The 57,116-nt window shown below is 71.3% G+C and carries 47 protein-coding genes (1 of these 47 cut by a window edge); 29 read left to right on the top strand and 18 right to left on the bottom strand.

What is annotated here, in order from left to right; translation table 11 throughout:
• Nucleotides 1-181 precede the first annotated feature (181 nt).
• Entirely contained in the window at nt 182-808 is a 627-nt protein-coding gene (locus tag AB0D04_RS01820) for a hypothetical protein (protein ID WP_362698112.1), read from the bottom strand.
• A 67-nt stretch (nt 809-875) separates the two neighbouring features.
• A complete protein-coding gene (locus tag AB0D04_RS01815) occupies nt 876-1,835 on the bottom strand; it encodes a dihydrodipicolinate synthase family protein (RefSeq protein ID WP_362698109.1) in 960 nt (319 codons plus the stop codon).
• Between the two features lie 383 nt (nt 1,836-2,218).
• On the opposite strand from AB0D04_RS01815, the gene AB0D04_RS01810 reads away from it, so the two are divergent.
• From AB0D04_RS01810 to AB0D04_RS01780, 7 genes are all read left to right on the top strand, one after another.
• The gene (locus AB0D04_RS01810; RefSeq protein ID WP_362698106.1) at nt 2,219-2,902 is read left to right on the top strand and encodes a FadR/GntR family transcriptional regulator; all 684 of its coding nucleotides are present in this window, start codon (nt 2,219-2,221) and stop codon (nt 2,900-2,902) included.
• A gap of 217 nt (nt 2,903-3,119) precedes the next feature.
• Nucleotides 3,120-4,244: a sialidase family protein gene (locus tag AB0D04_RS01805; RefSeq protein WP_362698103.1), complete on the top strand. Its 1,125-nt coding sequence runs from the start codon at nt 3,120-3,122 to the stop codon at nt 4,242-4,244.
• Nucleotides 4,241-5,572, top strand: coding sequence for a sugar ABC transporter substrate-binding protein (locus AB0D04_RS01800; RefSeq protein WP_362698100.1), 1,332 nt, complete (start codon nt 4,241-4,243; stop codon nt 5,570-5,572). Before AB0D04_RS01805 ends, AB0D04_RS01800 begins: the two co-directional genes overlap by 4 nt.
• Complete coding sequence (locus tag AB0D04_RS01795) at nt 5,569-6,549, top strand: sugar ABC transporter permease (RefSeq protein WP_362698097.1); 981 nt, start codon at nt 5,569-5,571, stop codon at nt 6,547-6,549. The genes AB0D04_RS01800 and AB0D04_RS01795 overlap by 4 nt, the downstream gene beginning before the upstream one ends.
• Nucleotides 6,546-7,406, top strand: a complete 861-nt coding sequence (locus tag AB0D04_RS01790; RefSeq protein WP_362698094.1) for a carbohydrate ABC transporter permease — start codon at nt 6,546-6,548, stop codon at nt 7,404-7,406. Before AB0D04_RS01795 ends, AB0D04_RS01790 begins: the two co-directional genes overlap by 4 nt.
• Nucleotides 7,407-7,463: 57 nt before the next feature.
• The gene (npdG, locus tag AB0D04_RS01785; protein ID WP_362698091.1) at nt 7,464-8,195 is read left to right on the top strand and encodes an NADPH-dependent F420 reductase; all 732 of its coding nucleotides are present in this window, start codon (nt 7,464-7,466) and stop codon (nt 8,193-8,195) included.
• Between the two features lie 149 nt (nt 8,196-8,344).
• Entirely contained in the window at nt 8,345-8,527 is a 183-nt protein-coding gene (locus AB0D04_RS01780; RefSeq protein ID WP_362698088.1) for a hypothetical protein, read from the top strand.
• Here AB0D04_RS01780 and AB0D04_RS01775 read toward each other — a convergent pair.
• Nucleotides 8,520-9,326, bottom strand: a complete 807-nt coding sequence (locus AB0D04_RS01775) for a site-2 protease family protein (RefSeq protein ID WP_362698085.1) — start codon at nt 9,324-9,326, stop codon at nt 8,520-8,522. The two genes, AB0D04_RS01780 and AB0D04_RS01775, sit on opposite strands and share 8 nt — an antisense overlap.
• Before the next feature lie 245 nt (nt 9,327-9,571).
• On the opposite strand from AB0D04_RS01775, the gene AB0D04_RS01770 reads away from it, so the two are divergent.
• Nucleotides 9,572-12,922 (top strand): BTAD domain-containing putative transcriptional regulator, encoded by a 3,351-nt coding sequence (locus AB0D04_RS01770; protein ID WP_362698082.1) that lies wholly within the window; start codon nt 9,572-9,574, stop codon nt 12,920-12,922.
• A gap of 52 nt (nt 12,923-12,974) precedes the next feature.
• Here the strand turns inward: AB0D04_RS01770 and AB0D04_RS01765 are convergent, their stop codons facing one another.
• From AB0D04_RS01765 to panB, 3 genes are all read right to left on the bottom strand, one after another.
• Complete coding sequence (locus AB0D04_RS01765; protein ID WP_362698079.1) at nt 12,975-13,805, bottom strand: ABC transporter permease; 831 nt, start codon at nt 13,803-13,805, stop codon at nt 12,975-12,977.
• Nucleotides 13,802-14,830: an ATP-binding cassette domain-containing protein gene (locus AB0D04_RS01760; protein WP_362698076.1), complete on the bottom strand. Its 1,029-nt coding sequence runs from the start codon at nt 14,828-14,830 to the stop codon at nt 13,802-13,804. The genes AB0D04_RS01765 and AB0D04_RS01760 overlap by 4 nt, the downstream gene beginning before the upstream one ends.
• Before the next feature lie 122 nt (nt 14,831-14,952).
• Nucleotides 14,953-15,813, bottom strand: coding sequence for a 3-methyl-2-oxobutanoate hydroxymethyltransferase (gene panB / locus AB0D04_RS01755; RefSeq protein ID WP_362698073.1), 861 nt, complete (start codon nt 15,811-15,813; stop codon nt 14,953-14,955).
• Nucleotides 15,814-16,048: 235 nt separating this feature from the next.
• Between panB and AB0D04_RS01750 the strand changes: the two genes are divergently transcribed.
• The 6 genes from AB0D04_RS01750 (at nt 16,049) to AB0D04_RS01725 (ending at nt 23,233) form a co-directional block, all read left to right on the top strand.
• On the top strand, nt 16,049-17,668 hold the full coding sequence (locus AB0D04_RS01750) for an MFS transporter (protein ID WP_362698070.1): 1,620 nt from the start codon (nt 16,049-16,051) through the stop codon (nt 17,666-17,668).
• On the top strand, nt 17,665-18,324 hold the full coding sequence (locus AB0D04_RS01745; RefSeq protein WP_362698067.1) for a TetR/AcrR family transcriptional regulator: 660 nt from the start codon (nt 17,665-17,667) through the stop codon (nt 18,322-18,324). The genes AB0D04_RS01750 and AB0D04_RS01745 overlap by 4 nt, the downstream gene beginning before the upstream one ends.
• 251 nt (nt 18,325-18,575) lie before the next feature.
• Entirely contained in the window at nt 18,576-19,595 is a 1,020-nt protein-coding gene (locus AB0D04_RS01740; RefSeq protein ID WP_362698064.1) for an endonuclease/exonuclease/phosphatase family protein, read from the top strand.
• 349 nt (nt 19,596-19,944) lie between these two features.
• Complete coding sequence (locus AB0D04_RS01735) at nt 19,945-21,153, top strand: MFS transporter (RefSeq protein WP_362698061.1); 1,209 nt, start codon at nt 19,945-19,947, stop codon at nt 21,151-21,153.
• Nucleotides 21,154-21,231: 78 nt separating this feature from the next.
• A complete protein-coding gene (locus AB0D04_RS01730) occupies nt 21,232-21,858 on the top strand; it encodes a phosphohydrolase (RefSeq protein WP_362698059.1) in 627 nt (208 codons plus the stop codon).
• A gap of 46 nt (nt 21,859-21,904) precedes the next feature.
• Nucleotides 21,905-23,233: an erythromycin esterase family protein gene (locus tag AB0D04_RS01725; protein ID WP_362698057.1), complete on the top strand. Its 1,329-nt coding sequence runs from the start codon at nt 21,905-21,907 to the stop codon at nt 23,231-23,233.
• 64 nt (nt 23,234-23,297) lie between these two features.
• Here the strand turns inward: AB0D04_RS01725 and AB0D04_RS01720 are convergent, their stop codons facing one another.
• The gene (locus tag AB0D04_RS01720; protein ID WP_362698054.1) at nt 23,298-25,052 is read right to left on the bottom strand and encodes an NAD+ synthase; all 1,755 of its coding nucleotides are present in this window, start codon (nt 25,050-25,052) and stop codon (nt 23,298-23,300) included.
• Nucleotides 25,053-25,153: 101 nt separating this feature from the next.
• The gene (locus tag AB0D04_RS01715; RefSeq protein WP_362698051.1) at nt 25,154-26,788 is read right to left on the bottom strand and encodes a multicopper oxidase family protein; all 1,635 of its coding nucleotides are present in this window, start codon (nt 26,786-26,788) and stop codon (nt 25,154-25,156) included.
• A 484-nt stretch (nt 26,789-27,272) separates the two neighbouring features.
• Here AB0D04_RS01715 and AB0D04_RS01710 point away from each other — a divergent pair, with 484 nt between their 5' ends.
• Nucleotides 27,273-28,001: a DUF998 domain-containing protein gene (locus AB0D04_RS01710; RefSeq protein WP_362698048.1), complete on the top strand. Its 729-nt coding sequence runs from the start codon at nt 27,273-27,275 to the stop codon at nt 27,999-28,001.
• Complete coding sequence (locus AB0D04_RS01705) at nt 27,998-28,879, top strand: alpha/beta hydrolase (RefSeq protein WP_362698045.1); 882 nt, start codon at nt 27,998-28,000, stop codon at nt 28,877-28,879. Before AB0D04_RS01710 ends, AB0D04_RS01705 begins: the two co-directional genes overlap by 4 nt.
• Here the strand turns inward: AB0D04_RS01705 and AB0D04_RS01700 are convergent.
• From AB0D04_RS01700 to AB0D04_RS01690, 3 genes are read right to left on the bottom strand one after another with little or no spacing between them, the layout of a single operon-like run.
• On the bottom strand, nt 28,848-29,495 hold the full coding sequence (locus AB0D04_RS01700) for a hypothetical protein (protein ID WP_362698042.1): 648 nt from the start codon (nt 29,493-29,495) through the stop codon (nt 28,848-28,850). The two genes, AB0D04_RS01705 and AB0D04_RS01700, sit on opposite strands and share 32 nt — an antisense overlap.
• Nucleotides 29,496-29,539: 44 nt before the next feature.
• Nucleotides 29,540-30,496: a WXG100 family type VII secretion target gene (locus tag AB0D04_RS01695; protein WP_362698039.1), complete on the bottom strand. Its 957-nt coding sequence runs from the start codon at nt 30,494-30,496 to the stop codon at nt 29,540-29,542.
• Nucleotides 30,493-30,819, bottom strand: a complete 327-nt coding sequence (locus AB0D04_RS01690) for a hypothetical protein (protein WP_362698036.1) — start codon at nt 30,817-30,819, stop codon at nt 30,493-30,495. The genes AB0D04_RS01695 and AB0D04_RS01690 overlap by 4 nt, the downstream gene beginning before the upstream one ends.
• 317 nt (nt 30,820-31,136) lie before the next feature.
• Here AB0D04_RS01690 and glnA point away from each other — a divergent pair, with 317 nt between their 5' ends.
• From glnA to AB0D04_RS01675, 3 genes are all read left to right on the top strand, one after another.
• The gene (glnA, locus tag AB0D04_RS01685) at nt 31,137-32,498 is read left to right on the top strand and encodes a type I glutamate--ammonia ligase (RefSeq protein ID WP_018090204.1); all 1,362 of its coding nucleotides are present in this window, start codon (nt 31,137-31,139) and stop codon (nt 32,496-32,498) included.
• An 83-nt stretch (nt 32,499-32,581) separates the two neighbouring features.
• On the top strand, nt 32,582-32,929 hold the full coding sequence (locus AB0D04_RS01680) for a hypothetical protein (RefSeq protein WP_362698033.1): 348 nt from the start codon (nt 32,582-32,584) through the stop codon (nt 32,927-32,929).
• A 388-nt stretch (nt 32,930-33,317) separates the two neighbouring features.
• Entirely contained in the window at nt 33,318-36,341 is a 3,024-nt protein-coding gene (locus tag AB0D04_RS01675; RefSeq protein ID WP_362698031.1) for a bifunctional [glutamine synthetase] adenylyltransferase/[glutamine synthetase]-adenylyl-L-tyrosine phosphorylase, read from the top strand.
• Nucleotides 36,342-36,434: 93 nt separating this feature from the next.
• Here the strand turns inward: AB0D04_RS01675 and AB0D04_RS01670 are convergent, their stop codons facing one another.
• Entirely contained in the window at nt 36,435-37,040 is a 606-nt protein-coding gene (locus tag AB0D04_RS01670) for a TetR/AcrR family transcriptional regulator C-terminal domain-containing protein (protein WP_362698028.1), read from the bottom strand.
• A 177-nt stretch (nt 37,041-37,217) separates the two neighbouring features.
• Here AB0D04_RS01670 and AB0D04_RS01665 point away from each other — a divergent pair, with 177 nt between their 5' ends.
• Nucleotides 37,218-38,786 (top strand): APC family permease, encoded by a 1,569-nt coding sequence (locus tag AB0D04_RS01665; RefSeq protein WP_362698025.1) that lies wholly within the window; start codon nt 37,218-37,220, stop codon nt 38,784-38,786.
• A gap of 108 nt (nt 38,787-38,894) precedes the next feature.
• Nucleotides 38,895-40,529, top strand: coding sequence for an amidohydrolase (locus AB0D04_RS01660; RefSeq protein WP_362698022.1), 1,635 nt, complete (start codon nt 38,895-38,897; stop codon nt 40,527-40,529).
• Nucleotides 40,530-40,574: 45 nt separating this feature from the next.
• On the opposite strand, the gene AB0D04_RS01655 is transcribed toward AB0D04_RS01660, so the two are convergent.
• From AB0D04_RS01655 to AB0D04_RS01645, 3 genes are all read right to left on the bottom strand, one after another.
• Entirely contained in the window at nt 40,575-41,435 is an 861-nt protein-coding gene (locus AB0D04_RS01655) for a phosphatase PAP2 family protein (protein WP_362698019.1), read from the bottom strand.
• Nucleotides 41,436-41,583: 148 nt separating this feature from the next.
• Nucleotides 41,584-42,633 (bottom strand): LacI family DNA-binding transcriptional regulator, encoded by a 1,050-nt coding sequence (locus tag AB0D04_RS01650; RefSeq protein ID WP_362698016.1) that lies wholly within the window; start codon nt 42,631-42,633, stop codon nt 41,584-41,586.
• Between the two features lie 25 nt (nt 42,634-42,658).
• The gene (locus AB0D04_RS01645; RefSeq protein WP_362698013.1) at nt 42,659-44,263 is read right to left on the bottom strand and encodes an alpha-amylase family glycosyl hydrolase; all 1,605 of its coding nucleotides are present in this window, start codon (nt 44,261-44,263) and stop codon (nt 42,659-42,661) included.
• A 223-nt stretch (nt 44,264-44,486) separates the two neighbouring features.
• Between AB0D04_RS01645 and AB0D04_RS01640 the strand changes: the two genes are divergently transcribed.
• The 6 genes from AB0D04_RS01640 to AB0D04_RS01615 all read left to right on the top strand — a co-directional run bounded on the left by AB0D04_RS01640 (nt 44,487) and on the right by AB0D04_RS01615 (nt 50,984).
• Nucleotides 44,487-45,773, top strand: coding sequence for an extracellular solute-binding protein (locus AB0D04_RS01640; protein WP_362698010.1), 1,287 nt, complete (start codon nt 44,487-44,489; stop codon nt 45,771-45,773).
• A gap of 77 nt (nt 45,774-45,850) precedes the next feature.
• The gene (locus AB0D04_RS01635; protein WP_362698265.1) at nt 45,851-46,729 is read left to right on the top strand and encodes a sugar ABC transporter permease; all 879 of its coding nucleotides are present in this window, start codon (nt 45,851-45,853) and stop codon (nt 46,727-46,729) included.
• Nucleotides 46,730-46,776: 47 nt separating this feature from the next.
• Complete coding sequence (locus tag AB0D04_RS01630; RefSeq protein WP_362698262.1) at nt 46,777-47,658, top strand: carbohydrate ABC transporter permease; 882 nt, start codon at nt 46,777-46,779, stop codon at nt 47,656-47,658.
• A gap of 1 nt (nt 47,659) precedes the next feature.
• Nucleotides 47,660-49,321 carry a glycoside hydrolase family 13 protein gene (locus AB0D04_RS01625; RefSeq protein WP_362698007.1) on the top strand — a complete coding sequence of 554 codons (1,662 nt, stop codon included), beginning with the start codon at nt 47,660-47,662 and terminating at the stop codon, nt 49,319-49,321.
• Nucleotides 49,318-50,355 (top strand): LacI family DNA-binding transcriptional regulator, encoded by a 1,038-nt coding sequence (locus AB0D04_RS01620; protein ID WP_362698005.1) that lies wholly within the window; start codon nt 49,318-49,320, stop codon nt 50,353-50,355. The genes AB0D04_RS01625 and AB0D04_RS01620 overlap by 4 nt, the downstream gene beginning before the upstream one ends.
• A 281-nt stretch (nt 50,356-50,636) precedes the next feature.
• Nucleotides 50,637-50,984, top strand: a complete 348-nt coding sequence (locus tag AB0D04_RS01615) for a hypothetical protein (protein WP_362698002.1) — start codon at nt 50,637-50,639, stop codon at nt 50,982-50,984.
• A 110-nt stretch (nt 50,985-51,094) separates the two neighbouring features.
• Here the strand turns inward: AB0D04_RS01615 and AB0D04_RS01610 are convergent, their stop codons facing one another.
• The 3 genes from AB0D04_RS01610 to AB0D04_RS01600 all read right to left on the bottom strand — a co-directional run bounded on the left by AB0D04_RS01610 (nt 51,095) and on the right by AB0D04_RS01600 (nt 54,454).
• Nucleotides 51,095-53,323: a PQQ-binding-like beta-propeller repeat protein gene (locus AB0D04_RS01610; RefSeq protein WP_362697999.1), complete on the bottom strand. Its 2,229-nt coding sequence runs from the start codon at nt 53,321-53,323 to the stop codon at nt 51,095-51,097.
• A 61-nt stretch (nt 53,324-53,384) separates the two neighbouring features.
• Nucleotides 53,385-53,633, bottom strand: coding sequence for a DUF397 domain-containing protein (locus AB0D04_RS01605; protein ID WP_362697996.1), 249 nt, complete (start codon nt 53,631-53,633; stop codon nt 53,385-53,387).
• Complete coding sequence (locus tag AB0D04_RS01600; RefSeq protein WP_362698259.1) at nt 53,630-54,454, bottom strand: helix-turn-helix transcriptional regulator; 825 nt, start codon at nt 54,452-54,454, stop codon at nt 53,630-53,632. Before AB0D04_RS01600 ends, AB0D04_RS01605 begins: the two co-directional genes overlap by 4 nt.
• A gap of 153 nt (nt 54,455-54,607) precedes the next feature.
• Here AB0D04_RS01600 and AB0D04_RS01595 point away from each other — a divergent pair, with 153 nt between their 5' ends.
• Nucleotides 54,608-55,075, top strand: a complete 468-nt coding sequence (locus AB0D04_RS01595) for an ATP-binding protein (RefSeq protein ID WP_362697993.1) — start codon at nt 54,608-54,610, stop codon at nt 55,073-55,075.
• Between the two features lie 116 nt (nt 55,076-55,191).
• Nucleotides 55,192-57,116, top strand: partial view of a pullulanase-type alpha-1,6-glucosidase gene (pulA, locus tag AB0D04_RS01590; RefSeq protein ID WP_362697990.1) — the 5' portion only. Its footprint extends 766 nt past the window's final position; 1,925 of the gene's 2,691 nt are visible here — the first part of the coding sequence; its start codon is at nt 55,192-55,194; its stop codon lies off the right edge, out of view.

Raw genomic sequence — 57,116 nt, 5'->3', positions numbered from 1 at the left:
CTCAGGGCTGCTCTGACCCGCAGGTTCGAGCGGACGGTGTTGCTGCTCGATGTACCGGCGGATGATCGCGAGCGGTGCGACTGCGCATGCAGCGGAGAACGGTCGGACAACCGTGGCAGGAATCTCCGGACTTCAGGCCGGGGCACGTCAAGGTGCGCCGCTCACCGTCAAGGTGCGCCGCTCACCACCGGGGCGGCGGTGGCGCCATCAGCTGGTCGGCGAGGCGGGCCAGCCGGTCGCGGAAGCGGCGCCGCGGGGTGTCGCCCAGCGGGGCGGGCAGGCTGTTCTCGCCGGCGGCCGCGCTCACCAGATGCTGCAGCGTGTCGAGGCCGAGGTCCTGCCCCTGGTCGTTCCCGGCATCCGCCGCGGCCAGCGCGTCATGCGCCAGGGAGTGCAGATCGCGGTCGCCGCCGTCCAGTGCGAGCACCGTCGCGCCGTTGCGGCGGGCGTCGTGCACCCGCTCCAGCAGCCCGGCGCCGGGCTGCTCCGGTGTGACGACGAGCAGCGTCGCGCCGCGCCCGGCGGCCTCCAACCGGCCGAGCCCTACGGACAGATGGGCCGGTGCGTCACCGGGGACGCGGTGCCGTACCAGGGTGGGGGACAGCTCCGGCAGGCCCGACCAGGCGGCCTCGTCGTCCAGGTGGGCGGCCATGTGCCAGGGCTCGTAGGTGGCGCTGCCGACCAGCAGCAGCCCGCCGTCGTGCGCGGCGACCGAGGCGCGCAGCGACCCCGCGAAGCGGCGGGTGGACTGGATCCACTCGGTTCCGGCGAGCACCTCGCGCAGCAGCGCGACCCGTACGGCATCCATGGGGCCGCATCCTGCCGCGGGCTGCCGGTGCGGCGTCGTCGAATCCGGGGGCGTCACCCGTACGGGCTCAGCGCACCGGTGGCAGCCCGGCGGCGGTGAGCCGACGTCCTACCTCCGCCACCGCCTCCTCGCTCAGCGGAATCTGCGGGAAGGCGGTGGCCCCGTGGTCGATCACACCGAGGAGCCACAGGGCCGCCTTGAAGGAGCCCAGCGCGGCGGAGCTGCGGCCCATCGCGTCCTCCGGGCCGATGCCGGTCATGGAGAACAGCGCGACCAGGCGCTCCTGTTCGGCGGCCGCCTGCGCCCAGTCGCCGGCCCGCGCGGCTTCGTAGAGCCGTACATAGCCCGCCGGGTCGACATTGCCGATGCCCGGCACGACGCCGTCGGCGCCCGCCAACAGGGTGGCATCCACGGTGAGTTCGGATCCGGTGAGGACCGAGAAGGCGGGCGCGGGGCCGCCGCTGCGGGCGGTGCGGCCGCCGAGGGCGACCAGCAGCCGGCGCAGCGCGCCCTCGTCGCCGCTGCTGTCCTTGAGGCCGGCGAGCGTGCCGTCCTCGGCCAGCTCGCGGACGAGGGGGAGCGGCAGCTTGTGGTGGACGGCCATGGGGATGTCGTACGCGAAGAGGGGCAGGCCGGCGGCCGACCGGATGGCGCGGAAGTGGGCGGCGATCTCGCGCGGGTGGGTGCGCGTGTAGAAGGGCGCGGTGGCGACCAGGGCGTCGGCGCCCAGCCGGGCGGCGGTGCCGGCGTGGTCGAGGACCCGTGGGGTGGCGGTGTCGATGGCGCCGGCGAGCACCGGGACCCGGCGGTCCGCGGCCTTGACGACGGTTTCCAGGGCGGTGGCGCGGTGGGCGTCGGTGAGGTAGGCGACCTCGCTGGTGGAGCCGAGCGCGAACAGCCCGTGGACGCCGCCCTCGACGAGGTGGTTCACGAGGCGGGCGAGGGAGGCGGTGTCGACCTCGCCGTGCGGGTCGAGCGGGGTGCAGACGGGCGGGATGACGCCGCGCAGCGGTGCGGGGAGTGCCATGGGGGCTCCAGCGGCCAGGGTCGGCGAGAGCGGTCGGCTGCAGCGGTCAACCGCAGCGTCAACCGCAGCGGTCAACGAAGCAGGGGTCGGACGTGGGACAGGGGATGTCCTATGACGGGGTCACCGGGTTCCTCCGAGGAAGCCCCAGCCTTCAGGCCGGGGTGGGGGTACCTCCCGCTTGCGGGGGAGAATCGGACTCCTGCGGAGCAGGGCAGAGGTAGCCGGATCGCCGCCAGGGCGGTCCGGCGTCCACCCCGTGACGGGGTGAGCAAGCCCACTTCAAAATAGGGCAGGTGCACCGGCGGCCGTGTCAGGACTCGCGGACCGGCGGGGGTGAACAGGCCGCCGGCGGCTGGGCATTCGCGGGAGAGGGAGAGTGACCCATGGCACGAGGCACGATGGCGGAGGGCGTCCAGGCGCGGATCAAGCAGCTCATCCTGCAGAACAGACTGGCGCCGGGCGACCCGCTGCCCTCGGAGACCGAGCTGGTCCATCTGCTCAACGTCAGCCGTAACTCGGTCCGCGAGGCGCTCAAGGCGCTGCAGGCCATGCGCATCGTCGAGATCCGGCACGGTTTCGGCACCTACGTCGGCCCGCTCACCCTCGAACCGTTCGTCGAGGGCGTCGCCTTCCGCGCCGCGGTCCGCCACCACCAGGGCGCCCCCAGCCTGTACGAGCTGATGGAGGTGCGCGAGGCGCTGGAGGCCGGGCTGATCCCGTCCGTCGCGCGCAGCCTGCCTCCCACGGACCTGGCCGTTCTGCGCAACCTGGTCGAGAGGATGGCGCTGGAGGCGCGCGGCGGCCAGGTGCTCAGCGCCACCGACCGGGCCTTCCACCAGGCCCTGTACCGCTCGCTCGGCAACCACCTCCTGAGCGAGGTGCTGGACGCGTTCTGGGCGGCGCTGCGGCGGGTGCGCGAGGACCTCTCCGACGACGGCCAGGATCCCCATGTGACCTACCGTCGGCATCTGGCGATCGTCGAGGCCCTGGAGGCGGGCGACGGCGACCGCGCCGTGGTGACCATGCACCGGCACTTCGACGGCATCCGCCGCCGACTGACCGAGTAGCGGCCGAACCGGCCACCGCTGAACCAGCCACCGCCGGGCAGTCCACCGCCGGGTCGCGCCCCGTCGGGTCGTTCACCGCGATTTCACCCGGTGTCGAGGACCCCTTTGCCGACACGAAAACGGGCGATGTCGGGTGCCTTGACGGTCAGTTGGGCCCTCTTTATGGTCGCCGCAGGACAGGGGACATCCTACGTCCGGCCGTTGGGGGTGACCCGTGGTGGACGACAGCTCAGTGCCGTACCGGTCCGGGACCGAGGGGTATACGAGCTTCCGGATTCCGGCCGTGGTGCGGGCGCGCTCCGGTGCCGTGCTGGCCTTCGCCGAGGGGCGGGTCGCCTCGGCCGCCGACTGGGGCGACATCGATGTCGTCCTCAAGCGCTCCCTGGACGGCGGCCGTACCTGGGGCCCGCTCCAGGTCCTCGCCCGCAACGGCACCGGCACCGCCGGCAACCCCGCACCGGTCGTCCTGGCCGGCGGCCGGGTGCTGCTCCTCCAGGTCCACAACGCCGCCGACGCGACCGAGGACCGTATCCGCCGCGGCCAGGTCCCGCCCGCCGACGGCCGCCGCGTCCGGCTCCAGCACAGCGACGACGACGGGGTGACCTGGAGCCCGCCCCGCGAGATCACCGACCAGGCCAAACGCCCCGAATGGCGGTGGTACGCCACCGGCCCCGGCCACGCCCTGAGGCTGCGTCACGGCCCGTACGCCGGACGGCTCGTCGTGCCCGCCAACCACTCCGCCCCGCCCGCCGGTCCCGGGGACACCGGCACCGAGGCCCGCTACAACGGCGGGCACGCCCTGCTCAGCGACGACGACGGCGCCACCATGGGGGTCCCCCCGCGCGAGCGAAGCCGAGCGTGGGGGAGGATCGGCTACACCGACGGCGACACCCACCCCACGGTGGCCCCCAACGAGACCACCGCCGCCGAACTCCCCGACGGCACCCTCTACCTGAACACCCGGACCGAGACCGCCGCGGCCTGGCACCGCGCCGACGCCCGCTCGGCCGACGGCGGCGCCCGCCTCGTCGCCCCCTTCCGCCCGCAGGCGGGCCTGGCCGGACCGGTGTGCCAGGGCAGCCTGCTCTACCTCGCCGACCGCGACGAGCTGCTGTTCTCCGGGCCCGCCCTGCCGGCCGCCCGCGCCCTGCTCACCCTGCGCACCAGCCGCGACCGCGGCCTGACCTGGCGGACCCTGCCCGCCGTCTCCGGGCTGCCCGCCGCCTACTCCGACCTCGTACGGCTGGACCCGGCGAGCGTCGGTCTGCTCTACGAAACCGGCGACTACAGCGCCTACTCGACGATCACCTTCCGCCGCATCCCCGTGGAGGAGCCCGCATGACCAGCAACGACATGCACCGCAGAGCGGTCCTGGGTGGGGCGGCGGCCGTCGCCGCCGGCTTCGCGCTCGCCGGCTGCGGCGACAGCGGCGACGACGACACCGCGCCCGAGGAACGCAAGAAGGGCCAGAAGATCGAGCTGACCTTCTGGTCCTGGGTGCCCGGCATCGACAAGCCCGTCGACCTGTGGAACCGCAAGAACCCCGAGGTGCAGGTCAAGGTCGAGAAGGTGTCGGCCGTCGACGGTGAGCAGTACGCGAAGATGCACGCCGCCATCAAGGCGGGCAACCCGCCCGACCTGGGCCAGATCGAGTTCCCGGTGATCCCCAGCTTCCTCCTGGACAACGGGCTGCTCGACCTCGCCCCGCTCGGCGCCGCCCGCCACAAGGACAAGTTCTTCGGCTGGCAGTGGCAGCAGTCGGTGTTCGGCAAGGGCATCTACGCCATCCCCCAGGCGTCCGGCCCGATGGGCCTGTTCGTCCGTCAGGACCTCTTCGAGAGGTGGGATGTCCAGATCCCCAGGACGTGGGACGAGTACGAGGCGGCCGCCAGAAAGATCCGTAAGAAGGGCGCCTGGATCGAGACGTTCTCCGCCACCAACGGCAACCGCCTGGCCGGTCTCGCCTGGCAGGCGGGCGCCAAGTGGTACGACACCAAGGGCGACACCTGGATCATCGGCATCGACGACGAGCCCACCCGCAAGGTGGCCGACTACTGGGAAGCCCTCGTCAAACAGAAGCTGATCAAGACCATCCCCGACCGGCAGAACGCCTGGTACAAGGATCTGCAGACCGGCGCCATCACCGCCTGGGTGGGCGCCAGTTGGGGCGATGCGCTGCTGGTCGGCAACGCGCCGGGCACCAAGGGGACATGGCGGGCCGCGCCGCTGCCGCAGTGGGAGAAGGGCGGCAAGGTGTTCGCCAACTGGGGCGGCTCGACCACCGCGGTCTTCGCCAAGGGGCACTATCCCAAGGACGCCCTGGACTTCGCGGTCTGGCTCAACACCGACTCCGAGTCCATCGCCCTGCTCATCGACGGCGGCTATGGCTTCCCCAGCGCCAAGAAGGGCTACACCACCGCCGGCCTCGACGTCGACAAGCCGTTCTTCGGCGGCCAGGAGTACAGCAAGATCTTCGCCGACGCCGGGTCGCACGTCGACACCAGCTGGCAGTGGGGCCCCGGCGTCGACACCCTCTACCAGCGCCTGGGCGACGGCTTCACCGAGGCGCTCGGCACCGGCGCCTCCTTCCGCTCCGTACTGAAGAAGGTGCAGGGCCAGACCCTCGCCGACCTCAAGGGCAAGGGCCTGAAGGTGGAGAGCGGCGCGTGAGCCGCGACACCCTCAGCCGTCCGGAGCCGGTCACGCCGCAGAGGAGGGACGTCCCCCGTCCCACGCGCCGCGTCTCGCGCACCGAGGCCCGTAACGCCCGCGCCGCCGCCGGCTTCGTCCTGCCCTTCCTCGTCCTCTTCGGCCTCTGCTTCATCGCGCCGATCGTCTACGCGATCTACCAGAGCCTGCACAAGACCGAACGCACCGGCCCGCTCGGCCTCGGCGGCCAGGAACACGAGGCGTTCGCCGGTCTCGCCAACTACGCGCACGCGCTCACCGACGACCAGTTCCTGGCCGGTTTCGGCCGGGTGCTGCTCTTCGGCGCCGTCCAGGTGCCACTGATGATCGTGCTCGCCACCGCCCTCGCGCTCCTGCTGGAGAGTGCGAGCGCCCGCGGCGTCCCGTACTTCCGCAGCGCCTTCTTCCTCCCGTACGGCGTGCCCGGCGTGATCGCCTCGATCCTGTGGGGCTTTCTCTACGTCCCCGGCATCAGCCCGCTGGTCAAGATCGCCCAGTCCGTGGGCTGGGACGTGGACTTCCTCGCCCGCGGCACCGTCCTGTGGTCCATCGCCAACATCGTCACCTGGCAGTTCACCGGCTACAACATGCTGGTGCTGATCGCCCAGCTCAAGTCCGTACCCACAGAGCTGTACGAGGCCGCGCGGATCGACGGCGCCAACGCCTGGCAGGTCGCCCGGCACATCAAGCTCCCGCTGATCCGGCCGGCGCTCGTGCTGACCGGCGTCTTCAGCATCATCGGCACCCTTCAGCTGTTCGCCGAGCCCAAGGTGCTGCGCCCGCTCGCCTCCTCCGTCGACACCGGCTTCACCCCCAACCTGCACGCCTACAGCCAGGCGTTCGTCGGCAACAACCAGCATGTGGCGGCGGCCGAGGCGGTGCTGCTCGCCCTGGTGGCGTGCGTACTGTCCTTCGGCTTTCTGCGGCTGGTCGGCGGGCGCAAGAAGGAGCGCGGATGACCCGGCCCCTGACCCGGCCCCCGGTCCGCTACCGGATCATCACCGCATCGCTGCTGGCCGTCGCCGCGCTCTACTTCCTGGTGCCGGTCTACTGGCTGATCGTCTCGTCCACCAAGTCCAGCGCCGACCTCTTCGGCACCTTCGGCTTCTGGTTCTCCGACCACCCCAGGCCCCTCGGCAACCTTCTCGACGTCCTCACCTACGACCACGGCATCTACGCCCGCTGGTTCGCCAACTCCCTGCTCTACGCCGGGATCGGGGCGGTCTGTGCCACCCTGCTGTCCGCCGCGGCCGGCTACGCACTGGCCAAGTTCCCGTTCCGCGGCCGGGAGGCGATCTTCAATACGGTGCTCGCGGGGGTCCTCGTCCCGGGCACCGCGCTCGCCCTCCCGCTGTACTTCCTCTTCAGCTCGATGGGCCTGGCCAACACCTACTGGGCGGTGCTGATCCCCAGCGTGGTCAGCCCGTTCGGCGTCTATCTGTGCCGGATCTACGCGGCCGCCGCGGTGCCCGACTCGCTCCTGGAGGCGGCCCGTATCGACGGCGCGGGCGAGGCCCGGATCTTCGGCCGGCTCGGGCTGCGGATGATGACCCCGGCGCTGGTCACCGTCTTCCTGTTCCAGTTCGTGCACATCTGGAACAACTACTTCCTGCCGCTGGTGATGCTCTCCGACTCCGGCCTCTATCCGATCCAGCTGGGCCTGACGTCCTGGACCGGCTTCGCCGACCGCAAACCGGTGCTCTACCAGTACACGGTGGGCGGCGCGTTCTTGTCCGTGGTGCCGCTGATGGTGCTGATGCTGGTGCTCCAGCGGTACTGGCGTACGGGGCTGACGGAGGGCAGCGTGAAGGCGTGACGGGTGCGCCGTGACGGCAGGACCCGTGCGCCGGGTGGGCGTGACAGTATCGCTGTCATGACTACTCCTGACCCTGCTCAGTCCCCGAATGCCGCGACCCGCGCGAAGGCCGCCCTCAAGCGCGATCCCTGGGACCTCCCGGACGTCTCCGGCCTCGTCGTCGGCGTCCTCGGCGGCACCGGCGACCAGGGCCGCGGCCTGGCCTACCGGTTCGCCAGGGCCGGCCAGAAGGTGATCATCGGCTCCCGGGCGGTCGAGCGCGCGCAGACCGCCGCCGACGAACTCGGCCTCGGCATCGAGGGCGCGGCCAACGCCGACTGCGCCCGGCGCAGCGATGTGGTGATCGTCGCCGTGCCCTGGGAGGGCCACGCCAAGACGCTGGAGGCACTGCGCGAGGACCTGGCCGGCAAGCTCGTCATCGACTGCGTCAACCCGCTCGGCTTCGACAGGAAGGGCGCCTACGCGCTCAAGCCGGAGGAGGGCAGCGCCGCCCAGCAGGCCGCCGCCCTGCTGCCCGACTCCCGGGTCACGGCCGCCTTCCACCACCTGTCCGCGGTGCTGCTGCAGGACCCCGGGACCGAGCAGATCGACACCGATGTGATGGTGCTGGGCGAGGCCCGCGCCGACACCGACCTGGTGCAGGCCCTGGCCGCCCGGATCCCCGGCATGCGCGGCGTCTACGCCGGCCGGCTGCGCAACGCCCACCAGGTCGAATCGCTGGTCGCCAACCTGATCTCGGCCAACATCCGCTACAAGGCGCACGCGGGGCTGCGGATCACGGACGTGTGAGGAAGACGGGCGTCTCAGGGCCACGGACGCCTGACGATCACGGACGTCCGAGGCGGTACGCCGTCGCCGCCATGCCGCTGACGGGCACCGGCGGGGCATGGGGGACACTGGGTGGGAATGCCCGATCCCTTCACCCAGGAGTCGACCCCATGCCCCGCCTCGCCCTGCTGGCCCTCGCCGTGTGCGTCCTCGCCGTCGCCGCGGCCGTCGTGTCCTTCGTGAACGGCAGCTTCGTCGGCATCGTCTGGGTCCTGATGGCCGGTGTCTCCAGCAACATGGCGTGGTTCTACGTACGCAAGGCGAAGCTGGAGCGGCAGGCGGCGGCTAGCTGAGCCCGCCGATCTCCGGCACCTGCGGCTCGCCCTGCCAGAACCGGAAGAATGCCTGGCCCAGGCCGGCGTCCCAGCTGGTCACGCCCAGGGCGCGCAGAACGGCGTCGACCACATCGAAGAACACCTGGTTGATCTCCGGCACCCACAGCATCCCGAACACCGCCAGCAGCCCGAACGGCGCGAACGGTTCCACCTGGCGCCGTATCTTCAGCGACAGCCACGGCTCGATCACGCCGTAGCCGTCCAGGCCCGGCACCGGCAGGAAGTTCAAGATCGCGGCGGTGACCTGGAGCAGCGCCAGGAACGCCAGCGCATAGCGGAACGGGCCCGGCACGCCGTCCAGTGCGTGCAGCCAGAACGGCGCGGTGCACACCAGCGCGAACAGCACGTTCGTCAGCGGCCCGGCTGCCGAGATCAGGCTGTGCCGCCAGCGGCCCCGGATCCGGCCCCGCTCGATGAACACCGCGCCGCCCGGCAGCCCGATCCCGCCCATGATCACAAAGGCCAGCGGCAGCACGATGCTCAGCAGCGCATGGGTGTACTTGAGCGGGTTCAGCGTCAGATAGCCCTTGGCGCCCACCGAGATGTCGCCGCCGTGCAGCGCCGTACGGGCGTGGGCGTACTCGTGCAGGCACAGCGACACCACCCAGCCGGACACGACGAACAAGAAGACCGCGAATCCGGTGTTGGCCGCTATGGTCTGGCTCCACACCGCCCATCCCGAAACCGCCATGACGGCGACGAGCGCGAGAAAGACCGGGCTGATGCGGCGGTCCGCGCGCTGAATTGCTGTGGTCATGGTGCCGTGCTCCCGAGTGTCGTGGTGGGCAGCCATGACCGTAACCGCGCGACGGCCTCCGGCGCACGGTCGCGTGCGGCGGCCTCGGACGGAAAACGCCGCGCGGCGGGCGCGGAGTTCCGGGCACAGTGGGACTCAGGGGCGAAATCAGGGGGCGGCCCGCGCCGTATCGGGGACGCGGCGCGGAGATATAGGGGACTTTTCAGGGATGCGAGAGGCGTGAGGGCGCAGTGGGCGGGGCGGCCGTGAACGACAATGGCGCGGTGCGCTACGGAATTCTCGGCATCACGCAGGCCGGCCGGGCCGACGGCACCCCCGTCCCCCTCGGCGGCACACGTCTGCGCGCCCTGCTCGCCGCCCTCGCGCTGCGCCCCGGCCGGGCGCTGTCCCCGGACGTCCTGATCGCCGACGTCTGGGGCATGGAACCGCCCGCCGACGCGCCCGGTGCCCTCCAGGCGCTGGTCGGCCGGCTGCGCCGGACCCTGGGCCGCGCCGCCATCGCCTCGGCCGACGGCGGCTACCGCCTGTGCGCCGAGCCCGACGCCGTCGACCTGCACCGCTTCGAGCGGCTGACCGCGGAGGGCGGCCGGGCGCTCGCCGAGGCCGACCCGGCCCGCGCCGCCGCCCTCCTCGACGAGGCGCTGGACCTCTGGCGCGGCCCGGCACTGGCCGATCTGCCCGATGCGGGCGCGGAAGCGGCCCGCGCCGAGAGCCGCCGCCTGGACGCCCAGCGCGGCCGCCTCGCCGCCGACCTCGCCCTGGGCCGCCCGGACCGGGCGCTGCCCACCCTGACCGCGCTCTGCCAGGACCACCCCCTCGACGAGCCCCTCCAGGCCCTGCGGCTGCGCGCCCTGCGGGCCGCCGGCCGAGGCGCCGAGGCGCTCGCCGCCTACGAGCGGATACGCACCGGCCTCGCCGACCGCCTCGGCACCGACCCCGGCCCCGAGCTGCGCGCCCTGCACACCGAGCTGCTGCACCCCGAGCCGCAGCCGCCCGCCGCGGCCCCCGCCCCGCCCCCCGGCCCCGTGGAACCCCCGAGGGCCCAGCGCCCCGGCAACCTCCGCGCCCGCCTCACCTCCTTCGTGGGCCGCGACACCGACATCACCGCACTGCGCGCCGATCTCGCCGCGCACCGCCTGGTGACCCTGCTGGGGCCCGGCGGCGCCGGGAAGACCCGGCTGTCGCAGGAGGGCGCCGAGAGCGCCGCGGCCGCGGCACCGCAGGCCTGGCCGCACGGCGTATGGCTGGCCGAGCTGGCGCCGGTGGACGACCCCGCGACCGTCCCCGAGGCGGTGCTCACCGCGCTCGGCGCCCGCGAGACCGTCGTGCGCGGTACCGCCGCCGAGGGGCTGCGCGCCGCCGGCGACCCCACCGCGCTGGACCCGCTCGCCCGGCTCGCCGAACAGTGCGCGGGCCGCCGGATGCTGCTCGTCCTCGACAACTGCGAGCATGTGATCGGCGCCGCCGCCGAACTCGCCGAGCGGCTGCTGGCCGAGTGCCCCGGCGTGACGGTGCTGGCGACGAGCCGTGAGCCGCTGGCCGTACCCGGCGAGGTGCTGCGGCCGGTCGAGCCGCTGCCCGACCCGGTGGCGCTGCGCCTCCTCGCCGACCGCGGGGCCGCCGCCCGGCCCGGCTTCCGGATCGATGCCGATGGGGAAACCGCAGCCGCCTGCGCCGAGATCTGCCGCCGCCTGGACGGACTGCCGCTCGCCATCGAACTCGCCGCCGCCCGGCTGCGGTTGCTCTCCCCGCGGCAGCTCGCCGACCGCCTCGACGACCGCTTCCGGCTGCTGACCAGCGGCAGCCGTACGCTGCTGCCCCGCCAGCAGACCCTGCGCGCCGTCGTGGACTGGTCCTGGGAGCTGACCGACGAGCCCGAGCGCGCCGTGCTGCGCCGGCTCTCCGTCTTCGCCGGCGGCTGCGATCTGGCCGCCGCCGAGGAGGTGTGCGCGGGCGCCGGCGTCGACGGGCGCGATGTGGCCGCGCTGCTCGGCTCGCTGATCGACAAGTCGCTGGTGGTGGCGGCGCCCGGGCCCGGCGGCGAGATGCGCTACCGGCTCCTGGAGACGGTGGGAGAGTACGCCGCCGAACGGCTGGACGAGGCCGGCGAACGGGACGCGACCGAGCGCCGCCATCTCGTCGCCTACCGCGAACTGGCCCGTACCACCGACCCGTTGCTGCGCGGCCCCGGCCAGCGCGCCGCGATGGACCGCCTCGAGCTGGAACACGACAATCTGCGCACCGCGCTGCGCCGCGCGGTCGCCGCCTGCGACGAGCACGAGGCGCTCTGCCTGGTCCTGTCCCTGCACTGGTTCTGGTCACTGCGCGACCACCTCAGCGACGCGCGCCACTGGGCGGGCGCGGCCGCGGCGCTCGGCCCCAACCCCTTCCTGGCGCCGTTCGCCGCCGCCCCTGACCTCTTCGAGCGGTCCATCGACAAGCCGCCGCCGATGGACCCCGAGCTGCTCCTCGAGGCCCGCCGCGGGGTCCGCCTGGTGGCGCTCGCCAGCCACGAGAGCGACATCGAGGCGCTGCGCACCCCCGAGATGAGCGAGGAGCTGGCGGGGATCATCGCCGCCTACCGCGCCGGGATGCCGCAGACCTGCCGGATGCCGGGGGCCATGTGGTACTACGCGGTGCTGATCTCCGGCCGGTTCGAGCAGCTGGCGGAGCTGCTCGACGGCGCGGTGCGCGCCAGCCGCGGCTTCGGCTACGACTGGGAGCTCGCCTATGTCCTGCAACTGCGCTCCAAGGTCCTCAACGACCGTGCCGACGCCCTGGAAAAGGCGCTGGCGGACGCCGACGAGGCCTTGCGCATCTTCCGCCGCCTCGGCGACGCCTGGGGTGCCGCCGAGGCGCTGGCGGGGCGCGGTGAAACCCGCGAGAAGCGCGGCGAGTACGGGCTCGCGGCGCAGGACTACCGGGCGGCGATGGGCTGTGCCGAGGACCTGGGCGCGCACGGCCAGACCCTGCTGCTGCGCGGTCGCCTCGGCGGCGTCCTGCTCGAGGACGGCCGGGCGGAGGCGGGGGAGCGGCTGCTGCGCGAGGTCCTGGAACAGGGCAAGGAGACCGGCAGCGGCCGCGATGCGGTGCCGTTCGCACGTCTGACGCTGGCGACGCATCTGGCCCTCCAGGGGCGTACGGGGGAGGCGCGCGCGGAACTGGAGACGGTGCGCGAGGTGTTCGGGTCCCGCGCCCCGGAACTGTTCGTGGGGATCCTGGAGTTGTCGCTGATCTCGCTGGATGTCGACGAGGGGCGCGGCGGGGATCTGCTGCCGAGGTTCCGGGCGGCCCTGGAGCTGACGCGCGACGAGCTGGCGCAGATGGTCGCGCCGGACCTCCAGGTGATCCAACTCCTCACCGGGGCACGGGTGGTGATGGCCGTACGCGGCGAGCGCGGCGGCCTGGACGCGGCCCGCCTGGTGGGGGCGTACGACGCACTGCGGTCCCCCTCGCACGCGCCGCCGATGCCCGTACGGGGCGACCGCAGACGTGCGGAGGAGACCGCGCGGGCGCTGCTGGGCGATGCGGCGTACGCGCGCGGGTACGCCGAAGGCGGTGGCCTCTCACTGGAAGAGGCCACCGCCCTGGTCTGACGCGAGCCGGGCGAAGGGCGGTCCCGCGGGGAAGTCCCCCGCGGGACCCGCGTCAGGTCTTTTTGCGGAACTTCGCGACCGCGAGCGGCATGGCGGCGGCCGTGATGGCGACCGCCCAGCCCAGGGTGACCAGCGTCGGGTGCGTGACGGCACCGTCTCCGGTGATCAGGGCGCGGGCCGCGTCCGCGAGGTTGGACAGCGGGTTGACCTCGGTGAAGCCCTCCAGCCAGTCGGGCATATTCGTCGTCGGCGTAAAGATCGACGAGCCGAACTGCAGCGGCATCAGCACCAGCATCGCCATGCCCTGCACCGCCTGCGGGCTCTTCACGCTGAGCCCGAGCAGGATGAAGATCCACATCAGGGCGGCACCGAAAGCCGTGGACAGCACGATGGCGCCGAGGAGCTGAAGGATCCCGCCGCGGATCTCCAGGCCCAGCAACAGGCCCATACCGAGCAGGATCGCGGTGGCGATCAGCATCCGGCCGATCTCGACGACGATCTTGGCTATCAGGACCGAGGACCGGGCTATCGGCATGGTCCGGAAGCGGTCCATGACGCCGTTGCGGAAGTCCTCGTTGACGCCGGCGCCCACCGCCATGGCGATGTTCAGGCCCATCATCGCCATCAGGCCGGGCACCAGATGCTGGACGTAATCGTGCTGATGGCCCTTGCCGGCGATGGCACCGCCGAAGACGTAGGTGAACAGCAGGATGAAGATGACGGGCATCAGCAGGGCGTCCATCATCGACTGCGGGTCCTGCTTGATCTGCAGGGCGTTGCGCCGCGCCAGCGCGCCGATGTGCCGCAGATTGGCGCGCAGGCCGATCCGGCCCTCGTCGGCGCCCGGCTTCAGGGCGGGCGCCGTCAGCGTTGCGGCACTCATGCCGACACCTCCGCGTAGCTCTGTTCCACGACCTCGTCCGAATCCGTGGTCAGGGATGTCTTCTGGCCCGTGATGGCCAGGAACACCTCGTCCAGGCTGGGCAGATGGGTGGATATCCCGGAGAGCGTGAAGCCCCGCTGCCCGAGCATCCCGATCACGGCGGTCAGTTGCTCGTCGCTGACGATCGGGACGTTGACCACACCTGCGTCGTGGTCGGCGGTGGCGCCCGCGATGCCGTCCAGACCGGCCTGCGCGATGGCGCCGACCATCCGGTCCAGCTCGCCGGGCTCCGTCGGCCGGATCTGCAGCGTCCGCCCGCCGACCTTGGCCTTGAGCTCGTCGACCCGGCCCTCGGCGATCACCCGGCCGCGGTCGATCACCGTCAGCTCGTCGGCCAGCTGCTCGGCCTCTTCCATGTACTGGGTGGTGAGCAGCACCGTCGCGCCCTCGGACACCATCCGCCGCACCTCGTCCCACACCTCGTTACGGGTACGGGGGTCGAGCCCGGTCGTCGGCTCGTCCAGATAGAGCACCGCCGGGCGGGCGATCAGCGAGGCGGCCAGGTCGAGGCGGCGGCGCATTCCGCCCGAGTACTTGGCGGCGGGGCGCTTGGCGGCCTCGGTCAGCGAGAACCGCTCCAGCATCTCGTCCGCGCGGCGGCGGGCGTCCTTGCGGGGCAGATCGAGCAGCCGCCCGATCATGTAGAGGTTCTCCCAGCCGGAGAGCTTTTCGTCGACCGAGGCGTACTGCCCGGTGAGGCCGATCGTGCGGCGCAGCGCGCGGGGCTGGCGCACCACGTCGAATCCCGCCACCACGGCGCGGCCGGCGTCCGGCACCAGGAGGGTGGAAAGGCACCGTACGAGTGTCGTCTTGCCGGCGCCGTTGGGGCCGAGCACACCGAGCACGGTGCCTTCCTGCACGTCCAGGTCCACCCCGTCGACGGCCTTCACATCGCCGAAGTGCTTGACCAGACCGCGCACCTCCACGGCGTTGCCGCCCTTGGTGGTTGTTGTCTTTCGCGTCATGCCCTGAACGGTGCCAGAGGGCACCGACAGCGCACCGACAGGCCGCCGACAGCCGGAGCGACCGGATGTCGGCGGCGGATGAGCTGCCCGTCACCCACGTCGGCCGACGTGGGCCACGGCCGTCAGTGGAACGTGTGCGCCTCCGCGGGGAACGCGCCCGAGACCACCTCTTCGGCGAACGACTTCGCGGCGTCGCCGAGCAGTTCGCGCAGCTCGAGGTACTTCTTGACGAACTTCGGCACCCGCCCCGCCGTCATCCCCGCCATGTCGGTCCACACCAGCACCTGCGCATCGCAGTCCAGGCCCGCCCCGATGCCGACGGTCGGGATGTGCAGGGAGCGGGTGACCTCGGCGGCCAGTTCCGCCGGTACGGCCTCCAGGACGACGGCGAAGGCGCCCGCGTCCTGGACCGCCTTGGCGTCCCGCAGCAGCTGCTGGGCGGCCTCCTCGCCGCGGCCCTGGACGGGGTAGCCGCCGAAGGCGTTGACGGACTGCGGGGTCAGCCCGACATGGGCCATCACCGGGATGCCGGCCGAGACCAGCAGCTCCACCTGGTGCGCGGAGCGCTCGCCGCCCTCCAGCTTGACGGCGCCCACCCCGGCTTCCTTGACCAGCCGGGTGGCGTTGCGCAGCGCCTGCACCGGCCCTTCCTGGTACGAGCCGAACGGCAGGTCGCCGACGACGAGGGCGCGCTTGGTGCCGCGGACGACGGCGGCGGACAGCAGGGTGATCTCGTCCATCGTGACCGGCACGGTGGACTCGTAGCCGAGGTGGCAGTTGCCCATCGAGTCGCCCACGAGCAGGACGGGGATGCCGGCCTCGTCGAAGACGGAGGCGGTCATCGCGTCATAGGCGGTGAGCATCGGCCACTTCTCGCCGCGCTCCTTGGCTGCGGCGATGTCACGGACCGTGATGCGCCGCGAGCTCGTTCCCCCGTACAGGGACTTGTCGACCGGCTTTGCGGCAGGCGAAAGCTGCGTCATGGTGACGGCTCCTGTTCATCATCTCGAGGCACCCTCACGGTGTCCCCGGACTCCCCTCCATGCTGGCACGCGCGGCGCGCGGAGGGGAAGGGTGGTAGGGACATGCGTATGACGGGGCTGTGACCTGCGCGTTCATCGATCCGTCGGCGACACATCGGCGGCGCGGTGCCGACCCGGAAGTGAATTTCATCGATACGGAACGGGTCCGTATCGAAATAAGCGTAGGGTATGTCTCATGACCACCTCCGCCACCCCGCCCGGCGCGCCGCCCGTGCGCCAGGTCTCCGACCGGATCCACCGGCGCCGCTGGGCGATCCTGTCCGTCCTCATGCTCAGCCTGCTGATAGTGGTGCTGGACAACTCCATCCTCAACGTCGCGATGAAGACCATCGCGACCCCGGCCCCGCACGGCCTCGGCGCCACCCAGAGCGAGCTGGAGTGGGCGATCAACTCCTACACCCTCGTCTTCGCCGGGCTGCTGTTCACCTCCGGCCTGCTCGGCGACCGTCTGGGCCGCAAGAAGGTGCTGCTGTCCGGTCTGGTGGTCTTCGGCCTCGGCTCGGTGCTCGCCGGGATGGCCGGCTCGCCCACCGAGCTGATCGCCTTCCGCGCCATGATGGGCCTGGGCGGCGCCTTCGTCATGCCCGCCACCCTCGCCATCCTGATGAACGTCTTCGAGCGCGAGGAACAGCCGAGGGCGATCGGCATCTGGGCGGGCGGCGTCGGCCTGGCCATCGCGATCGGCCCGATCGCCGGCGGCCTGCTCCTGGACCACTTCTGGTGGGGCTCGGTCTTCCTGGTCAACGTCCCGATCGTGCTGTTCGCGCTGGTCGTGATGCTGATCCTGGTGCCCGACTCCAAGGACCCCAGCCCCGGCCGGCTGGACCCGTTCGGCGTGCTGCTGTCCGTCGTCGGCCTGGTCCTGCTGGTCTACGGGATCATCAAGGGCGGCCAGATCGCCGACTTCACCGACCCGCAGGTGCTCGGCACCATCGCCGCCGGCCTGGCCGTACTGACCGTCTTCGTCCTGCACCAGAAGCGCAGCAGCCACCCGTCGATCGACATCGGCTACTTCCGCAAGCCCGCCTTCTCGGCCGCCGTCGGCGCCATCGCGCTGGTCTTCTTCGCGCTGATGGGCGTCACCTTCTTCATCGTCTTCTACGTACAGAGCGTGCGCGGCTACAGCCCGCTCGAGGCCGGCCTGCTGATACTGCCGCTGGCCGCCGCCCAGCTGATCTTCTCGCCGCGGGCCCGGCTCGCCGTGGACCGCTTCGGCGCCCGCGCGGTGTGCACCACCGGCATGCTGACCATCGCGGTCACCATGTCCGGCATGCTGCTGCTGGACACCGACTCCCCGATCTGGATCCTCGAGGTGCTGTTCTTCCTCCAGGGCACGGGAATGGCGCACATCATGCCGCCGGTCACCGTCGCGATCATGCAGTCGCTGCCGCGTGAGAAGGCCGGCTCCGGCTCCGCGCTCAACAACGTCTTCCGGCAGGTCGGCGGCACCCTCGGCGTCGCGGTCCTCGGCTCGCTGCTGTCCACCACCTACCGCGACGGCATCGCGGACAAGCTCGGCGCGCTGCCCGGCATCCCGGCCGCCGCGCGCCACGCGGCCGGCGAATCCATCGAGGCCACCCTCGGCCTCGCCCGCCACCTGGGCCCGGCCGGCCGGGATCTGGTCACCTCCGCGCAGGACGCCTTTGTGCACGCCATGCACGTCACCGCGCTCGGCTCGGCCTCCGTGGCGGTGGTGGGTGCCGTGGTCGTCGCCGCCTTCCTGCCCGGCAAAATGGCACCGGGCCCGCAGGACGCGGAGCCCACCGAACAGCGGAAGGCGGGCGTGCAGGGATGAGCCGGGCGGCGGGAGACTCCGAGGCGGCGGCAGCCGGTGCGCGAACGGACCCGGTGGTCCCCGAGCGCCGCGGCCGACCGCGCAGCGCCGCGGCCGACTCCGCCATCATCGAGGCCGTACTCCGGCTGATAGAGGAGGGCGCCGCCATCGGCGAACTGTCGATGGAGCGCATCGCCCGTGAGGCGGGTGTGGGCAAGGCCACGGTCTACCGCCGCTGGTCCGGCAAGAACGCGCTGATGCTCGACGTCATGCGGTCCCTGGACACGCCGCCCCCGCCGCTGAACGGCACATCCGTACGCGACGACCTGGTCTCCCTGCTGGAGTTCCTGCGCCGCCGCGGACTGGCCAAGCGCAACTCCGCGCTGCTGCGCACGGTCGTCAGCCATGTCCAGGCGCATCCGGAGCTGTGGGAGGAGTACCACGAGACGGTCGTACGGGCCCGTAACGAGGCGCTGCTGCGGGTGCTCCGGCGCGGCATGGCCAGCGGCGAGATCCGCAGCGACCGCGACGTCGAGACCCTCGCCGACCTCTTCGTCGGCCCGATGCTGGCGCGCGCCATCCTTCACCAGTGGAAGGAACTCCCCGAAGGGCTGGCGGAGGACATCGTCGACATGGTGCTGGAAGGCGTACGGCCCGTGCCACGGGCGGCGGGCTGAAACCCGCCGCCGCACCGGTGCGTTGAACACCCGGAATGTCCCGTCCCACATGACCGGACCATGCCTGTTCTGTCACAGCCGCTGTCACGTACCCGCAGAGCGGAACCCCGCCCCGCCGCCATGCCGTCCTCACTGGCGGGAAAGCGCGGCCGCACGGCGCAGCGCGGTTCTAAGAACGTGCATTAAGGCCATCGCCTAGGGTCGGAGACCACAGGCGAGGCGCAGCAGAGCAAGGCAGTGAGGACAGCTACATGGCGCAGGCATATATGACGGAACCGGGACAGGGGCAGGGCCCCGAGCGGGCCGCTTCCCGGGCCGCACGCCTGCGGAACTGGTGGCGCCCGGACGGGATGTGGCGCCGCGGCATCGTGCTGGCGGTGCTCGCCGTACTGCTCGGGCTGCTGATGTTCCTGCACGGCCGGATCCCCAACGACCTGGGAAACCTGGGCAGTCTGCTCGAAACCTTCCTGCCGTGGCTCGGCCTGGGCGCCCTCCTCCTCCTGGTCCTCGCCGTGCTGCGCCGCTCGGCGACCGCGCTGGTCGCCCTCGTCCTGCCGTTCGCCGTATGGCTCAACCTCTTCGGCGGGCAGCTCACCGACAAGGCGGGCACCGGCGGCAATCTCACCGTCGTCACCCACAACGTCAACGCCGACAACCCCGACCCGGCGGCCACCGCACAGGACATCGTCAACTCCAAGGCCGATGTGGTGGCCCTGGAGGAGCTGACCGCCGACGCCCTGCCCACCTACAAGCGTGAGCTGGCGAAGACGTACCCCTACCGCACGGTGGAGGGCACCGTCGGCCTGTGGAGCAAGCTGCCGCTGAGCGACGCCAGGCCGGTGGACATCAAGATGGGCTGGACCCGCGCGCTGCGCGCCACCGTCACCTCCGCCGACGGCAGGAAGGTCGGCATCTACGCCGCGCATCTGCCGTCCGTACGCGTCAAGGTCGAGGCGGGCTTCACCGCCAACCAGCGCGACGGCAGCGCCGAGGCACTGGGCGAGGCGATCGCCGCCGACCCGCTGGAGAAGGTGATCCTGCTCGGCGACCTCAACGGCACCATGAACGACCGCTCGCTGGCCCCGGTCACCTCCCAGATGCGCTCCGCGCAGGGCGCCGCGGGCGACGGCTTCGGCTTCAGCTGGCCCGCCGCCTTCCCGATGGCCCGGATCGACCAGATCATGATGAAGGGGATCGACCCCATCGCCGCCTGGACGATGAAGGCCACCGGCAGTGACCATCTTCCGCTGGCGGCATCGGTCAAGATCTGACGTGCCGGGTTGAAGACCAGCCCGGACCTGGGGGCGCCTCCCATCGGTAGCTGGGGGACATCACGCGGGCGGAGTTCTTGTCCCTGGGGGATACCGTTCCGCACGCGGTGCAGGCATACGTTTCTCCCCCGCAAGCGGGAGGTACCCCCCACCCCCTAAAGGGCGGGGCATCCTCGGAGGAAGCCGGTGGCGGGCCCGTCACCTCCCGACCCCCTCTCCTCCCGGGCTTGTCACCTGCCGTTTTCGCGCCGGAATACTGGATCTGCGAGACTTTGTTCCGTAAACGAACTTAAGGTCTCGCCCCGCGCGCCCGCACGCGCGCACCCACCCCTGAAAGGTCCAGGTCCACATGCCCTTGGCTCTGCTCGCTCTCGCGATCTCGGCCTTCGGAATCGGCACCACGGAATTCGTGATGATGGGCCTGCTGCCCAATGTCGCGGACGATCTGGGCACCTCGGTGCCCACCGCCGGCTACCTCGTCTCGGCCTACGCCCTCGGCGTCGTCATCGGCGCCCCGCTGCTGACCGCCCTCGGCTCCCGCATCCCCCGCAAGCGGATGCTCGTCCTGCTGATGGCGGTCTTCACGGTGGGCAACCTCGCCTCCGCCCTCGCCCCCACCTTCGGCCTGCTGATCGCCGGCCGCCTCCTGGCCGGCCTGCCGCACGGCGCGTTCTTCGGCGTCGGCGCCGTGGTCGCGGCCCGGCTGGTGCGCGAGGGCCGCCAGGCGCGCGCGGTGGCCACCATGTTCCTCGGCCTGACCATCGCCAACATCGTCGGCGTCCCCGCCGCGACCCTGCTCGGCCAGCACCTCGGCTGGCGCGCCACCTTCCTCGTCGTGGCCGCCGTCGGCGTCGCCGCCATGGCCTCCCTGGCCCGGCTGATCCCGACGCTGCCGGCCGAGGAACGCACCGGTCTGGCCCGCGAACTCCGCGCCCTCGGCAACCGCCAGGTGGTCCTGGGCCTGCTGACCACCGTCTTCGGCTTCGCCGGCATCTTCGCCGTCTACAGCTACCTCGCCTCGATGATGACCAAGGTGACCGGCTTCTCCGAGACCTCGGTCACCCTCGTCCTCGCCCTCTTCGGCATCGGCATGACCCTCGGCGCGCTGGCCGCGGGCCCGCTCACCGACCGCGCCCTGCGCCCGACCTTGTACGGCTCCCTGGCCGGCCTCGCCCTCGCCCTCACGGCCTTCCACTTCACCGCCCAGGTGAAGTGGGCCGCCATGGTCACCGTCGTTCTCATCGGCGCCATCGGCTTCCTGACCACCACGCCCCTCCAGATGCTGGTCATGAACAAGGCCCACCAGGCCCCGACCCTGGCCGCTGCCTCCAACCAGTCCGCCTTCAACCTCGCCAACGCGGGCGGCGCCTGGGTCGGCGGCCTGGCCCTCGCGGCCGGCTGGGGCTGGACGTCCCCCACCCTGGTGGGCGCCGTCCTGGCCGCCGTGGGCCTGGTCATCGCCGTGGTCGCCGGCCTCCTGGACCGCGACTCCCACAACCCGTCCCGCGTCGTGGCCCGCTCCCATGAACCGGCCCCCGCACCGGCCGAACTCGGCTGATCCCGTAGCCCCGAACCCCGTATCCCCCAACCGCTCAACCCCGGACACCGTGGGCCCCACCCGGCCTACGGTGTCCCCATGCCGCCCACCGCCCTGCACCGCGCCCTGACCGCGCCCCCGCCCGACGGCCTCGCCCTGCGCCCCCTGCCGGACCGCGTGGCCGCCCTGCTGCACACCCTGAACGCCCCGCCCCGGCTGGCCGCCCATCTGCGTGCGGTCCATGACGTCGCGGCCAGGCTCTGCGACTGGGCCGAGCGCGTCCACCCCCAACTGCCCTTCCGGCGCACGGCCGTACTCTTCGGCGCCGCCACCCACGACATCGGCAAGACCCTGCACCCCGCCGAACTCTCCGGCCCCGGCTCCGCCCACGAGGAGGCCGGCCACGCGCTGCTGCTCGCCCACGGCGTCGCGCCCCAACTCGCCCGCTTCGCCCGCACCCACGCCTCCTGGACGGCGCCGGACACCGGCGTGGACGACCTGCTGGTGAGCCTCGCCGACAAGATCTGGAAGGGCAAGCGGGTCGCGGACCTCGAGAACCTGCTCGTCCAGCGGATCGCCGAAGCCGGGGGACAACAGCCCTGGGAGGCCTTCCTCACCCTCGACGACGCCCTCGACGGCCTGGCCGCCAACGCCGACCACAGACTGGCCTTCCAGTCCGCGTACGGGACCGACGTCTCCGCGTGCAGGACCGACGGCGGCGCCTGAACCCTCAACTCCCTTGCTGCACCTGCCCATTGCTAGGCTCCCGATCATGAGCAGTCGGCACCCCCACCCCCACCCCCTCGCCGAGTGGACCGCGCGCAACGCCACCCGCCTTGCCGGCCTCGACCCCGACGCCCCGCTCGACGACCTGGAGCCGCTGCGCCGCCTCATGGGTGGCGCACGGGTGGTCGCGCTCGGCGAGAACTCCCACCAAATCCGCGAGTTCGGGCTGCTCCGCGGCCGTATCCTGCGCTTCCTCGTTCAGGAGTGCGGCTTCACCGTCTACGGCACGGAGTTCGGGGTCGCCTCCGGCCGGGCCGTCGACGCCTGGGTCCAGGCCGGCCCCGGCGACCTCGACGCACTGCTCACGCCCCGGCCCGACGGGTACGCCGGCCAGTCCGCGGAGGGCCGCGACACCCTGCGGTGGCTGCGCCGCCACAACGCCACCGCGCCACACCCGGTCCGCTTCGCGGGCCTCGACGTCCCGGCGGCCGGCGGCTCGCTGGCGCCCGCACTGGAGCCGGTCGCCGACTATCTGAGCGCCGTCGACCCCGGCGCGGTGCGCTACGTACATGCCGCCCTGGAACTGTCCGAGCCGATCGCGGGCGGCTCGGGCATGGCCCCCGCCTACGCCCGCCTCGCCCTGGACCCCGCGGTCCAGGACCGCCTCACCGCCGCGCTCAGCCGACTGCTGAACCGCATCACCGTCATGCGCGAGCTCTACGTCGCGCACCGCGGCCAAGAGGCCTACGCGACCGCCCTGTCGGACGTCCGGGCGGCCTGGCGCACCGACCAGATGCAGCGCGCCATGGCCGAACTCCTCGGCGGCGTGCCCGACATCGCCGACCTCGCATCCCGCGACCGCTACCTCGCCGATTCACTGCTGGACCTGCTCGACCGGTCCGCTCCCGGCACCCGGATCGTGGTTGCCGCGCACAATGCCCACATCCAGCGCACCGCCAACCCCGAGGGCGGGCAGCTCGCCCGTACGCCCATGGGGCTGGCGGTTGCCCGGGCGCTCGGGGCGGACTATGTGTCCGTGGCCCTGACCAGCGACGGCGGCGTCACCGTGGCGAACCGGCCCGACCCGACGCACCCCGCCGGGATGAGCTGCGGCCGGGCGGACGCCCCCGAAGCGGCACCCGACAGCGTGGAAGCGCTGTTCGCGGGCGTACCGGAGGCACCGTCACTGGTGGACACCCGCGCGCTGCGCGAACACGCCCGGCGGCACGGCCTCCCCGAGCCGGTCCGTACCCGGATGGACAACGCCTTCATCCCGGTCCCGGCCCTGGACGCCTACGACGCGGTCATCAGTATCCCGCGCACCACACTCACCGCGGACTTCACCGAGACGCACACCGCGGACGTCGCCGGGTAGGCCACGGGGCCTGGGCAGCGGGACGTGCCCCGGGGATGCGTTCGCCCGCCTCCTCGGCCCGTCCCTAGGCCCCCTCCCGCCACTGGTTCGTGATCGGCAGCCGCCGGTCCTTGCCGAAACCCTTGGCGGAGATCTTGGTGCCCGGCGGGTACTGGCGCCGCTTGTACTCGGCGTGGTCGACCATCCGCAGCACCCGGGTCACCAGTTCCTCGTCGAAGCCCTGCGCCACGATCTCCTCGCGGCCCTGGTCGCGGTCGACATACAGCTCCAGGACGCGGTCGAGGACGGCGTAGTCGGGCAGCGAATCGGTGTCCACCTGGCCGGGGCGCAGTTCGGCGCTCGGGGGCTTGGTGAGGGTGTTCTCCGGGATCGGCGGGGTCTGGCCGCGGTCGGCGGCCGCCTGGTTGCGCCAGTGGGCGAGCTGGAAGATGACGGTCTTGTAGACGTCTTTGATCGGCCCGTACGCGCCTACCGAGTCGCCGTAGAGCGTCGAATAGCCGCACGCCAGCTCGGACTTGTTGCCCGGCGCGAGGACGAGGTGGCCCTCCTGGTTGGAGATCGCCATCAGCGTCGTACCGCGCAGCCGCGACTGGAGGTTCTCCTCGGCGAGGCCGGTCAGCCCCAGCGCCTCCATGTACGAGTCGAACATCGGGCCGATCGGCACCGTACGGAAGGCGAGGCCGGTACGGCGCGCGAGGTCGGCGGCGTCGGTGAGGGAGTGGTCCGACGAGTAGCGGGAGGGCATCGCGACGGCGTGGACGTGCGCCGGGCCCAGCGCGTCACAGGCGATCGCGGCGACCAGCGCGGAGTCGATGCCGCCGGACAGCCCGATGACGACGCTGTTGAAGCCGTTCTTGGCGACATAAGCGCGCAGCCCGACGACCAGCGCGGTGTAGATCTCCTCGATGTCGCCGAGCCGTTCCGCCTCGCCGCCGAGCGTCTCGGGGGCGTACGGCGGCAGCGGGTCGGGGGTCAGGACGGCATGGTCGACGCGCAGGCCGTCGTCCAGGACGCCGGAGGGCGCCTCGGGCGCCGCGTCCGGGAGTTCGAGGTCGACCAGGACACAGCCCTCCGCGAACTGAGGTGCCCGCGCGATCACCCCGCCGTCCTTGTCGACCACGATGGAGTCGCCGTCGAAGACCAGCTCGTCCTGCCCGCCGATCATCGCCAGATAGGCGGTGGTGCAGCCGGCCTCCTGGGCCCGCTTGCGCACCAGCTCCAGCCGGGTGTCGTCCTTGTCCCGCTCGTACGGCGAGGCGTTGAGGGAGACCAGCAGCCCGGCGCCCGCGCTGCGTGCCGCCGGGACCCGGCCGCCCTCCTGCCACAGGTCCTCGCAGATGGCGAGGGCGACATCGACGCCGTGCACCCGGACGACGGGCAGCGTGTCGCCGGGGACGAAGTACCGGAACTCGTCGAAGACGCCGTAGTTGGGGAGGTGGTGCTTGGCGAAGGTCAGGGCGACCTCGCCGCGGTGGAGTACGGCGGCGGCGTTCTGCGGGGCACCGGCCGGCCGCCCGTAGCGCCGCTCGTCCTGTGCGCAGCGGTCGAGATAGCCGACGATCACCGGGAGTTCGCCCAGCCCCTCGGCGGCCAGCCGGCCGGCCAGCGAGCGCAGTGCGGCGCGGCTCGCCTCGACGAAGGACGAGCGCAGCGCGAGGTCCTCGACGGGGTAGCCGGTCAGCGCCATCTCGGGGAAGGCGACGAGGTGCGCGCCCTGGTCGGCGGCGTGCCGCGTCCAGTGCACGATCGTCCCGGCGTTCCCGGCGATATCGCCGACGCAGGAGTCGATCTGGTTGAGGGCGAGACGAAGTTGGGCCACGGGATCAGTGTAGTTGACTCTAATCGTCTGAGTGACGCAAAGGGGGGCGGGGTGTCCGAGGGGGAGGCTGGACGTCCCACGTCCGGCCTCCCCTGCCCGGCCTACTTCTTCCGATAGCCCAGGATCGTCATCATCCCCGACTCCGAGTGGTAGATGTTGTGGCAGTGCAGCATCCACAGACCCGGGTTGTCGGCATCGAACTCGACGTTCACGGTGCTGTGGGGCACCACGATCGTCGTGTCCTTGAGCGCACCGCCCTCGCCCAGCGCGAAGGTGTGCCCGTGCAGATGGACCGGGTGATACATCCGGGTGCGGTTGTGGAACGACAGCCGTACCCGCTCACCGGCCTCGATGGGGTAGCGCTGGGACGGCGTGTACGGCTTGTGGTTGAACGCCCAGTTGTACTTCTTCATCGATCCGGTGAGGTGGAAGCGCAGGGTGCGGTCGGCGCCCTGGGACGGCAGCTGTACGGACTCGTCGGCCTTCAGGTCGTGCGCGGTCAGCAGCTTGCCGTCGAGGTTCTCGGGGCGGGCGTCCGGGCCGGGCGCCGCGCCGCCGCCGGTGCGCAGTACGGCCAGCGCGGTGCGGTTCTTGCCCTCGGCGAGCGCGGTGAGCGGGAAGGCGCCGTCCCCGGCGGTGACCAGGACGTCGTAGCGCTCGGCCATGCCGATCAGCAGGGCGTCGGTGGTGGCGTGCCGGACGGGGTAGCCGTCGGTGTGGGTGATGGTCATACGGTGACCGCCCAGCGCGACGCGGTAGGAGGTTTCGCCGCCCGCGTTGATGAACCGGATCCGGATCCGGTCGCCGGGCTTGGCCTGGAAGACCCGCGGGTCCTGGGGGGTGCTGCCGTTGATGAGGTGGTACGGGTGGGCCACATCGCCGGCGTGGCCGCCCAGCAGCTTGCTCGTGGCGCCCCTCAGCAGGCGCGACGGCCCGATGCCGGGCAGCTCGGGCCCGCCCATGTCGTCGTGGCCCATGCTGCCGTGGCCCGTGCTCTCGGAGCGGCCCTCGTGCAGCTGCGCCAGCACCGCGTCCGGGGTGCTGCCGTCCACCCCGTCGACCCAGTCGTCCAGCATCACGATCCACTCCTTGTCGTAACTGAGCGGCTCTTTGGGGTCGTCGACGATGACCGGTGCGTACAGCCCGCGGTCGATCTGCACCCCGGTGTGCGGATGCATCCAGTACGTGCCGGGGTGCCCCGCGATGAACCGGTAGGTGAAGGACGCGCCGGGCAGGATGGGGCGCTGAGTGATGCCGGGCACGCCGTCCATGTCGTTGCGCAGCCGAAACCCGTGCCAGTGCACGGTCGTGGAATGCGGGAGGTGGTTGGCGAGGGTCATCTGGAGCGTGTCGCCCGCGGTGACCCGGATCGGCTTGCCGGGCAGCTCGCCGCCGTACACCCAGGTGCTGACGGTGCGGCCGCCCAGGTCCTGCAGGGTGGGCGTGGCGGTGAACGTGAACTTCCGTACGGTGCCGTCCGTGCCGCGCTCCTTCTCGGCCGCGATGACCTCCGGGCCGTCGGGGCTGACATAGCCGTCCGGGGCGCCGTCGTGGCGACCTCCGTTCTTGCCGTCGGCCACCCCGTCCATGCCGCCGGGGGCGCCGGAGCGGCCGCCGGAACAGGCGGCCAGCAGGCTGCCGCCCGCGACGGCCACACCCGCGCCGAGCACGGTGCGGCGGGAGCGGGACGAGGACTGGGAAGAATCGGGCCGGGGAGATGGCGAAGGCGTACGCATGGGTGGGTTACCTCGTGTCGGTGTCGGTGTAGGTGTCGAAGGTGAGGAGGGCGGTGGCGGAGCGCGCCGGGGTGAACGCGTGCGGTGTCGGCGCCCTGTGCCCGCTCCTGGACGCGCGGCACCGACAGTTGGGCGAGGGGTGGGTGGCGGGGCGGTGGCGGGAACGACCGCAGGCCGGGCGGCAGACGGACGCACAGCGCTGCGAGCAGGACGGTCTCCTCGTGTCCGGCCGCCGGGTGCCGAACGCGGGCGGCGTCACGCGGACCTCTCGCGCCGGGGCGTCAGACTCCCCGCGATTTACCCCCCGGGGGTATCGAGTCCACCTGTCGGGCCGCCTCGCTCCGGCGTGCCGGTCCGCCCGTAGCGCTGTGCGCCCGTATCACCGCATTGCCGTAGACCACCCGCCTATCCTTGGCCTTCCCACGCTTCTCGCGCGCCCGGCGCTCCGACCGACCGGCCGGGTCCACCCGATCCGATCACCAGGATGTCCGTGTCCCCGACCCGCACCGTCCCCGTCCGCCGCCGGGCGGCGGCCGCCCTGCTGCTCCTCGGGGCCGCCGCATACACGGCCTGGGTCCTGGAAGTGGTCCTCGCCACCGGGATCGACCCCGTGCAGGCGTACGTCAGCGAGCTGGCCGCCGCCGATCAGCCGCTCGGCGGGCTCTTCCGCGCCACCGACCTGGCGGCCGGACTGCTGGTGCTGGCCGGTGCCGTGGCCGCCCTGGCCACCCTGGAGCGCGGCCCGTGGACAACGGCGGGCTGGTCCGCGCTCGCCCTCTTCGGCGCCGCCACCGCCCTCGACTCCCGCCTCCCGCTGAGCTGCGCGCCGACCAGCGACCCGGCGTGCGCCGCCCGGGAGACCGCGGGCCTGGTCCCGGCCACCCACACGGCACACGCCATCAGCAGTTCCCTCGCCCTGCTGGGTGCCCTGGCCGCCCTGGTGCTGCTCACCTTCGCGGCCCGCCGTGACGACCGCCGGCCGGCGCTCGCCCGCTTCGGCCCGCCGCTCGTCCTGGCCGAACTCGCCGCCACGCTCTGGACGCTGGCCTCGGTCGCGGCGTTCACCGCGGGCCGGGGCACCTGGGCACTCGGCGCCGGCCAGCGCCTCCAGGTCCTGCTGGTCGCCCTCTACCTCGCGCTGCTGGCCGGGTGCGTGGCCCGGACGGCCGGGCATAACGAACCCAGGAAACCGAAGCGGGAGGCCCGCCCATGACCCCACGCCCCGTACGCGCCCCCGGCCGCATCCGCACCGTCGACGGCATCCCCCTGCATCTGCTCACCGAGGGCAGCGGCCCGCCCTGCATCCTCAGCGGGGGCCTCGGCATGGCCTGGTTCGACTGGGACGAGGTCGCCGCCCTGCTCGCCCCGCACCGCACCGTCATCCGCTTCGACCGCCCCGGCCTGGGCCTGAGCGCCCCGGCGCCGGTGCCGCCCACCCTCATCGCCGAGGCCGACCGGATAGCCCACGTCCTGGACGCCGTCGGCCACTTCGGCCCGGCCACCGTCGTCGGCCATTCCCTCGCCGGCTTCCACGCCGAGGCATTCGCCCGGCTGTACCCGCACCGCTGCGCCGGCCTCGTCCTGGTCGACGCCAGCATCGAGGAGGACCCGCGCCCCCTGCTGCCCCGCGCGGTCCGTACGGCCTGGGCATCCGGCCTCGCCACCACCCTGTCCGCCGCCGGAGTGCCCCGCGCCCTCGGCCCCGCCGCCCGCCGCCTGATCGGCCGCGCCTCCACCGTCGGCAGCCACCCGCCGCACCCGTGGGAGCGCGCCGGATACCGCACCAGCCGGGTGCTGCGCGCCTGCATCCTGGAGAACGCGACCTACCCCTACCAGGCCGCCGAACTGGCCGCCCTGCGGCCCGGCCACCCGCTGCCCGCCGTACCGGTCGCGGTCCTGGCGGCATACGACGGCGGCGAGACCGCCCGCGACCTGCGCTGGCTGGAACGCCAGCGAGCCCTCGCCGCCGAGCTGGGCGGCCGCTGCACGGTCGCCGCCCCGGCCGGCCACCTTGTCATGGCCGATGCACCGGAGTCGGTCGCCCGTGCCGTACTGGACCTCAGCCCTGATCCTTCGAGAGCAGACCGGTGAGCCAGGGGACGTGCTCGCGGCTCACCTCGAGGGCAAGCCATGAGCCGTCGGGGAAGGCGATGTCCACCCGGTCCTTGTGGCGCGGGGGATGCGGCTCGCGCCGCAGGCCGTACCCCCCGCGGGGCAGCTCACCGAGCAACTGCGCCGCTTCCCGTTCCGGCCACGCGGGAGTGCTCAGCAGCAACAGCCGCTGGTCGGTGCAGGCCAGCGAGATCTTCTCGTGCCTGTGGCCGAGGCTGTCCATGGGGCCGGTGCGCGTGGTGATGACGAACCAGCCCGCCGTGCTGTCCCAGCCGCCCTCCCGCACGCGCCCCCGGAAGATCCGGCGGATACCGCGCCAGGTCTGGCTCCACCCCTCCTCCACCAGCCCGGCGGGAAGGGCACACAGCCACATCACGAAGGCCACGGGCAGGAAGATCCGCTGCCATCCCTTGAACCCCGACTTCTCCTCCGCCTGAGGCTTGGCCGTGCGGTAGCGCTTCGGAATGCCTTCCGGAGCCAGTACGTCCAGCCTCACCGGCAGCGCGCCCTGCAGCGTTTCGCCCGGCCGCAGATGAGCGGTGGAGTGCGGGAGGAGCCAGGTCTCCCGCTCCGGGACCACGGGGGTGGGGTGCATGTCTGTCACTCTGTGCCTGCTCTGTCTCTCTGTCTGCCCGGCGCTCAGCCGAAGGTGTCCTCGATGCTGCCCTTGGGCACGCGGTAGGGCTTCGGGGTCTTTGGGCCCTCGCCCTCCAGGTCCCTCACCTCCTCCTTGCCGAAGTGCTTGACCGTATCCTTGGCCGGGGTGCTGAAGTCGCCGGTGAGGCCGGTGGCGGCGCCGATGAGGGGCTTGGAGCCGTGTTTGGCGATCTGCCCGGTCACCATGTGGTGCGCCCACCAGTCCTTGGAGCGGTAGGCGCCCTCGCCCATGGGGCCGCCCGCCTTGCGCAGCGCGCCGGCGGCCGTCTTCGCCTCCTTGAACGCCGCCCAGGTCTTCTTTCCGGCCTTGAACTTCCGGACGGCTGCCATCAGTTTGCGCAGCGTCTCGGCCAGCTTGACGGAGACCCTCTCCACCCGCGCAAGGAAGACCGCCACCTCCGCCTCCGCCACCAGCCCGTCCACCACCGTGGCCAGGCCGAGCGTCAGGATGTCGGTGACCACCATCGCGGCCAGGGTCATCGCCGCCCACTCGACGGCCTCGCGGATGATCTCGACGACGGCGTCCTCGGCGAACTTGCACTCCGCGGCGGCCTGGCTGAGGATCTTGGCGACCTCGCCCATCTCCTTGGCGGTGCCGTCCACTGCCTCGACGATCTTGCCCATGCCGCGGCCGAAGCCGTCGGAGGCATCGCCCTCCCAGTGCTCGGGCAGCGGGCGTGCGGCCTGCCGCAGGCCCTCGGCCACCTTGTGCAGCGTGTCGGCCTGCGCGCGCCACTCCTGTGCGGCGGCGGTGAGCTGCGTCGGCATGCCGGTGAGCTTCTCGAGCTCGTCCCAGAGCCCGATCTTGTCCAGGAACCACCGGATGGCGTCGTCGAGCCCGGCGTCGATGCCGTGCTCCGCGCTGTTGTGGATCTCCGGGATCTCCGGAAGCTTCTCGATCTCCTTGTTCACCCAGGTGTACGCGTCCGAGACCGTCATGCGGGCGCACCCCCGCCGCTCCCGCCGAAGCCCGCCTGAAGGGCGTACTCGTTGGCGACGTAGCTGCCCGCCATGTGCCGCAGGGCCTGAGCCGCTCCCTGGAGCAGCTCGGCGATGTCATGGATGTCCTGCTGCGCCGCGGCGGCGTGCTCCTTGTACGCGTTGTGCAGCTCGTCGGACTCCGGCAGATGGCCGAAGGCTCCCGAGGGGATCTCCACATGCTCCAGTGCCCGCGCGATCCGCGGGACGGCTTCGTGCTGCTGCTCGGTGCCGGATGCACAGTGGAAAATCGCATCCGGGTTGGTCTGGAATCCCTGTCCCATTCCCCGTGTCCCCCTGTCCGGGCCGCCCAGTGGAATCCGTCCCAGAGTAGGAATGCGATGACACGGTCCCTTCAATTCCCGGTCAATGCAGCCCCAGCGGTACCTCAAGACTGTGCCAAGCCCCCCGTTTGCCGCCCCCGGCCGCGCTGACTCTGCCCACTGCGGGAAGGATCGGGGCGAGGGTCACGGACCGGCGGTTCTGCTTCAGGCCAAGGGTGCGTAATGTGACGGTAACCCCCTCACGTGATACTGGTGTGCCACGCCGCGTGATCCCACGCACGTGGACAGGCCGATTGACCTGCAAGGATTGGTGAACCATGGACAAGCAGCAGGAGTTTGTGCTCCGGACTCTGGAAGAGCGCGATATTCGCTTCGTCCGGCTGTGGTTCACCGACGTGCTGGGCTTTTTGAAGTCGGTGGCGGTGGCCCCTGCGGAGCTGGAGCAGGCCTTCGACGAGGGCATCGGCTTCGACGGCTCGGCCATCGAGGGATTCGCCCGGGTCTATGAATCCGACATGATCGCCAAGCCGGATCCCGGCACCTTCCAGATCCTGCCCTGGCGCGCCGAGGCCCCCGGCACCGCCCGGATGTTCTGCGACATCCTGATGCCCGACGGCTCCCCGTCGTACGCCGACCCGCGCTACGTCCTCAAGCGGATCCTGGCCAAGACCTCCGACCTCGGGTTCACCTTCTACACCCACCCCGAGATCGAGTTCTTCCTGCTCAAGGACAAGCCCGTGGACGGCCAGCGGCCCACCCCCGGCGACTCCTCCGGATACTTCGACCACACCCCGCAGAACGTCGGCATGGACTTCCGCCGCCAGGCGATCACGATGCTGGAGTCGATGGGCATCTCGGTGGAGTTCAGCCACCACGAGGGCGCCCCCGGCCAGCAGGAGATCGATCTGCGCTACGCGGACGCGCTCTCGACCGCCGACAACATCATGACCTTCCGCCTGGTCATGAAGCAGGTCGCGCTGGAGCAGGGCGTCCAGGCCACCTTCATGCCCAAGCCGTTCTCCGAATACCCCGGCTCCGGCATGCACACCCACCTCTCCCTCTTCGAGGGCGACCGTAACGCCTTCCACGAGTCCGGCTCGGAGTACCAGCTCTCCAAGGTGGGACGTTCCTTCATCGCCGGTCTGCTGCGGCACGCGGGCGAGATCTCCGCGGTCACCAACCAGTGGGTCAACTCCTACAAGCGCATCTGGGGCGGCGCCAACCGCACCGCGGGCGCCGGCGGCGAGGCCCCCTCGTACATCTGCTGGGGCCACAACAACCGCTCCGCGCTGATCCGCGTCCCGATGTACAAGCCCGGCAAGATGGGCTCGACCCGGGTCGAGGTCCGCTCGATCGACTCCGGCGCCAACCCGTATCTGACGTACGCGGTGCTGCTCGCGGCCGGCCTCAAGGGCATCGAGGAGGGCTACGAGCTCCCGGCCGGCGCCGACGACGACGTCTGGGCGTTGTCCGACTCCGAGCGCCGCGCGATGGGCATCGAGCCGCTGCCGCAGAACCTCGGCGAGGCCATCGAGCTGATGGAGCGCAGCGAACTGGTCGCCGAGACCCTCGGCGAGCATGTCTTCGACTTCTTCCTGCGCAACAAGAAGCAGGAGTGGGAGGAGTACCGCTCCGAGGTCACCGCCTTCGAGCTGCGGAAGATGCTGCCTGTGCTGTAAGCCGATTCATCGGATTCCGCGTGACTCACCCAATTGGCTGCGCTCCGGGCGAAAACAACCGCAGGGGCGTACATGGTGATTTCATGAACACATCGCCGAGGAATCACCCGAAGAAATCCGTTTCCCGAATATTCGCGGTCAGCGTTGCCCTGGGCATCGCTCTTGCAACAGGGGCGGCGACGGCCGCATCCGCCGCGGCCGCGACGCCCGCCTCTCACGAGGGCATGAAGGACAGGACGACCCAGTCGAGCCCGGCCGGGGAGCACGACCGCGGCTCCGGAAAGTACGAGGAGAGCGGCTCCGGAAAGCACGACAGCGGCTGGGAAGCCACCTGGAGCAAGGACAGCAGTCACAGCAGCGGTAAGAGCGGCGGCAACCATGGCGGCGGCGGTGACGACTGCACCGGCGTCATCGTCCTCCTCTGTGCGTGACGGATATCCCGCACGGGCTCGGGCCGGGCGGAAGAGGAGGGCGATGCGCCCGCACGGTTCCTCCTCTTCCGCCCGGCCCAGTGCCTGAAATCGGTATTCGGGGGGCACTCACGGGTACGGAATTTCCCGTACCCGGCCGGCAGTAATGCGATTCCCCCGCTCGCGTCGCTGCCGGCCCGCGCTTTTCCGCCAAGCCGCGACTTTTCCACCGGCCGCTCGGTGAGCGCCACGCCCGGTCCGCCCAGGGGGCGCCGTCCCACGGAAACCGCCCGACTACTGGCCAGAAGCCGCCCCGGTAGAGTCTTCTCAGGTAATCCAGGGCATGAATCCATCCCTGCGCATGATGCCGCCGGTGCTTTGAGCCACCGCGCCACCGAGAGGCTGGACCATGGCACTTCCCGCTCCGCAGGGACGGCGGAGCAGCATGTTCACCCGGCTGCTGAGGCACGGTTTCACCGACCCCTCGGCGGCCGGGCGGCTGCTCGACACCCCAGAGTTCTCCTCCGTACGGGAGGACTCGGTGCTGCTGGAGGCGCTCGGCGGCACCGCGGACCCCGATCTGGCGCTGCTGGGCCTGGCCCGCCTGGTGGAGGCCGTCGGCACCGACGCGCACCAGGAGCTGCTGAGCACGCTGGCGGCGGCCAAGCCGCTGCGCGACCGGCTGCTGGGGGTGATGGGCGCGTCCGAGGCGCTGGCCGATCACCTCGCGCGGCATCCCGACGACTGGCGCTCGCTGGCCACCTACGAGTCCGTCGATCTGCATCCCACCACTCCCGAGTTCGAGCAGGCGCTCGCGGAGGGCATCTGGGGCGAACGGGGCGAGGGCCGCTCGCGCGCGGACGCGCTGCGCGTCGCCTACCGCCGGTGCCTGCTGGGCATCGTGGCCCGCGATGTCTGCGGTACGACCGATGTCGCCGAGGCCGCGGCGGAGCTGGCGGACCTGGCCACCGCCACCATACGGGCCGCCCTCCAGATCAGCTACGAGGAGGCCCCCGGCGATGCGGCGGTCTCCCGGCTGGCCGTCATCGGCATGGGCAAATGCGGCGCCCGCGAGCTGAACTATGTCTCCGATGTGGACGTCATCTTCGTCGCGGAGGGGAAGGAGGGCGTCGACGAGGCCAAGGCGCTGCAGGCCGCCACCCGGCTCGCCTCCCGCATGATGCGGCTCTGCTCGGACGTCACCGCCGAGGGCACGATCTGGCCGGTGGACGCCAACCTCCGCCCCGAGGGCCGCAACGGCCCGCTGGTGCGCACCCTCAGCAGCCACCTCGCCTACTACCAGCGCTGGGCCAAGACCTGGGAGTTCCAGGCGCTGCTCAAGGCCCGCCCGATGGCCGGGGACCTGGACCTGGGGCAGGCGTACGTCGATGCGCTGTCGCCGATGGTCTGGCAGGCCGCCGAGCGGGAGAACTTCGTCGTGGATGTGCGGCAGATGCGCCGCCGCGTCGTCGAGAACATCCCCGCCGACCGCGTCGAGCGCGAACTCAAGCTCGGCCCCGGCGGGCTGCGCGATGTCGAATTCGCCGTGCAGCTCCTCCAGTTGGTGCACGGCCGCATGGATCCCACGCTGCGCAGCGCCAGCACCCTGGACGCCCTGGCCGCGCTGGCGGCCGGCGGCTATGTCGGGCGCCAGGACGCCGCCGCGCTGGACACCGCCTACCGCTTTCTGCGTTCCCTGGAACACCGCATCCAGCTCTTCCGGATGCGCCGTACGCATCTGATGCCCGAGGAAGAAACGGATCTGCGGCGCCTGGCCCGCTCATTGGGCTTGTTTACAGAGCCCGTCGACACCCTCCGCAAGGAGTGGAAGTGGCACGCCAGGGAAGTGCGCCGACTGCATGAGAAGCTTTTCTACCGCCCTCTGCTCGATGCCGTCGCCCATCTGGAGCCCGGCGAAGCACGCTTGTCCGCAAAGGCCGCCGGCCACCGCCTGGAAGCCCTCGGGTACGCCGATCCAATCGCCGCACTGCGCCACCTGGAGGCGCTGGCGTCCGGTGTGACCCGTAAGGCCGCGATCCAGCGGACGCTGCTGCCGGTACTGCTCGCGTGGTTCGCGGATTCCGCCGATCCGGACGCGGGACTGCTCAACTTCCGTAAGGTTTCGGACGCGTTGGGCAAGACGCCGTGGTATCTGCGGCTGCTGCGCGACGAGGGTGCGGCCGCCGAGAACCTCGCCCGGGTGCTGTCCGCCGGGCGGCTCGCCCCCGATCTGCTGCTGCGCGCCCCGGAGGCGGTCGCGCTCCTGGGCGCCACCGACGGACTCAAGCCACGCAGCCGGTCCGCCCTGGAGCAGGAGGTGCTGGCCGCCGTCGGGCGCGCGGACGGCGCCGAGTCGGCGGTCGCGGTGGCCCGCGGGGTGCGCCGCCGCGAGCTGTTCCGGACCGCCGCCGCCGATGTGATCGGCGCGTACGGCACGGAGGGCAAGCCGGCCGAGGCGGACCATGGCCACGCCATCGACGCCGTCGGCTCCGCGGTCTCCGACCTCAACGCCGCCACCCTCGCCGGTGCGCTGCGCGCCGCCGTCCGCGAGCAGTGGGGCGACACCCTGCCCACCCGCTTCGCCGTCATCGGCATGGGCAGGTTCGGCGGCCATGAGCTGAGCTACGGCTCGGACGCCGATGTGCTCTTCGTCCACGAACCCCGCGAGGGCGCGGACGAACAGGAGGCCGCCAAGGCCGCCCAGGCCATCGCCAACGAAATGCGACGGCTGCTCCAACTCCCCTCCGCCGACCCGCCGTTGCTCATCGACGCGGACCTGCGCCCGGAGGGCCGGTCGGGCCCGCTGGTGCGTACCCTCGCCTCGTACGCGGCCTACTACCGCCGCTGGTCGCTGGTGTGGGAGGCGCAGGCGCTGCTGCGGGCCGAACCGGTCGCGGGCGAGGCCGACCTGGGCCGGCGCTTCATCGACCTCGTCGATCCGCTGCGCTATCCGGCCGAGGGGCTGGGTGACGACGCGGTACGCGAGATCCGCCGGCTCAAGGCCCGCATGGAGTCCGAGCGGCTGCCGCGGGGCGCCGACCCGACCACCCACGCCAAACTGGGGCGCGGCGGTCTGAGCGATGTCGAGTGGACCGTCCAGCTGTTCCAGATGCGCCACGGCTGGGAGATCCCCGGGCTGCGCACGACCCGTACCCGCGAGGCACTGGCCGCCGCGCACGCCGCCGAGCTGATCGCCACCGAGGACGCCCAGACCCTGGACGAGGCCTGGGTGCTGGCGGCGCGGGTGCGCAATGCGGTGATGCTGGTGCGTGGCCGGCCCGGCGACACCTTCCCGGTGGACGGCCGGGAGCTGGCGGCGGTCGGCCGCTACCTCGGCTACGAGGAGGGCCACGTCGGGGACATGCTCGACGACTACCGGCGGATCACCCGGCGGGCGCGGGGCGTGGTGGAGGAGCTGTTCTACGAGGGCTGACCGGCCGGGGTGGGCCTGCGCGGGCTGACCTGCGCGGGCGGATCTGCAAGGGCTGACCGGCCAGGGCCGGCCCGCGCGGGCCGGCCGCCCCGTTCACGCCTCCAGTAGCCCCCGGCAGTGCGCGAGGAACCCGGTCAGCGTCAGATCGAAGGCGTGATCGGCGCGGTCCGGGCCGGTCGCCTCCTGGGCCGCGGCCAGCCGCGGCGCGCCGACGTCCGCGGAGACCTCCCACATCGGCTCCGGCGCCGACATGTCCAGCGCCGAACCCAGCACGATGTTGTCCAGGCCCGTGATGACGGCCATCACGGCGGCCGGGGCGAAGCCGGCGTCCAGCAGCAGCCCGGCCACCCGGTCGTACTGCGCCAGCGCCCTCGGGGCCCGGATCGGCGACGTCATCAGCATCGGGATCGCCCGCGGGTGCGCGGCGAACGCGGCCCGGTACGAGCGCGCCCAGGCCTCCAGCGCGATGTCCCAGCGGGCGTCACCCAATGTGCCCGGGTCGATCGCATCGGTGACGCGCTCCCGCAGCAGCTCGACGACCCCCGCCCGGCCGTCCACATGGTGATACACCGACGCGGTCTGCACCCCGAGCCTGCGGGCGACCTCCGGGACGCTGAAGTCGCCCTTCTCGTCGACGAGTTCGAGCGCCGTCGCACCGATGCGCTCCTTGTCCAGCAGGGCCTTGCGCGGCCGCCCCATGGTGTCCCCTCCCGACCGACCCCGCCGCAGGGTCTTCCCGAATCGTACGGCGAGGGGTACCTTCCCAAAAAACCGAAAGCCTTTAGGTTTTTCGAGCGGTCACGCTGCCGTCGCCACCCCGTACGTGCCGAGCCGCCGCCTCTCTCCCTCTCTCCGTCCGCAGAAGGGCACCGAGTCATGGCCGTAGAGTCCGAGTCCCGCAACGGGAGCGCGCAGCAGACCGCACCACCACCCGCCGCCGGCGAGGCCCCCACGCTGCGCCGCGGCACCCTCGGCGTCGCCGATATCGCCTTCTTCGTCATCTCGGCGGCCGCCCCGCTCACCGTCATGGCGGGCACTTCCCCGCTCGCCATCGGCGCCGGCGGCGTCGGCGCACCCGTCGGCTATGTCCTGGCCGGCGCCACCCTCGCCCTCTTCGCGGTCGGCTTCACCACCATGGCCCGCCATGTCCGCAACGGTGGCGGCTTCTACGCCTTCATCACCCGCGGCCTCGGCCGCCCGGCCGGCTTCGGCGCCGCAACCGTGGCGCTGTTCGCTTACAACGGCATGCAGATCGGCGTCTACGGACTGCTCGCCACCGCCACCCAGGACGCCCTCCAGGCCTTCTGGGGCATCCACGTCCCCTGGCCGCCGATCGCCGTCGCGGGTGTCCTGGTCATCTGGTACCTCGGCTACCGCAGCATCGACTTCGGCGCCAAGGTGCTGGGCGTCCTGCTCGTCGCCGAGACCGGCATCCTCGTCCTGCTCGCCGGGGGAGTGCTGCTGCACGGCGGCGCACACGGCCTCTCGCTGGACTCCTTCACGGCCGGCAACGTCCTGGTCCCCGGCACCGGTGTGGTCCTCGCCTTCGCCTTCGCCGCCTTCACCGGCTTCGAGTCCACCGCCATCTACCGCCGCGAGGCCCGCAACCCAGCCCGCACCATCCCGCGCGCCACCTACTACGCGGTCGCCTTCCTCGGCCTCTTCTACGCCTTCACCATCTGGATCGTCATCCAGGCCTACGGCAGCGACAAGATCGTGGCGGCCGCCCTGCACGACCCGGCGGGCCTGTTCTTCACCGCCACCACGCAGTACGTGGGCACCTGGGCCGCCAACCTGATGCACCTCTTCATCATCACCAGCATCCTCGCCTCCCAACTCGCCTTCCACAACGCGATCAACCGCTACGGCCTGGCCATGGCCCAGGAAGGCGTCCTCCCCGGCCCGCTCGGCAAGGTCCACCCGCGCCACCGCTCCCCCTACCTCGCCGGCGCCGCCCAGAGCGTCCTCGCGGCCGTCGTCGTCATCGGCTTCGCCGTCGCCGGCATGGACCCCTACCAGCAGCTCCTCCTCTGGATGAACACCCCCGGAATGCTCGGCCTGTTGGCCCTCCAGGCGATCACCGCGGCGGCTGTGCCCTGCTACTTCCGCCGCCTGCGCCACCAGGAGGGGAAGATGCGTACGGTCATCACCCCCCTCGCCGCCACGGTGCTGATGGTGCTCGCCCTCTGGCTGGTCATCGCCAAGATCGACCTCATGACCGGCGCACCCTTCACCACCAACGCCGTCCTGGTCCTCACCGTCCCGCTGGCCTTCGCCCTCGGACTTTTCCTCGCCTGGCGGGTGCGCCGTACCCGCCCCGAGGTCTACGCGGGCTTCGCGGCGGAGCCGGCGGAGGAAGACGAGGAGGGCGCCGGTCCCGACCCCACGGCCTCCTCCCGCCCCGGCCCCGAGGAGGCCCCCGCATCCCACGCAACGCCCCGCTGACACACCCGGCAGCGGCCACCACCGGCCGGCGCGGCCGCAGCGAAGCCACCCCTCCGGTCACCGCACCGGCCCCCACCCCACCCGTACCGCACCACCCAAGGAGCTTGTATGTCCGCCCCGCTCACCGTCGCCGACATCGTCCTCACCGGCGCCCAGGTCCGTACCCTCGACCCCGCGTGCCCCACGGCCGAGGCCGTGGCGGTCAAGGACGGGCGGATCGCCGCGGTCGGTACGGAGCGGGACGTGCGGGACTGGCGCGGCGCGGGGACCGAGGTCATCGACCTGGCCGGGGCGACCCTGACCCCCGGGCTGGTCGACGGGCACAGCCATCCCGTCTGGGGCGTCGAAATGGCCACCGGCCTCGGCCTCTCCGACTGCCGTGACCTCGACGGCCTCTGCACCGCCCTGGCCGCGGCCGCCCGCGCCCTGCGCCCCGGGGAGTGGCTCACCGCCTGGGGACTGGACCACAACGTCTTCGCCGGCGCCCCGGTCCACCGCGATCTGATCGAGGACGCGCTCGGCGGCGCCCCCGCCTTCATCCGCCTCTACGACGGACACTCGGCCCTGGCCAGCGGCCGCGCCCTGGAGGCGGCAGGCGTCGACGGCCCGCGTGAGTTCGTACAGCGCGCCAGCGTCGTCTGCGACGCCGACGGCCGTCCCACCGGCCACCTCGTCGAGCACGCCGCGATGAACCTCCTGATGTCGGTGCTCCCACGTCCCACCACCGCCGACCGCCGCGCCCGCCTCCTCGGCCTCCTGGGCGAGATGGCGGCCGGCGGCCTGACCGGTGCCCACGTCATGGACATGGAGAACGACGACGTCCCCGAGCTGCTGGCGGCCATCGAGGCCGACGGCGAACTCCCCGTCCGCCTCCGCCTCGCGCCCTGGTGCATGCCCGGCATCGACAAGGCCGGCCTCGACCACCTCATCGAGCTGCAGCGCCTGGCCGGCCGCCACTGGCGGGTCGGCGGCGTGAAGTTCTTCATGGACGGCACCATCGAGGGCGGTACGGCCTGGCTGGAGCACGCCGACTGCCACGGCCAGGGCACCGACGCCTTCTGGCCGGACCCGGCGGCCTACACCCACGCCGTGCACCACCTCGCGCGCGCGGGCGTCCGCACCGCCACCCACGCCATCGGCGACGCCGCCGTACGGCACGTCCTGGACACCGTCGAGCTGCTCGGCGACGACCGGATCGGCGCCCGCTACCGCCACCGCATCGAGCACATCGAGACCGTCCCCGGCGCACAGCTCACCCGCTTCGCCCGCCTCGGCGTCGCCGCCTCCATGCAGCCCACCCACACCGCCTACACCCGCGCCGACCACACCGACGCCTGGTCACAGCGGGTCGGCGAGGAACGCGCCGCCCGCGCCTGGCGCTGCCGCGACCTGCGCGACGCCGGCGCGGTCCTGGTCCTCGGCTCCGACTGGCCGATCGCCCACCACGACCCCCGCCAGGTCCTGGCCACCGCCCGCCTCCGCCGCCCGGCAGGCGAACCCGGCATCGCTCCCGTCACCCCCGACCAGGCCCTGACCGGCCTGATGGCTCTGGAGGGCTGCACGTCCCACGCCGCCCTCGCCGCCGGCGAGGAGTCGGCGGCGGGCCGCATCACCCCCGGCTTCCGCGCCGACCTCACGGCTCTCGCCGTCGACCCGGTCACCGCCCCGGCCGACGAGCTGGGCACCGCCCCCGTACGTCTGACGATGACGGGCGGGCATGTCGTGCACCGCGAGGCGAGCTGACCGCGCGGGCAGTGACAGGGGCGCGGAACGATCGGCCCCGCCCCCTCACCCCGCCCTGAGCAGATTCACATCCGGCGCCGTCACGTAACGGGCCAGCCGGTGCGGCAGCATGCCGTACCACCCCAGCGCCATCGTGAACCCGAAGGTCAGGCAGAGGACGCCGCCGATCGCGTCGAGCCAGAAGTGGTTGGCGGTGGAGACGATGACCAGCAGCGTCACGGTGGGGTAGAGCAGCCCCAGGATGCGGGCCCACAGCGGCCTTGCCAGCATGGCGATGGTGATGCCGCACCACAGGGACCAGCCGATGTGCATCGACGGCATCGCGGCGTACTGGTTGGACATCGAGGCGAGGTTGCCGGACGCCATCGAGCCCCAGGTGTCGTGCTGGACGACGGTGTCGACAAAGCCGCCGGCGGGCATCAGCCGGGGCGGCGCCAACGGGTAGAAGTAGTAGCCGATCAGCGCCACTCCGGTGGTCGCGAAGAGTGCCAGCCGGGCGGCGGCATAGCGGCCCGGATGCCAGTGGTAGAGCCAGATCAGCACGCCGATCGTCACGACGAAGTGCAGGGTCGCGTAGTAGTAGTTCATCGTCACGATCAGCCACGTCACCGAATTCACCGCGTGGTTGACGGTGTGCTCGACAGCGATGCCCAGGGAGTGCTCGGCCTGCCAGATCCAGTCGGCGTTCCGCAGCGCCTTCGCCTTCTGCTCGGGTACGGCGTTGCGGATGAGCGAGTACGTCCAGTAACTCACCGCGATCAGCAGGATCTCGACCCACAGTCGCGGTGCACGAGGGGTGCGCAGCCGGGCCCATCGGCGGCCGCTCGACGGGCGGTCCGCGCTCCCCTCAGGAGGTGACGGGGTGGTCGGCCGACCGTCCAAAGTCCTCACATGCGCATCACCCATAGGCAGACAGTCTGCCAGAAACGGGCGTGTCGTCGATCATTCTTCGGTCGGGTATTCGAAGGTCTGTATCCCTCTTGGGACGGATGCCGGACCCCTGTAACCCTGAGGGGAACCGGCGGAAAAACCGGGGAAATCCCCGATACCCGTCTCAGGGGGTACGGGCAGGTTTCGGCACCCTCGCCGTCTTCGGGACCGACGCCGTCGAACCGCGCACCACCAGTTCCGGATGGAAGACGAACTCACTGTGCGGCGCCGGGGTACCGCCGATCTCCTCCAGCAGCGCCCGTACGGCCGCCTGCCCCATCGCCGTCACCGGCTGCCGGATCGTGGTCAGCGGTGGATCGGTGAAGGCGATCAGCGGGGAGTCGTCGAAGCCGACCACGGACATCTCGCCCGGTACGTCCAGCTGCCGCTGCCGCGCCGCACGGATCGCGCCGAGCGCCATCATGTCGCTGGCGCAGACAATGGCCGTGACCCCGCGGTCGATCAGCGCATGGGCCGCGGCCTGACCGCCCTCCAGGGTGTAGAGGGAGTGCTGGATGAGCGGGCCCACCTCGGCCGGGCTCAGGTCCAGCCGCTCCTGCATGCTGCGGGCGAAGCCCGCGATCTTGCGCTGTACGGGAACGAACCGCTCGGGCCCGAGCGCCAGCCCGATCCGCCGGTGGCCGAGCGCGGTGAGGTGGGTGACCGCCAGATCGACCGCGGCCCGGTCGTCGGGGGAGATGAACGGCGCCTGCACCTTGTCGGAGAAGCCGTTGATGAGGACGAACGGCACGCCCTGGCCGCGCAGCTGCGCATAGCGCTGCATATCGGCGGAGGTGTCGGCGTGCAGCCCGGAGACGAAGATGATGCCGGCGACACCGCGGTCCACCAGCATCTCGGTCAGCTCGTCCTCGGTGGAGCCGCCCGGCGTCTGCGTCGCGAGGACCGGCGTATAGCCCTGGCGGGTCAGCGCCTGCCCGATGACCTGGGCGAAGGCCGGGAAAATGGGGTTCTCCAGCTCGGGTGTGATCAGCCCGACCAGGCCCGCGCTGCGCTGCCGCAGCCGTACCGGGCGTTCATAGCCCAGCACATCGAGGGCGGCCAGCACCAACTGGCGGGTGGTGGCGGAGACACCGGGTTTTCCGTTGAGAACCCGGCTGACGGTGGCCTCGCTGACACCCGCCTGTGCTGCGATATCGGAGAGCCGGGCGGTCATGGGACGGGACTGTACCGGGCGCATGTCAGATTGCCCACCAGGTGCAGCTGTCCCCGGGGACCACGGCCGAGCCGCCGTCGACGGTCACCGGGGCGCTGGAGACCAGCGGCCGTCCGGGCAGCGGGAATTCGACGAGGTGGGGGAGGAGGCTGACCGTGCAGAGCAGACCGGGGCGGCGGAAGGCGAGCAGTCCCTTGGGGGCGGGCTGCCAGCTCAGCTCGCCGTCGCCCAGGCCCGGCAGGCGGCGGCGGAGGTCGAGGGCGGTGCGGTAGAGCTCCAGGGTGGAGGACGGGTCACCGGTCTGCGCCTCGACGGTCAGCCGGCGCCAGTCGGCGGGCTGCGGCAGCCAGCTGCCGCCGGGCCCGAAGCCGTACGGGGGCAGCTCGCCGGACCAGGGGAGGGGCACGCGGCAGCCGTCACGGAAACCGTCCTGGCCGTTGGCGCGGAAGAAGGAGGGGTCCTGGCGGACGTGGTCGGGGAGGTCGGTGACCTCGGGGAGACCGAGTTCTTCGCCTTGGTAGATGTAGACGGAGCCGGGGAGGGCGAGCATGAGGAGGGCGGCGGCGCGGGCGCGGTCGAGGCCGCCGCCGAGGCGGGTGCGGTGGCGTACGACGTCGTGGTTGGACAGGACCCAGGTGGCGGGGGCGCCGACCGGGCGCATCGCGTCGAGAGAGGCGTCGATGACCGCGCGGAGGTCGGCCGCGTCCCAAGTAGCGTTCAGGTAAGGGAAGTTGAAGGCCTGGTGCAGCTCGTCGGGGCGTACGTACAGTGCCAGCCGTTCGGCGCTGGGGGCCCAGGCCTCGGCGACGCCGACCACCTCCTTGCCGTGGGCGTCGCCGTATCCGTCGAGCAGTTGCCGCCAGGAGCGGTGGATGGCGTGCACGCCGTCCTGGTCGAAGAAGGGGAGGACCTGGCTGCCGATGAGCTTGGCCTGTTCGCCGCGGCCGATGTCCGGCAGGCCGGGTGCCTTGACCATGCCGTGCGCGACATCGACCCGGAAGCCGTCGACCCCCAGGTCCAGCCAGAAGCGCAGGATGTCCGCGAATTCGGCGTGGACATCGGGGTTGTCCCAGTTCAGGTCGGGCTGTTCGGGGGCGAAGAGGTGGAGGTACCAGTCGCCCCGCTCGGTACGGGTCCAGGCGGGGCCGCCGAAGACCGACTCCCAGTCGTTGGGCGGGAGCTCACCCCGCTCGCCCTTGCCGGGGCGGAAGACATAGCGCTGCCGGGAGAGCTCGGGGTCCTGGAACCAGGGGTGGCGGTCGGAGGTGTGGTTGGGGACGATGTCGACGATCACCCGCAGGCCCGCGTCATGGGCGGCGCGGATCAGGTCCCGGGCGTCGTCGAGGCTGCCGAAGAGCGGGTCGACGGCGCGGTAGTCGGCGACGTCGTAGCCGCCGTCGGCCTGGGGTGAGGCGTAGAACGGGGTGAGCCAGACGGCGTCCACACCCAGCGCCTTGAGGTACGGCAGCTTCCCGCAGGCGCCGCGCAGATCGCCGATGCCGTCGCCGTCGCTGTCGGCGAACGAGCGGACGTAGATCTGGTAGATGACCGCGTCCCGCCACCATCCGGAACCTCGGCGTGGTGCGGGGGCCCGGGGGGCGGGGCTGGGGGTGGTGAGCTCCTGGGTCATCTGCCGTCCCTGTCGAGGTCAAGAGGCCTTGGTGCCTTCACGGAGTCAACGCTCGGGCGGGCGCGGGGTGACGTGTCCAGGGGGCCGTATGGGTGCCCTTCCGGCCATCTCGCTGAAATTTCTTCCAGTGAGCTTGCAGCAATTTGCCGCAAAGTCTTTCGGTTTTTTTGCAGCGCTGTTACGTTCCTGACCGCCATCTACGGCGATCCCCAAAGGAGTTCACATGCGGCGTGGCATACCTGGCATCCGTGGTATCACCGCCACCGCGCTGGTAGCAGGCCTGGCGCTGGCGGCGAGCGGGTGCGGCGGGGGTGACGGCGGCGGCAGTGCCGACAGCGGCGGCGAACTGTCCGGAACCGTTACCTTCTGGGACACCTCCAACGACGCGGAGAAGGCGACCTACCGCAAGCTTGCCGAGGGCTTTCAGAAGGAACACCCCAAGGTCCACGTTCAGTATGTGAACGTTCCGTTCGGTGACGCCAACGCCAAGTTCAAGAACGCCGCGGGCGGCAACTCCGGCGCCCCCGATGTGATGCGCACCGACGTCGCCTGGGTCGCCGACTTCGCCAACCTCGGCTACCTCGCCCCCCTGGACGGCACCCCCGCCCTCGACAAGACCGGCGACTACCTCCCGCAGGCCGTCGGCTCCACCAAGTTCAAGGGCAAGACCTACGCCGCACCCCAGGTCATCGACACCCTCGGCCTCTTCTACAACAAGAAGCTCCTCAAGGACGCGGGCGTCGGCGTGCCCAAGACCTTTGCCGAGCTGAAGGCCGCCGCCAAGAAGATCAAGGCCAAGACCGGCGCCACCGCCCTCTACCTGCGCGGCGACGACCCCTACTGGTTCCTGCCCTACCTCTACGGCGAGGGCGGCACCACCATCGACGCCCGCTCGAAGACCGTGCAGATCGACAATGCCGCGGGCGTGAAGGCCTTCGCGGCCATCAAGGACCTGGTCGACTCCAAGGCCGCCGTCACCGACGCCACCGACGGCCAGGAGAACCAGCTCAAGGCCCTCAAGGACGGCAAGGTCGCGATGGCGGTCGACGGCCCCTGGGACATCGAGGGCGCCCGCGCGGGCGAGGCCTTCAAGGACAAGAAGAACCTCGGCGTCGCCCCCGTACCGGCGGGCAGCGTGAAGCAAGGATCACCGCAAGGCGGCTGGAACCTTTCCGTATACGCCGGCAGCAAGAACCTTCAGGCCTCTTACGCCTTCGTGAAGTACATGAGCTCGGCCAAGGTCCAGCAGGAGACCACCCAGAAGCTGAGCCTGCTGCCCACCCGCAAGTCCGTATACGCCGTACCGGCCGTCAAGAACAACGAGATGGTGAAGTTCTTCAAGCCCGCCGTCGACGGTGCCGTCCAGCGTCCCTGGATCGCCGAGGGCAACTCCCTCTTCGAGCCGATCAAGGTCCAGATGAACAAGGTGCTCACCGGCGCCGCCACGCCCGAGCAGGCCGCCAAGGCGACCGGCGCCGCCTACCGGAAGCTGCTCAAGGACTACAAGTGACCCTCGCTGTACGGGAACGGGCCGGCGCCGGGGGACGGGTGCGCCGGGCCCTCGGCACCCACTGGTACGCCTGGACGATGGTGGCCCCGGTCGTCGTCGTCATCGGAGTGATCATCGGCTACCCGCTGGTGCGCGGCGTCTTCCTCTCCCTCACCGACGCCAACGAAGCCAATGTCCAGCGCGACATCGGCGTCAACCACATCCCCGCCACCTACAAGTTCACCGGCCTCGACAACTACCGGACGGTGCTCTCCGACGGGGTCTTCTGGGACCGCCTCGGCTGGACCGTCGTATGGACCGTCGCCTGCGTGGCGCTCACGTTCCTGCTCGGCCTGACCCTGGCGAACATGCTCAACCGGAAGCTCCGGGGCCGCACCTTCTACCGCCTTGCACTGATCCTGCCCTGGGCCATCCCTGCCTTCATCTCCGTCTTCACCTGGCGAATGCTCTACAACGAGAAGAACGGCATCCTCAACAAGCTGCTGGCCGGCGGCGGCATCGACGCCGTGCCCTGGCTCAACGACCCGACCTGGGCGAAACTTTCGGTCATCGCCGTCAACGTCTGGCTGGGCGTGCCCTTCATGCTCGTCACGCTCCTCGGCGGTCTCCAGTCCATCCCCGGCGAGCTGTACGAGGCCGCCGAAATGGACGGCGCACGTCCCTGGCAGCGCTTCCGCCACATCACCATGCCGGGGCTGCGGGCCGTCAGCAGCACCGTCATCCTGCTCTCCACCATCTGGACCTTCAACATGTTCCCGGTGATCTTCCTGCTCACCAGGGGCGGCCCCGGCGACGCCACCGAAATCCTGGTGACCTACGCCTACCGGCTCTCCTTCGTCGACAGCCCCCGCAACTTCTCCGAGTCCGCGGCCTGGGGCGTCCTCATCCTCGTCCTGCTCTCGGCCGTCGCGGTCGTCTACCGCCGGGCGCTGCGCAAGCAGGGAGAGGTGTGGTGACCATGTCCAGCAAGCCCGCAACGAGCAGTGCGGAATCCCGCAAGCCCATGCCGCGCAAGCCCGCAGCCGGCAAGCCCGCAGCCGGTAAGCCCGCAACCCGTAAGCGCAACCAGCGTCACCCGCTGGCGTCCGTCGGACTGCACGCCGCCCTCGCGCTGACGGCCGTCATCGCCGTCTTCCCGCCCCTCTGGCTGCTGATCACGTCCTTCAAACCCAAGAACGACGCCTTCTCCACCAGCCCCGTCACCCACTTCACGGTCGCCAACTACACCCATGTACTGGCCGACACCGCATTCCTGACCTGGTTCCAGAACTCGGTCATCGTCGTCGGCCTGACCACCGTCATCGGCGTCTTCATCGCAGCCACCACCGGCTACGCCGTCAGCCGCTTCCGCTTCCCCGGTATGCGCCCGCTGATGTGGCTGCTGCTGATCACCCAGATGTTCCCGGTGGCCGTACTGATCGTGCCGCTCTACAACCTGATGGCGACCCTGGGCCTGCTCAACCAGCCCGCCGGCCTCGTCATCACCTACCTGACCATCGCCGTCCCGTTCTGCGCCTGGATGATGAAGGGCTTCTTCGACACCATCCCGGTGGAGATCGACGAAGCGGGACGCGTCGACGGCCTCAACCCCTTCGGCACCTTCTGGCGGCTCGTCGTGCCGCTGGCCCGCCCCGGCCTCGCCGTCACCGGCTTCTACACCTTCGTCACCGCCTGGGCCGAGGTCGCCTACGCCTCCGCCTTCATGACCGGCGAGGAGAACCTGACGCTGGCGGGTGGCCTGCAGACCTTCGTCAACCAGTACACCAACGACTGGGGTTCGATGACCGCCGCCGCCGTGATCATCGCCGTACCGGCCGCGCTCGTCTTCGCCTTCGCCCAGCGCCACCTCGTCTCCGGTCTGACCGCCGGCACCACCAAGGGATGACATGACCGACCAGCACAACGTCACTCCTGCCACCGACTGGTGGCGCGATGCGGTGATCTACCAGGTCTATCCGCGCAGCTTCGCCGACGGCAACGGCGACGGCATGGGGGACCTGGCCGGCATCCGCAGCCGCCTGCCGTATCTCCGCGATCTGGGGGTGGACGCCGTCTGGCTCAGCCCCTTCTATGCCTCCCCGCAGGCCGACGGCGGCTATGACGTCGCCGACTACCGCGCCATCGACCCGATGTTCGGCACCCTCGCGGACGCCGAGGCCGTCATCGCCGACGCCCATGACCTGGGCCTGCGCATCATCGTCGACATCGTTCCCAACCACTGCTCCGACCAGCACGAATGGTTCCGTCGGGCGGTGGCCGAGGGCCCGGGATCGGTCGCCCGTGAGCGCTTCCACTTCCGTAAGGGACGCGGCGACAACGGCGAACTCCCGCCCAACGACTGGGAGTCCATCTTCGGCGGCCCCGCCTGGACCCGCCTCCCCGACGGTGAGTGGTATCTCCACCTCTTCGCCCCCGAACAGCCCGACTTCAACTGGGAACACCCCGCCGTCCAGGACGAGTTCCGCTCCATCCTCCGCTTCTGGCTGGACCTGGGCGTCGACGGCTTCCGGGTGGACGTCGCCCACGGCCTCGTCAAGGCCGCCGGCCTGCCCGACACGGGCCACGGCGAACAGCTCAAACTCCTCGGTCATCACGTTCTCCCCTTCTTCGACCAGGACGGCGTGCACGACGTCTACCGCTCCTGGCGCACCGTCCTCGACGAGTACGAGGGCGACCGCATCGCCGTCGCCGAGGCCTGGACCCCCACTGCCGAACGCACCGCCCTCTACCTCCGTCCCGACGAACTCCACCAGGCCTTCAACTTCCATTACCTGAACACCGGTTGGGACGCACCCGACCTCCGCGCGGTCATCGACGAGTCCCTCGACGCGATGCGCCCGGTCGGCGCCCCCGCCACCTGGGTCCTGTCCAACCACGACGTCGTACGCCACCGCACCCGCCTCGGCGGCAGCCTCGACCGCGCCCGCGCCGCCGCCCTCCTCATGCTCGCCCTGCCCGGCTCGGCGTACATCTACCAGGGCGAAGAACTCGGCCTTCCTGAGGTCACCGACCTCCCCGACGACGTCCGCCAGGACCCCTCCTTCTTCCGCGCCAACGGCCAGGACGGCCTCCGTGACGGCTGCCGCGTGCCCCTCCCGTGGTCCGGCGAGCTGCCCCCGTACGGCTTCGGCGACACCGGCACCTGGCTGCCCCAGCCCGCCGACTGGGCCCGGCTCACCGTCCAGGCACAGACCGGCGACCCCGACTCCACCCTGGAGCTCTACCGCACCGCCCTCGACCTCCGCCGCCGCCACCCCGGCCTGGGCGCGGGCAACACCGTCGAGTGGCTCGACGCCCCCGACGGCGTCCTGGCCTTCCGCCGCCCCGGCGGCCTGGTCTGCACCGTCAACACCACTCAGGCGGCGGTGACGCTGCCCGAGCCCCCCGGCCGCGTCCTCCTCTCATCCCGTCATCTTTCGGCCCCCTCCCCCCTCTCCACTTCCTCCCCCCTCTCCACTTCCTCTCCCCTCTCCACATCCCGTCATCAGTTGAACACCGCGGGTGACTGTGTGGTTGCAGCCGACACCACCGTCTGGTGGGAGGAGTGACCCTGCCGACACCCCGCACCACCCCGCGCCTGTCCGACATCGCCGCCCAGGCGCGGGTCAGCGAGGCCACCGCCAGCCGCGTCCTCAACGGCAAGGCAGGCGTTGCGGCGAGCACCCGGCAACGCGTGCTCGCCGCCCTCGACGTCCTCGGCTACGAACGCCCCGTACGCCTGAAACGGCGCAGCGCGGGCCTGGTGGGCCTCGTCATCCCCGAACTCACCAACCCGATCTTCCCGGCCTTCGCCCAGATCATCGAGCAGTCCCTGGCCGGCCACGGCTACACACCGGTCCTGTGCACCCAGATGCCCGGCGGCGCCACCGAGGACGAACTCGTCGAGCAGCTCGAGGAACGCGGCGTCACCGGCATCGTCTTCCTCTCCGGCCTGCACGCCGACACCAGCGCCGACCCGTCCCGCTACACCCGTCTGACCTCGCGAGGAGTCCCGTACGTCCTGATCAACGGCTACAACGACCGCATCGACGCGCCCTTCGTCTCACCCGACGACGGCGCCGCGGCCCGGATGGCCGTACGCCACCTGGCCGAGCTGGGGCACGAACGCATCGGCCTCGCCGTAGGACCCGCCCGCTACGTGCCCTCCCGCCGCAAGGCCGAGGGCTTTGCGGCGGCGCTGGAGGGGTCGTTCGGCCTGTCGAGGGGGCAGGCCGAACGGCGCATCCAGCACACCCTGTTCAGCGTCGAGGGCGGCCACGCCGCGGCCGCCGCTCTGCTGGACGACGGCTGTACGGGCATCGTCTGCGGCAGCGACCTGATGGCACTCGGCGTCGTCCGCGCGGCCCGCCAACGGGGCCTCGACGTCCCCGGCCACCTCTCCGTCGTCGGCTTCGACGACTCGCAGCTCATCGCCTTCACCGACCCACCGCTGACCACGGTGCGACAGCCGGTGCAGGCGATGGCCACCGCCGCGGTGGGCGCGCTGATCGAGGAGATCCAGGGAAATCCCGTACAGCGCACCGAGTTCGTCTTTCAGCCGGAATTGGTCGTACGGGGGTCGACCGGGCCGGTCCGTGCATGACCTCCGGAGCCGCGCGCGGACACGCATCCCTGGTCCGATCCAGTGGCTCAAGGCGTGTCCGCCGCGGGTGTCGCGTGGCGCAGGAGGGAATCCGGTTCAATCCGTCCGTCGGACGGATCGTCAGACGGAACTTCAGAGGGATCTGCGGTGCCCCCGGCACCGCACGTCAGAAGCGGAGCCCGGCCTTGGCACCTGTACAGAACGGCGTTTACGCGATCACCCGCCCCCAGGAGCAGATGCTCACCCTGCAAGACGGGAGCTCTGAACCAGGAGCGCCTGCAGTGCTCCTTCCGCCCAACGGCAACCCGGGCGATCAGGAGTGGGAAGTGCAGTCCGCCAGCAACGGCAACTGCACGATCCGCAACCTCAGATCCGGGACGTACGTCGGCTACAACGGCGATCCGCAACCGAACATGCAGGTGGCCGGCTATGGGGAGCCGCGCGAATGGGTCCTCCAGCAGAGCGCGGAGCCTTTCAGCTTCCACATCGTCGTTCCCGGGGGCCCGGTCGACGGCCAGGAGCTGGCCCTGGACCTCAGCCTGTTGCGGATTTTCCCGCCCCGTATCGCCGTGCGGCCCCTGGAGGTCAACGATCAGCGACAGGCGTGGTACTTCGAGTTCCACGAGTAGAGCCGGCGCGGCAGACGCGGCGTTGGTGAGGCTGCTGCCCTGACACGCCGCACACGGCGCACACGGTGCCCGGACGGGCAAGGGCCCACGGGGTCCTTGCCCGTCCGCGGTCAGACGGCGGGAATGCCGTAGATCCGGTCCGAGTGGGTCACGAGCAGTCGGCGTCCCGCTGCCGCGATATGCCATTCCCCGTCGTCGTGGACACGGTCGTTGAACGTCCAGCGGAGCTTGCCTGTACGGGCGTCGAAGGCGTAGATGCCGCCGTAGTCGAAAAACGTTGCGCCGTAGACCATGTCCCCGACCCGCACGAATTCCACGGGGGTGAGCCGCTGGCCGAGGTCGTCCGACTTCCACAGTTTCTTGCCGGTGGCCGCATCGACCGCCCACACACCGTCTTGGACGACCGCGGCGTAAAGAGTTCTGCCCGCGAGCGTCAGTGGAGCCTGGAACGGATTGCGGTGACCGGTAGGCAGCGACCAGCGCGGGGCGCCCGTCTTCAGGTCGAACGCGCGCATCGAGGCGCCGCCGATGATGACCTTGTCGCCGAACACCGTGGGCCGCTTCGCCGAGTCGCTGCCCACCGGTTTCGTCCACAGCTGCTTGCCGGTCCCGGCGTCGCGGACCGTGAGGTTGTAGAGGTCGTCGGTGTAGACGACATGCCGGCCGTCGGTGGTCGCCGCGACGTCCCAGTCACCGGCTCCCTCCCCGCGCGGCTTCTTCCACAGCACCTCGCGAGTCTTGATATCCACCGCGGCGATCACGGTAGGGGTCTTTTTCGGGTCCTCCTCGACGACGTCGGCGATGACGAAGACCCTCCGGTCGTCGGCGGCGATCGGGCGCGGGTCCTCGTACTTGCCGCCCAGCCTGCTGCGCCACGCCTCCTTGCCGGTGGCCGGGTCGAGACCGACGAAGTCGCCGTCGTACTTGCTGCTGGCGAAGAACAGCAGCCCGGCAGCGTGAATCAGCGGAGCGCCGGGGGTCGTCACACCGGCCACCGACCACTTCTGCCGCCCGGTCGCCACATCGTGGGCGATGAGCGGGTCGCCGCTGACCACCATCAGATCGCCGATCGCCAGCGGCGGTATCTCGTAGTTCAGGCTGAGGCGCTTGGCCTGCGCGTCCCACAGGGGCTTCGGGCTCGTCCCGGCGGGCGGGGTGGTGAAGTCCTCGGGATCGATCGGGTCGTCCGGGGCGTCACGGTGCCGTTTGGGATCCTGGTCCCGCTTGTGGTGCGCCGGCTCGCCGCCCAGGCCCCGCAACGCCCATACCGCTCCGCCGCCCGCCGCGACCACCGCCGCCCCGGCCCCCAGCGCGAGGAACCCGCGACGCGACGTGGTGCGCCCCTCCCGTTCCACGGCCGCCGGAAGGGTCGGCCCGTCGGCGGCTCCCTGATCGAGTGCGGTGGGAGTACGGACGGCCGCCACCTGGCCGTCACGGAGCGGCGTGTCCAGGTCCAGGATGCGCGCGGCATGCTGGGCGATGGCTGAGGCGACCGAGCCCGGCAGCCAGTCGCCCAGCGCCGCCGGTACGCCGTCGGGGGCGAGCTCGGCGACGAGCCGGTCGGGGGTGGGACGCGCCTGCGGGTCCTTGGCCAGGCACTCCTGGACGAGCGGCCGCAAGGCTTCCGGTACGGCGGACAAGTCCGGTTCACCGTGCGCCACTTGGTACAGCATTCCTGCGGCCGATCCCGTACCGAAGGGCTGGCGGCCGCTCACTGCGTACGCCAGCACGACCCCCAGCGAGAACACATCCCCCTGTGGTCCGGCCGCCTGCCCGGTGGCCTGCTCCGGAGGAATGAACCCGGGGGAGCCGACCACGACCCCCGTACTCGTCAACCGTTCGCCGTCGACCGCGCGCGCAATCCCGAAGTCGATGACGCGCGGCCCGTCGGCGGCCAGCAGCACATTCGACGGCTTGAGGTCGCGGTGCACCAGCCCCGCGGCGTGAATCCCGGTGAGCGCCGCCGCGAGACCCGCACCCAGAGCCCGCACGGACGCCTCGGGCAGCGGCCCGTGCCGGTCGATCATGTCGTCGAGGGCGGGGCCGAGCACATAGGCGGTGGCCAGCCAGGGGAGGGCGGCCTCGGTGTCGGCGTCCACGACCGCGGCGGTGTACGGACCGGACACCGCGCGGGCGATGCTCACCTCGTGCTGGAAGCGGCGCCGGAAACCGGCGTCCTCGGCCAGTTCGGGCCGTACGACCTTGACGGCGACGGTACGTCCGCCGGATGCGCGCGCCAGATAGACCCGGCCCATCCCGCCCGCACCGAGCCGGGCCAGGAGACGGTAGTTCCCCAGGCTGTGCGGATCGTCCGCCTGCAATGGCTGCACGGCAACCATCCCCCCGTTCACTCGCCCAATTGCCAACTCGCCCATGCGTTCGCATGATCGAAGGGCCAGCCTAGGCGCCGCTCCCGGCGTACGTGACGAACGCCGTCCAGGAGGCGGCCGGTACCGCGAGCCGGGGCCCTTCTTTGTCCTTGGAGTCGCGGATGTGGATGGTGGTGGGGCAGGTGGCGATCTCTACGCAGTCGTCGCCGGAGGCGCTGCTGTAGCTCGACTTGTGCCAGGAGAGGGCGACTTCTACACAGTCCCCATCGCCGCTGCTGCTGTAGCTGCTCTTGAACCAGGCCAGTTCGGTGGTGCTCATAGCGCTCCTCGCATCTCCCGCAACAAGCTCACGGAGTCTTCAGGGGTGAGAGCCTGTGAGCGCATCCTGGCATACCGCATCTGGAGCACACTGACCTCTTTCAGGTCGGAGATGAGCAGGCCACCTCGTTGTGCCTCGCAGTAGGCGTGCCACAGGTTCTCGGGGGTCTCCAGCAACTGCATGGGGCCTGCCAGCCCGGCATGTGTTTCCCGTACCAGCGGCATGACCTGAAGCTCTGTGTTCGGCTGCTCGGCGAGGGCGAGAACGTGGTCGATGAGCCCCCGGGTGACCTCCACCCCACCTGTCCGGCGCAGGAACAGATGCTCCTCGAGAAGGAAGCTGTACGCGGTGTTCGGGCGCTCCCGCAACAGCCGCTGGCGCTCCGCCCGCGCCGCCCACTGGTCCTCGATCTGATCGGCATTCAGCGGCGGGAGCTGGTGGGTGAACAGCGTCCGCGCGTAGGCCTCCGTCTGCAACAGACCGGGAATCAGGCGGCTTTCGTATGTGTACAGCGTGATCGCATGTTCCTCCAGCCCCGCCCATGCCTGAAACCATGAGGCCAGCCCGCGCTGCTTCGACAGCCGAGTCGCCGCCTTCCGCAGCACCCCGAGGGCCTCCAGGACATCCTCGGAACGGTCGATGAACCTCTTCGACGGAAGCATCCGCCCCTGCTCCACGGAACCGATGTAGTCCGACGAATACCGGATCTCCGGCGCCAGGGACTCTTGCGTGAATCCGCGGGACTCACGAAATCCCTGATAAACGGCCCCGAACGTCCTGAGGCTGTCGGAGCGTTCGGGCTCAGCGTTGTGTGCTGTCATTCGGGTACCCCCGAGGGTCAATTGTGTCGGTCCCCGCAACGCACCCATGCTTATGGCCGGTTACTCTCCGCGTCCACCCGTGGAGCTCGTACTCTTCCATCTCTACGAGTTGCCTCCCTGGTCACCGGGAGCGCGTAACCCGACATTCGAGCCATGCACGTCGACGCCGTCACCGTACGTATGTTCAGCCAGCGCTTCAGCGCCACGCCCCGAGGCGCCCGCCTCGCCCGGTATCTCGCCGTCCATCAACTCGACGTATGGGGCTTTCCGTACGGGAGCGAGGTGTCCGAATCCGCCGCCCTGATCGTCGGGGAACTCGCCGCCAACGCCGCCACCCACGGCCGCGTTCCCGGCCGGGACTTCGAGCTGCGGCTCACCCGGCTGCCGGGCTCCGCCCGCCCCGGCATCCTGCGCATCGAGGTCGCCGACGCCCGTACGGAGCTGCGCCCGCCCGTTCCCGGTGCGGTCGAACTCCCGCCGCCGGACAGCGAGTCCGGGCGCGGCCTGGTCCTCGTCGCCGCGCTCGCCGCCTGCTGGCGGGTCGAGGAGCGGCCGCCGGTCGGCAAGATCGTCGTCGCGGAACTGTTCCTTGAAGGCCGGTCCGACCGGCCGGGCGCGTAGGGCCCGGGTTGCGGGCCTCCGGCCGGCCGGACCGGCTACCGCAGGAACTTAACACCCTTGCAATATTTTGCGTAAGGTCTTGCAGTCATCAATCAACACGGCTAGAACCATCACCCATGTCCTCCACGGAACACCGGTACCGGCCGCACAGGCGCCTGGCCGCCTCTCTCGCCCTGGGCTTGGCGGCCCTGCTGATCACGCCCCCTCAGCAGCAGGCGCACGCATCCCCGGCCGACCCCGCCAAGGCCGAGGCCCAGTGGATCGACCGCGACACCGTGGTGTGGAAGGGGGCTGAACACGCGGCTGCTGAGCTGGAGTTCGCCGACGGCGGACCGGGTCATCGCATCCGCCTGACGCCGGGCGCCCTCACCCCGGCCGAGCGGGCCGCCTACCCCCACCTGAAAAGCCTTCCGGCGTTCACCGTCGACCCACGCGACCGCGACCTCGCCCGCAACGCCTTGCGCAACCGTCTGATCGCCACCCAGCAACGCTCATCGGACGCCGCCCCCGCCACCACCGGCGTCCAGATCCCCGGCGTACTGGACGACCTGTACGGACGCGCCGCCCAACACGCCCACCTGGGCCCCACGTTCGACGGCAGCCACCGGCCCACCCTCTCCGTCTGGGCGCCCACCGCCCGTACCGTCGCGCTCGAACTGGACGGCCGTACAGTCCCGATGCGCCGCGACGACACGACAGGCGTCTGGCGCGCCAAGGGCTCGCGGGCCTGGACCGGCAAGCCGTACCGGTACGTCGTACGCGTCTGGGCGCCCAGCGTCCGCAAGACGGTCACCAACAAGGTCACCGACCCCTACTCCACCGCGCTGACCGCCGACTCGGCCCGCAGCCTTGTGGTGGACCTTGCCGACCCCCGCCTCGCCCCCAAGGGCTGGTCGCAGCTGAAGAAACCCCTTGCCGTCCCCTTGCGCAAGGCCCGCATCCAGGAACTGCACATCCGCGACTTCTCCGTCGAGGACCGGACCTCCCGCCACCCTGGCCAGTACCTTGCCTTCACCGATAGCCGCTCGGACGGCATGCGCCACCTGAAATCCCTTGCAAGGACGGGCACTTCTTACGTCCACCTGCTGCCGGCCTTCGACGGCGCCACCGTCCCCGAACGCCGCTCCGACCAGCAGGACCCCGCGCAGCAACCTGACTGCAAGCTCGCTGCGATGCCCGCCGACTCCGACCGGCAACAGGAGTGCGTCGGCAAGACGGCCGCCCACGACGCCTACAACTGGGGCTACGACCCCCTCCACTACACCGTCCCCGAGGGCTCGTACGCCTCCGACCCGGAGGGCCCGCGCCGGACGACGGAATTCCGGCGCATGGTGCAAGGCCTGAACGGGGCCGGCCTCCGCACTGTCATGGACGTCGTCTACAACCACACCGCGGCGAGCGGCCAGGCCGCCACATCCGTCCTCGACCGGATCGTGCCGGGCTACTACCACCGACTCCTCGACGACGGCAGTGTCGCCACCTCCACCTGCTGCTCCGGCACCGCGCCCGAACACACCATGATGGGCAAGCTCGTCGTCGACTCCGTTGTCACCTGGGCCCGGCAGTACAAGATCGACGGCTTCCGCTTCGACCTCATGGGCCACCATCCCAAGGCCAACATCCTCGCCGTACGCAAGGCCCTGGACGCCCTGACCCCGGCCCGCGACGGCGTGGACGGAAAGTCGATCATCCTCTACGGCGAGGGGTGGGACTTCGGCGAGGCCGCGGGCGACGCCCGTTTCGTCCAGGCCACCCAACGGAACATGGCGGGCACCGGCATCGCCACCTTCAGCGACCGCGCCCGCGACGCGATCCGCGGGGGCGGCCCCTTCGACGCCGACCCGCGGGTCCAGGGCTTCGCCTCCGGCCTCTCCACCGACCCCAACTCCTCACCCGCCAACGGGGACGCGGCCGCCCAGCATGCCCGTCTCCTCCACTACCAGGACCTCATCAAGCTCGGCCTGACCGGCAACCTGGCGGACTACGCCTTCACGGACTCCAGCGGCCGCCGCGTCAAGGGCTCCGAGGTCGACTACAACGG

The organism is Streptomyces sp. NPDC048483 (assembly GCF_040651455.1).
Classification (GTDB): domain Bacteria; phylum Actinomycetota; class Actinomycetes; order Streptomycetales; family Streptomycetaceae; genus Streptomyces.
The sequence above is the reverse complement of the archived record's forward strand: the minus strand, read 5'-3'. Positions and strand labels throughout refer to the sequence as shown.

Excerpts from the sequence above, each read along its gene's own strand:
- AB0D04_RS01820 (WP_362698112.1), bottom strand. The coding sequence starts at position 808 with ATGGATGCCGTACGGGTCGCGCTGCTGCGCGAGGTGCTCGCCGGAACC.
- AB0D04_RS01595 (WP_362697993.1), top strand. The coding sequence starts at position 54,608 with ATGCACGTCGACGCCGTCACCGTACGTATGTTCAGCCAGCGCTTCAGC.
- AB0D04_RS01680 (WP_362698033.1), top strand. The coding sequence starts at position 32,582 with ATGAACACATCGCCGAGGAATCACCCGAAGAAATCCGTTTCCCGAATA.
- AB0D04_RS01675 (WP_362698031.1), top strand. The coding sequence starts at position 33,318 with ATGGCACTTCCCGCTCCGCAGGGACGGCGGAGCAGCATGTTCACCCGG.
- AB0D04_RS01790 (WP_362698094.1), top strand. The coding sequence starts at position 6,546 with ATGACCCGGCCCCTGACCCGGCCCCCGGTCCGCTACCGGATCATCACC.
- AB0D04_RS01630 (WP_362698262.1), top strand. The coding sequence starts at position 46,777 with ATGCCGCGCAAGCCCGCAGCCGGCAAGCCCGCAGCCGGTAAGCCCGCA.
- AB0D04_RS01810 (WP_362698106.1), top strand. The coding sequence starts at position 2,219 with ATGGCACGAGGCACGATGGCGGAGGGCGTCCAGGCGCGGATCAAGCAG.
- AB0D04_RS01610 (WP_362697999.1), bottom strand. The coding sequence starts at position 53,323 with ATGGTTGCCGTGCAGCCATTGCAGGCGGACGATCCGCACAGCCTGGGG.
- AB0D04_RS01690 (WP_362698036.1), bottom strand. The coding sequence starts at position 30,819 with ATGGGACAGGGATTCCAGACCAACCCGGATGCGATTTTCCACTGTGCA.
- AB0D04_RS01665 (WP_362698025.1), top strand. The coding sequence starts at position 37,218 with ATGGCCGTAGAGTCCGAGTCCCGCAACGGGAGCGCGCAGCAGACCGCA.
- AB0D04_RS01695 (WP_362698039.1), bottom strand. The coding sequence starts at position 30,496 with ATGACGGTCTCGGACGCGTACACCTGGGTGAACAAGGAGATCGAGAAG.
- AB0D04_RS01605 (WP_362697996.1), bottom strand. The coding sequence starts at position 53,633 with ATGAGCACCACCGAACTGGCCTGGTTCAAGAGCAGCTACAGCAGCAGC.
- AB0D04_RS01640 (WP_362698010.1), top strand. The coding sequence starts at position 44,487 with ATGCGGCGTGGCATACCTGGCATCCGTGGTATCACCGCCACCGCGCTG.
- AB0D04_RS01760 (WP_362698076.1), bottom strand. The coding sequence starts at position 14,830 with ATGACGCGAAAGACAACAACCACCAAGGGCGGCAACGCCGTGGAGGTG.
- AB0D04_RS01735 (WP_362698061.1), top strand. The coding sequence starts at position 19,945 with ATGCCCTTGGCTCTGCTCGCTCTCGCGATCTCGGCCTTCGGAATCGGC.
- AB0D04_RS01745 (WP_362698067.1), top strand. The coding sequence starts at position 17,665 with ATGAGCCGGGCGGCGGGAGACTCCGAGGCGGCGGCAGCCGGTGCGCGA.
- AB0D04_RS01635 (WP_362698265.1), top strand. The coding sequence starts at position 45,851 with ATGGTGGCCCCGGTCGTCGTCGTCATCGGAGTGATCATCGGCTACCCG.
- AB0D04_RS01715 (WP_362698051.1), bottom strand. The coding sequence starts at position 26,788 with ATGCGTACGCCTTCGCCATCTCCCCGGCCCGATTCTTCCCAGTCCTCG.
- AB0D04_RS01775 (WP_362698085.1), bottom strand. The coding sequence starts at position 9,326 with ATGACCACAGCAATTCAGCGCGCGGACCGCCGCATCAGCCCGGTCTTT.
- AB0D04_RS01710 (WP_362698048.1), top strand. The coding sequence starts at position 27,273 with ATGTCCGTGTCCCCGACCCGCACCGTCCCCGTCCGCCGCCGGGCGGCG.
- AB0D04_RS01645 (WP_362698013.1), bottom strand. The coding sequence starts at position 44,263 with ATGACCCAGGAGCTCACCACCCCCAGCCCCGCCCCCCGGGCCCCCGCA.
- AB0D04_RS01725 (WP_362698057.1), top strand. The coding sequence starts at position 21,905 with ATGAGCAGTCGGCACCCCCACCCCCACCCCCTCGCCGAGTGGACCGCG.
- AB0D04_RS01625 (WP_362698007.1), top strand. The coding sequence starts at position 47,660 with ATGACCGACCAGCACAACGTCACTCCTGCCACCGACTGGTGGCGCGAT.
- AB0D04_RS01660 (WP_362698022.1), top strand. The coding sequence starts at position 38,895 with ATGTCCGCCCCGCTCACCGTCGCCGACATCGTCCTCACCGGCGCCCAG.
- AB0D04_RS01650 (WP_362698016.1), bottom strand. The coding sequence starts at position 42,633 with ATGACCGCCCGGCTCTCCGATATCGCAGCACAGGCGGGTGTCAGCGAG.
- AB0D04_RS01700 (WP_362698042.1), bottom strand. The coding sequence starts at position 29,495 with ATGCACCCCACCCCCGTGGTCCCGGAGCGGGAGACCTGGCTCCTCCCG.
- npdG (WP_362698091.1), top strand. The coding sequence starts at position 7,464 with ATGACTACTCCTGACCCTGCTCAGTCCCCGAATGCCGCGACCCGCGCG.
- glnA (WP_018090204.1), top strand. The coding sequence starts at position 31,137 with ATGGACAAGCAGCAGGAGTTTGTGCTCCGGACTCTGGAAGAGCGCGAT.
- AB0D04_RS01600 (WP_362698259.1), bottom strand. The coding sequence starts at position 54,454 with ATGACAGCACACAACGCTGAGCCCGAACGCTCCGACAGCCTCAGGACG.
- AB0D04_RS01705 (WP_362698045.1), top strand. The coding sequence starts at position 27,998 with ATGACCCCACGCCCCGTACGCGCCCCCGGCCGCATCCGCACCGTCGAC.
- panB (WP_362698073.1), bottom strand. The coding sequence starts at position 15,813 with ATGACGCAGCTTTCGCCTGCCGCAAAGCCGGTCGACAAGTCCCTGTAC.
- AB0D04_RS01730 (WP_362698059.1), top strand. The coding sequence starts at position 21,232 with ATGCCGCCCACCGCCCTGCACCGCGCCCTGACCGCGCCCCCGCCCGAC.
- AB0D04_RS01655 (WP_362698019.1), bottom strand. The coding sequence starts at position 41,435 with ATGGGTGATGCGCATGTGAGGACTTTGGACGGTCGGCCGACCACCCCG.
- AB0D04_RS01800 (WP_362698100.1), top strand. The coding sequence starts at position 4,241 with ATGACCAGCAACGACATGCACCGCAGAGCGGTCCTGGGTGGGGCGGCG.
- AB0D04_RS01670 (WP_362698028.1), bottom strand. The coding sequence starts at position 37,040 with ATGGGGCGGCCGCGCAAGGCCCTGCTGGACAAGGAGCGCATCGGTGCG.
- AB0D04_RS01780 (WP_362698088.1), top strand. The coding sequence starts at position 8,345 with ATGCCCCGCCTCGCCCTGCTGGCCCTCGCCGTGTGCGTCCTCGCCGTC.
- AB0D04_RS01740 (WP_362698064.1), top strand. The coding sequence starts at position 18,576 with ATGGCGCAGGCATATATGACGGAACCGGGACAGGGGCAGGGCCCCGAG.
- AB0D04_RS01750 (WP_362698070.1), top strand. The coding sequence starts at position 16,049 with ATGACCACCTCCGCCACCCCGCCCGGCGCGCCGCCCGTGCGCCAGGTC.
- AB0D04_RS01815 (WP_362698109.1), bottom strand. The coding sequence starts at position 1,835 with ATGGCACTCCCCGCACCGCTGCGCGGCGTCATCCCGCCCGTCTGCACC.
- AB0D04_RS01765 (WP_362698079.1), bottom strand. The coding sequence starts at position 13,805 with ATGAGTGCCGCAACGCTGACGGCGCCCGCCCTGAAGCCGGGCGCCGAC.